General features: G+C 34.2%; 54 protein-coding genes, 1 tRNA gene and 1 pseudogene (2 of these 56 only partly in view). 28 read left to right on the forward strand and 28 right to left on the reverse strand.

The annotated features are described in order from the left end of the window. Positions 1–635, forward strand: partial view of a hypothetical protein gene (locus tag ABWH96_RS18620; RefSeq protein WP_375579008.1) — the 3' portion only. The gene continues 130 nt to the left of window position 1, outside the view; only the last 635 of its 765 coding nucleotides appear in the window; its start codon lies off the left edge, out of view; it ends in the stop codon at positions 633–635. 2 nt (positions 636–637) lie between these two features. On the opposite strand, the gene ABWH96_RS18625 is transcribed toward ABWH96_RS18620, so the two are convergent. Together ABWH96_RS18625 and ABWH96_RS18630 are read right to left on the reverse strand one after the other, a co-directional pair. Further along, a complete protein-coding gene (locus tag ABWH96_RS18625; RefSeq protein WP_375579009.1) occupies positions 638–787 on the reverse strand; it encodes a hypothetical protein in 150 nt (49 codons plus the stop codon). A gap of 31 nt (positions 788–818) precedes the next feature. Then, positions 819–1,214, reverse strand: a complete 396-nt coding sequence (locus tag ABWH96_RS18630) for a TerB family tellurite resistance protein (protein ID WP_375579010.1) — start codon at positions 1,212–1,214, stop codon at positions 819–821. Between the two features lie 299 nt (positions 1,215–1,513). Between ABWH96_RS18630 and ABWH96_RS18635 the strand changes: the two genes are divergently transcribed. Beyond that, positions 1,514–2,728, forward strand: coding sequence for an alpha/beta fold hydrolase (locus ABWH96_RS18635; RefSeq protein ID WP_375579011.1), 1,215 nt, complete (start codon positions 1,514–1,516; stop codon positions 2,726–2,728). Positions 2,729–2,993: 265 nt separating this feature from the next. Continuing rightward, on the forward strand, positions 2,994–4,781 hold the full coding sequence (locus tag ABWH96_RS18640) for a sodium:solute symporter family protein (RefSeq protein ID WP_375579012.1): 1,788 nt from the start codon (positions 2,994–2,996) through the stop codon (positions 4,779–4,781). On the opposite strand, the gene ABWH96_RS18645 is transcribed toward ABWH96_RS18640, so the two are convergent. After that, on the reverse strand, positions 4,765–5,085 hold the full coding sequence (locus ABWH96_RS18645) for an Mpo1-like protein (protein ID WP_375579013.1): 321 nt from the start codon (positions 5,083–5,085) through the stop codon (positions 4,765–4,767). The two genes, ABWH96_RS18640 and ABWH96_RS18645, sit on opposite strands and share 17 nt — an antisense overlap. A 201-nt stretch (positions 5,086–5,286) precedes the next feature. Here ABWH96_RS18645 and ABWH96_RS18650 point away from each other — a divergent pair, with 201 nt between their 5' ends. Continuing rightward, on the forward strand, positions 5,287–7,317 hold the full coding sequence (locus tag ABWH96_RS18650) for a prolyl oligopeptidase family serine peptidase (RefSeq protein WP_375579014.1): 2,031 nt from the start codon (positions 5,287–5,289) through the stop codon (positions 7,315–7,317). An 85-nt stretch (positions 7,318–7,402) separates the two neighbouring features. Here the strand turns inward: ABWH96_RS18650 and ABWH96_RS18655 are convergent, their stop codons facing one another. From ABWH96_RS18655 to ABWH96_RS18675, 5 genes are all read right to left on the reverse strand, one after another. After that, positions 7,403–8,287, reverse strand: coding sequence for a PIG-L family deacetylase (locus tag ABWH96_RS18655; protein WP_375579015.1), 885 nt, complete (start codon positions 8,285–8,287; stop codon positions 7,403–7,405). Positions 8,288–8,506: 219 nt separating this feature from the next. Next, the gene (locus tag ABWH96_RS18660) at positions 8,507–9,847 is read right to left on the reverse strand and encodes an ABC1 kinase family protein (RefSeq protein ID WP_375579016.1); all 1,341 of its coding nucleotides are present in this window, start codon (positions 9,845–9,847) and stop codon (positions 8,507–8,509) included. A gap of 2 nt (positions 9,848–9,849) precedes the next feature. Next, positions 9,850–10,500, reverse strand: coding sequence for a TetR/AcrR family transcriptional regulator (locus ABWH96_RS18665; RefSeq protein WP_375579017.1), 651 nt, complete (start codon positions 10,498–10,500; stop codon positions 9,850–9,852). Positions 10,501–10,674: 174 nt separating this feature from the next. Next, complete coding sequence (locus ABWH96_RS18670; RefSeq protein ID WP_375579018.1) at positions 10,675–11,598, reverse strand: isoaspartyl peptidase/L-asparaginase family protein; 924 nt, start codon at positions 11,596–11,598, stop codon at positions 10,675–10,677. 252 nt (positions 11,599–11,850) lie between these two features. Next, positions 11,851–13,170: a sugar porter family MFS transporter gene (locus ABWH96_RS18675; RefSeq protein ID WP_375579019.1), complete on the reverse strand. Its 1,320-nt coding sequence runs from the start codon at positions 13,168–13,170 to the stop codon at positions 11,851–11,853. 211 nt (positions 13,171–13,381) lie between these two features. Here ABWH96_RS18675 and ABWH96_RS18680 point away from each other — a divergent pair, with 211 nt between their 5' ends. Further along, the gene (locus ABWH96_RS18680) at positions 13,382–13,573 is read left to right on the forward strand and encodes a hypothetical protein (protein WP_375579020.1); all 192 of its coding nucleotides are present in this window, start codon (positions 13,382–13,384) and stop codon (positions 13,571–13,573) included. A gap of 502 nt (positions 13,574–14,075) precedes the next feature. Then, positions 14,076–15,185 (forward strand): cyanophycinase, encoded by a 1,110-nt coding sequence (locus ABWH96_RS18685; protein ID WP_375579021.1) that lies wholly within the window; start codon positions 14,076–14,078, stop codon positions 15,183–15,185. A gap of 72 nt (positions 15,186–15,257) precedes the next feature. Here ABWH96_RS18685 and nqrF read toward each other — a convergent pair whose 3' ends face one another. Next, complete coding sequence (gene nqrF, locus ABWH96_RS18690; protein ID WP_375579022.1) at positions 15,258–16,562, reverse strand: NADH:ubiquinone reductase (Na(+)-transporting) subunit F; 1,305 nt, start codon at positions 16,560–16,562, stop codon at positions 15,258–15,260. Between the two features lie 152 nt (positions 16,563–16,714). Beyond that, complete coding sequence (locus ABWH96_RS18695; protein WP_375579023.1) at positions 16,715–17,695, reverse strand: radical SAM protein; 981 nt, start codon at positions 17,693–17,695, stop codon at positions 16,715–16,717. 121 nt (positions 17,696–17,816) lie between these two features. On the opposite strand from ABWH96_RS18695, the gene ABWH96_RS18700 reads away from it, so the two are divergent. Next, positions 17,817–18,329 carry a hypothetical protein gene (locus ABWH96_RS18700; protein WP_375579024.1) on the forward strand — a complete coding sequence of 171 codons (513 nt, stop codon included), beginning with the start codon at positions 17,817–17,819 and terminating at the stop codon, positions 18,327–18,329. Here ABWH96_RS18700 and ABWH96_RS18705 read toward each other — a convergent pair. Then, the gene (locus tag ABWH96_RS18705) at positions 18,326–18,715 is read right to left on the reverse strand and encodes a hypothetical protein (RefSeq protein WP_375579025.1); all 390 of its coding nucleotides are present in this window, start codon (positions 18,713–18,715) and stop codon (positions 18,326–18,328) included. The genes ABWH96_RS18700 and ABWH96_RS18705 overlap by 4 nt on opposite strands. Before the next feature lie 271 nt (positions 18,716–18,986). On the opposite strand from ABWH96_RS18705, the gene ABWH96_RS18710 reads away from it, so the two are divergent. Further along, entirely contained in the window at positions 18,987–19,628 is a 642-nt protein-coding gene (locus ABWH96_RS18710; RefSeq protein ID WP_375579026.1) for a hypothetical protein, read from the forward strand. A 4-nt stretch (positions 19,629–19,632) separates the two neighbouring features. Next, a complete protein-coding gene (locus tag ABWH96_RS18715; protein WP_375579027.1) occupies positions 19,633–20,265 on the forward strand; it encodes a hypothetical protein in 633 nt (210 codons plus the stop codon). A gap of 68 nt (positions 20,266–20,333) precedes the next feature. On the opposite strand, the gene accD is transcribed toward ABWH96_RS18715, so the two are convergent. Next, positions 20,334–21,173: an acetyl-CoA carboxylase, carboxyltransferase subunit beta gene (gene accD, locus ABWH96_RS18720; protein ID WP_375579028.1), complete on the reverse strand. Its 840-nt coding sequence runs from the start codon at positions 21,171–21,173 to the stop codon at positions 20,334–20,336. A gap of 278 nt (positions 21,174–21,451) precedes the next feature. On the opposite strand from accD, the gene ABWH96_RS18725 reads away from it, so the two are divergent. Next, positions 21,452–22,042: a TetR/AcrR family transcriptional regulator gene (locus ABWH96_RS18725; RefSeq protein WP_375579029.1), complete on the forward strand. Its 591-nt coding sequence runs from the start codon at positions 21,452–21,454 to the stop codon at positions 22,040–22,042. A gap of 33 nt (positions 22,043–22,075) precedes the next feature. Next, positions 22,076–23,152, forward strand: a complete 1,077-nt coding sequence (locus ABWH96_RS18730) for a 3-oxoacyl-ACP synthase III family protein (RefSeq protein WP_375579030.1) — start codon at positions 22,076–22,078, stop codon at positions 23,150–23,152. Positions 23,153–23,194: 42 nt separating this feature from the next. On the opposite strand, the gene ABWH96_RS18735 is transcribed toward ABWH96_RS18730, so the two are convergent. The 5 genes from ABWH96_RS18735 to era form a co-directional block, all read right to left on the reverse strand. Next, positions 23,195–23,617 carry a BLUF domain-containing protein gene (locus ABWH96_RS18735; protein WP_375579031.1) on the reverse strand — a complete coding sequence of 141 codons (423 nt, stop codon included), beginning with the start codon at positions 23,615–23,617 and terminating at the stop codon, positions 23,195–23,197. Positions 23,618–23,767: 150 nt separating this feature from the next. Next, positions 23,768–24,028 carry a hypothetical protein gene (locus ABWH96_RS18740; protein ID WP_375579032.1) on the reverse strand — a complete coding sequence of 87 codons (261 nt, stop codon included), beginning with the start codon at positions 24,026–24,028 and terminating at the stop codon, positions 23,768–23,770. Between the two features lie 66 nt (positions 24,029–24,094). Further along, positions 24,095–25,402 (reverse strand): ribosome biogenesis GTPase Der, encoded by a 1,308-nt coding sequence (der, locus tag ABWH96_RS18745; protein WP_375579033.1) that lies wholly within the window; start codon positions 25,400–25,402, stop codon positions 24,095–24,097. A gap of 60 nt (positions 25,403–25,462) precedes the next feature. Next, the gene (locus ABWH96_RS18750; protein ID WP_375579034.1) at positions 25,463–25,822 is read right to left on the reverse strand and encodes a four helix bundle protein; all 360 of its coding nucleotides are present in this window, start codon (positions 25,820–25,822) and stop codon (positions 25,463–25,465) included. 109 nt (positions 25,823–25,931) lie between these two features. Continuing rightward, entirely contained in the window at positions 25,932–26,816 is an 885-nt protein-coding gene (gene era / locus ABWH96_RS18755) for a GTPase Era (RefSeq protein ID WP_375579035.1), read from the reverse strand. 110 nt (positions 26,817–26,926) lie between these two features. Between era and ABWH96_RS18760 the strand changes: the two genes are divergently transcribed. Next, a tRNA-Met gene (locus ABWH96_RS18760) sits at positions 26,927–26,999 on the forward strand. An 82-nt stretch (positions 27,000–27,081) separates the two neighbouring features. Here ABWH96_RS18760 and ABWH96_RS18765 read toward each other — a convergent pair. Continuing rightward, a complete protein-coding gene (locus tag ABWH96_RS18765; RefSeq protein ID WP_375579036.1) occupies positions 27,082–30,021 on the reverse strand; it encodes a hypothetical protein in 2,940 nt (979 codons plus the stop codon). Positions 30,022–30,232: 211 nt separating this feature from the next. On the opposite strand from ABWH96_RS18765, the gene ABWH96_RS18770 reads away from it, so the two are divergent. From ABWH96_RS18770 to ABWH96_RS18800, 7 genes are all read left to right on the forward strand, one after another. Next, positions 30,233–33,979: an Eco57I restriction-modification methylase domain-containing protein gene (locus tag ABWH96_RS18770; protein WP_375579037.1), complete on the forward strand. Its 3,747-nt coding sequence runs from the start codon at positions 30,233–30,235 to the stop codon at positions 33,977–33,979. After that, entirely contained in the window at positions 33,976–34,464 is a 489-nt protein-coding gene (locus ABWH96_RS18775; RefSeq protein ID WP_375579038.1) for a hypothetical protein, read from the forward strand. The genes ABWH96_RS18770 and ABWH96_RS18775 overlap by 4 nt, the downstream gene beginning before the upstream one ends. Beyond that, positions 34,454–34,804 (forward strand): DUF2513 domain-containing protein, encoded by a 351-nt coding sequence (locus ABWH96_RS18780; RefSeq protein WP_375579039.1) that lies wholly within the window; start codon positions 34,454–34,456, stop codon positions 34,802–34,804. The genes ABWH96_RS18775 and ABWH96_RS18780 overlap by 11 nt, the downstream gene beginning before the upstream one ends. Before the next feature lie 69 nt (positions 34,805–34,873). Then, entirely contained in the window at positions 34,874–35,707 is an 834-nt protein-coding gene (locus ABWH96_RS18785) for a DUF3800 domain-containing protein (protein ID WP_375579040.1), read from the forward strand. A 165-nt stretch (positions 35,708–35,872) separates the two neighbouring features. Then, entirely contained in the window at positions 35,873–36,169 is a 297-nt protein-coding gene (locus tag ABWH96_RS18790) for an STAS-like domain-containing protein (protein ID WP_375579041.1), read from the forward strand. A gap of 157 nt (positions 36,170–36,326) precedes the next feature. Then, entirely contained in the window at positions 36,327–36,977 is a 651-nt protein-coding gene (locus ABWH96_RS18795) for a spheroidene monooxygenase (protein WP_375579042.1), read from the forward strand. A gap of 51 nt (positions 36,978–37,028) precedes the next feature. After that, entirely contained in the window at positions 37,029–37,937 is a 909-nt protein-coding gene (locus ABWH96_RS18800; protein WP_375579043.1) for a hypothetical protein, read from the forward strand. 51 nt (positions 37,938–37,988) lie between these two features. Here ABWH96_RS18800 and ABWH96_RS18805 read toward each other — a convergent pair whose 3' ends face one another. Further along, the gene (locus ABWH96_RS18805) at positions 37,989–39,863 is read right to left on the reverse strand and encodes an amidophosphoribosyltransferase (RefSeq protein WP_375579044.1); all 1,875 of its coding nucleotides are present in this window, start codon (positions 39,861–39,863) and stop codon (positions 37,989–37,991) included. A 442-nt stretch (positions 39,864–40,305) separates the two neighbouring features. On the opposite strand from ABWH96_RS18805, the gene ABWH96_RS18810 reads away from it, so the two are divergent. Then, positions 40,306–42,069: an ATP-binding protein gene (locus tag ABWH96_RS18810; protein WP_375579045.1), complete on the forward strand. Its 1,764-nt coding sequence runs from the start codon at positions 40,306–40,308 to the stop codon at positions 42,067–42,069. Here the strand turns inward: ABWH96_RS18810 and murI are convergent. The 4 genes from murI to ABWH96_RS18830 form a co-directional block, all read right to left on the reverse strand. Next, positions 42,056–42,868: a glutamate racemase gene (gene murI, locus ABWH96_RS18815; protein ID WP_375579046.1), complete on the reverse strand. Its 813-nt coding sequence runs from the start codon at positions 42,866–42,868 to the stop codon at positions 42,056–42,058. The genes ABWH96_RS18810 and murI overlap by 14 nt on opposite strands. A 51-nt stretch (positions 42,869–42,919) precedes the next feature. Next, positions 42,920–43,375 carry a hypothetical protein gene (locus tag ABWH96_RS18820; protein WP_375579047.1) on the reverse strand — a complete coding sequence of 152 codons (456 nt, stop codon included), beginning with the start codon at positions 43,373–43,375 and terminating at the stop codon, positions 42,920–42,922. Positions 43,376–43,465: 90 nt separating this feature from the next. Then, complete coding sequence (locus tag ABWH96_RS18825; protein ID WP_375579048.1) at positions 43,466–43,792, reverse strand: HesB/IscA family protein; 327 nt, start codon at positions 43,790–43,792, stop codon at positions 43,466–43,468. Positions 43,793–43,808: 16 nt separating this feature from the next. After that, on the reverse strand, positions 43,809–44,216 hold the full coding sequence (locus ABWH96_RS18830; protein ID WP_375579049.1) for a hypothetical protein: 408 nt from the start codon (positions 44,214–44,216) through the stop codon (positions 43,809–43,811). A 132-nt stretch (positions 44,217–44,348) separates the two neighbouring features. Here ABWH96_RS18830 and mce point away from each other — a divergent pair, with 132 nt between their 5' ends. Then, the gene (gene mce, locus ABWH96_RS18835) at positions 44,349–44,753 is read left to right on the forward strand and encodes a methylmalonyl-CoA epimerase (protein ID WP_375579050.1); all 405 of its coding nucleotides are present in this window, start codon (positions 44,349–44,351) and stop codon (positions 44,751–44,753) included. Positions 44,754–44,936: 183 nt separating this feature from the next. Continuing rightward, entirely contained in the window at positions 44,937–45,971 is a 1,035-nt protein-coding gene (thiL, locus tag ABWH96_RS18840; protein ID WP_375579051.1) for a thiamine-phosphate kinase, read from the forward strand. 133 nt (positions 45,972–46,104) lie between these two features. On the opposite strand, the gene ABWH96_RS18845 is transcribed toward thiL, so the two are convergent. The 4 genes and pseudogenes from ABWH96_RS18845 to accC all read right to left on the reverse strand — a co-directional run bounded on the left by ABWH96_RS18845 (position 46,105) and on the right by accC (position 50,240). Then, the gene (locus tag ABWH96_RS18845) at positions 46,105–46,590 is read right to left on the reverse strand and encodes a hypothetical protein (protein WP_375579052.1); all 486 of its coding nucleotides are present in this window, start codon (positions 46,588–46,590) and stop codon (positions 46,105–46,107) included. Positions 46,591–46,783: 193 nt separating this feature from the next. Continuing rightward, positions 46,784–47,365 carry a Maf family protein gene (locus tag ABWH96_RS18850; protein WP_375579053.1) on the reverse strand — a complete coding sequence of 194 codons (582 nt, stop codon included), beginning with the start codon at positions 47,363–47,365 and terminating at the stop codon, positions 46,784–46,786. Beyond that, the gene (locus ABWH96_RS18855) at positions 47,331–48,635 is read right to left on the reverse strand and encodes a DUF1015 domain-containing protein (protein WP_375579054.1); all 1,305 of its coding nucleotides are present in this window, start codon (positions 48,633–48,635) and stop codon (positions 47,331–47,333) included. Before ABWH96_RS18855 ends, ABWH96_RS18850 begins: the two co-directional genes overlap by 35 nt. A gap of 110 nt (positions 48,636–48,745) precedes the next feature. After that, positions 48,746–50,240: pseudogene (gene accC, locus ABWH96_RS18860) on the reverse strand (acetyl-CoA carboxylase biotin carboxylase subunit). A gap of 173 nt (positions 50,241–50,413) precedes the next feature. Here accC and ABWH96_RS18865 point away from each other — a divergent pair. From ABWH96_RS18865 to ABWH96_RS18885, 5 genes are all read left to right on the forward strand, one after another. Continuing rightward, entirely contained in the window at positions 50,414–51,664 is a 1,251-nt protein-coding gene (locus ABWH96_RS18865) for an aminotransferase class I/II-fold pyridoxal phosphate-dependent enzyme (RefSeq protein WP_375579055.1), read from the forward strand. Between the two features lie 102 nt (positions 51,665–51,766). Continuing rightward, positions 51,767–51,943: a hypothetical protein gene (locus tag ABWH96_RS18870; protein ID WP_013453717.1), complete on the forward strand. Its 177-nt coding sequence runs from the start codon at positions 51,767–51,769 to the stop codon at positions 51,941–51,943. Between the two features lie 104 nt (positions 51,944–52,047). Beyond that, on the forward strand, positions 52,048–53,196 hold the full coding sequence (locus ABWH96_RS18875) for a methionine aminotransferase (protein ID WP_375579056.1): 1,149 nt from the start codon (positions 52,048–52,050) through the stop codon (positions 53,194–53,196). After that, a complete protein-coding gene (locus tag ABWH96_RS18880; protein ID WP_375579057.1) occupies positions 53,184–53,984 on the forward strand; it encodes an amidohydrolase in 801 nt (266 codons plus the stop codon). The genes ABWH96_RS18875 and ABWH96_RS18880 overlap by 13 nt, the downstream gene beginning before the upstream one ends. A 109-nt stretch (positions 53,985–54,093) precedes the next feature. Further along, complete coding sequence (locus ABWH96_RS18885) at positions 54,094–54,657, forward strand: hypothetical protein (RefSeq protein WP_375579058.1); 564 nt, start codon at positions 54,094–54,096, stop codon at positions 54,655–54,657. Positions 54,658–54,753: 96 nt separating this feature from the next. Here the strand turns inward: ABWH96_RS18885 and ABWH96_RS18890 are convergent, their stop codons facing one another. Next, positions 54,754–56,931: an FG-GAP-like repeat-containing protein gene (locus ABWH96_RS18890; RefSeq protein WP_375579059.1), complete on the reverse strand. Its 2,178-nt coding sequence runs from the start codon at positions 56,929–56,931 to the stop codon at positions 54,754–54,756. 89 nt (positions 56,932–57,020) lie between these two features. Here ABWH96_RS18890 and murF point away from each other — a divergent pair, with 89 nt between their 5' ends. Next, on the forward strand, positions 57,021–57,671 hold the start of the coding sequence (murF, locus tag ABWH96_RS18895; RefSeq protein ID WP_375579060.1) for a UDP-N-acetylmuramoyl-tripeptide--D-alanyl-D-alanine ligase. 660 nt of this gene lie beyond the right edge of the window; 651 of the gene's 1,311 nt are visible here — the first part of the coding sequence; its start codon is at positions 57,021–57,023; its stop codon lies off the right edge, out of view.

Consider the following 57,671-nt stretch of genomic DNA (forward strand, 5'->3'; position numbering starts at 1 on the left):
CTGATGTAGAAAATATTGACAAGGCAATTGTGCTTTTTAAACAAAGTAATAAGGAGCCAGAAAAAACGATTGGTCTTTTGAAAAGCTATGAGTTTAAAGCCTCATGGACAAATGTTTCAGCAAGAGAAAAACGAGAATTGTATGAAAAGGCAATCGCGTTGGCTAAAACAAAATCAAAAGAATTTCCTAATAATGGAGCCATTGCATATTGGCACGCAGCAAATTATGCCCGAAGAGCAGATTTACTTGATATTACAGAAGCAGCACAAGAAGGTGTAATTGATGAAATTAAAAAATTAGCAGAAAAAGCTATTGAACTCGATGAAAAATATAACCAGGCTGGTGCTTTAAGGCTTTTAGGCGGAATTCACCTTGAAGCTCCAAGCATACCATTGATTTTAAGTTGGCCATCCAATGATGAGGCTAAAAAGCTTCTAAGAAAAGCCTATAAAATTGGCCCACAACACCCAGCAAATGTCTTTTTATATGCTAAAATGTTGCACGTTATCGGAAAGGATAAAAAGGCTAAAAAAGTTTTTAAACAATTGATTAATAGAAAAGAAAGAGAACATTACTTTTTGGTAGATCAGAAATATATCCAAAAAGGAAGAGAATATTACAGGGAAAATTTTTAGAGCTAATCTCCCAATGAGTTCTTAGTTACTACATACCTATAGGCTACAATTGCCTTCTCCCATTTTTTAAGTTTTGTCAAATCCTTTTTGGCAAAACTGGGCAAAATCAATTTATTAATTCTTGCTAGAATTTTAAATAATGATTTTTTCATAGAGAATATTAAGCCCCTTCAGGGGCTTAATTTATCTTGTTGAATATTTTCTTAATCTTTCTTTTAAGTGTTCTCTATCACTTGTGATACTAGGATCGCTGTATATGCTTTTTGAAAGTTCAGCTACAGCTTTCTTTTTATAACCCAATTTTTGAGCTATCTCTTGACAGAAAACAATCTCACTTTTATAAACCTTACCATCAATTTTCATTAATTGTATGATATTATATAGGTATTCAAATCTTTGATCTTCAGACAGAGTTTCTAAACTTTTGATAGGCTCTGGATTTTTCATCATCTGATAAATCTCATCTTCTGTTACACCATTAGCCTTACCAATCTTCTCAATCAAATTCGCTTCTTTTTCTGCCAATTCATTATCAATTGTGGCTAATTTAATTAAAATTTTTAGCTGTTCTTTTAACATGGTTTGAGTTTTAGACTTTTATGTTTTAGTATCTTTCTATGGTATTGAATGTAATTTGGGTATTGAATGTAATTTGGTTGTCAATAAAAACAATGAACCAAATCATCTAATTTTTTATTAAACGCATCTAAAGTTAATAATACTTTTGAAAAATCACATTTTTTTATCTCTTAATGTAATTATTCAGTACTTTTTAAGTAAAAATAAAATGTCAGCTATCTACCTTTTAGTGTTTTTTAATGATCAGTGTAAATTCATTTTCATAAATTGACCTTAATATCAATTCCAAAAATGAATTTATGAAGAAAGAAAAAATAAAATTTGAAGGTTCTTTAGGGGATATGCTATCTGCTGAAATTCATTTTCCGGCAGATGATCATCCCCACAATTATGTAATCTTTGCACATTGCTTCACCTGCAATAAAAACCTGAATGCCGTAAGAAACATCATTTTAGGCATGACAAAAAAAGGTTTTGCTGTCTTTAGCTTTGATTTCACTGGTTTAGGACAAAGTGAAGGGGATTTTGCAGACACAAATTTCTCTTCTAACATAGAAGACCTTATTAAAGCTGCAGATTATCTGAAAAAAAATCATAAAGCAGCAACTATGCTTGTGGGACATTCCTTGGGGGGTGCTGCAGTTTTGATGGCCGCCAGTAAAATAGATTCCATAGTGGCTGTTGCTACCATAGGTGCGCCATCTCAACCTGATCATGTTCTTCATTTGATTGATGATGGCAAAGAGGAGATTAATGAAAAGGGTGAAGCTGAGGTAAACATTGGAGGCAGACCCTTTACTATAAAAAAACAGTTCCTTGAAGATCTCCAGAGTAAAAATAATCTTAAGAAAATAGAGGATTTAAGGAAATCACTATTGATACTGCATTCACCGCAAGATCAAACAGTTGAAATTTCAAATGCTGCTGCTATTTATGAAAAAGCACATCATCCCAAAAGTTTTGTTTCTTTAGATGGTGCTGATCATTTGTTAAGTAAGAAAGAAGACTCACTTTATGCAGGCGAGGTTATTGCCACTTGGGCTAATCGATATATAGAAAAATCAGAACAAAAGAAAATCTCTACTGAGTCCCAAACTGTTGCTTTTATTGGAAATAAGGATGAAAAATACACCACTCAAATAGTAGCAGAAGGCCATCACTTAGTAGCTGACGAGCCTGAAAATGTAGGTGGAAATAACTTCGGTACATCTCCATATGGATTACTTACTTCTGCTTTAGCTGCATGCACCGCCATTACTTTGAGAATGTATGCGAATAGAAAAGAATGGGATGTGGAAGAAATATTGGTACATGTCGATCAAGACCAGCGATATGATGAGGATAGCTCAGAATGTGAATCTGACAATAGTAAGATTACTTTTTTTGACAGAAGCATAGAAATAAAAGGCAATATAGATGATAAACAAAGAAAACGTTTGATTGAAATTGCCAATAAATGTCCTGTTCATAAGACACTCGAAAGCAAAATTAAAGTCGAAACTGAGGAAAAGTAAACAGTTTACAATAGACAATAGACAATAGACAATAGACAATAGACAATAGACAATAGACAAATTAAAAAAGATTATCGCTAAGGCTAATTAAATTAGATAAGTAAATTTTGTCAATTGAATTAACAGAAGGTTAATTATTGTCAACTGTCTATTTTTCTAATTCTGTGGCAATTGTTAGAAATCATCAAATAGAATTGATGTAATGTTAAAAATTTAAAAGACCGACAAACTTTTCTATCTTCAAGCAAAATTTTAGCGCTCCATTATGATTTTAAATAATATTGATTGGGTAATCTTAATTGGTTTCTTAATTATCTCCTTGGGGATTGGGTTCTGGACTTCAAGAAAAAATAAAAATGCCTCTGAGTTTTTTGCTGCTGGTGGTAAAATGCCTTGGTGGCTTTTAGGGGTTTCCATGGTAGCCACTACTTTTTCTACAGATACCCCAAATCTTGTTACCGATATTGTCCGTCAAAATGGAGTTTCAGGAAACTGGGCTTGGTGGGCTTTTCTGTTGACAGGAATGTTAACTGTTTTCGTTTATGCAGGTCTTTGGAAAAAATCAGGCGTTTTAACCGATGTTGAATTTTATGAATTAAGATATTCCGGTAAAGCTGCTCGATTCTTAAGAGGATTCAGAGCCATCTATCTAGGCTTTCTTTTTAATGTAATGATTATGGCTTCCGTGAGTTTGGCAGCCATTAAAATAGGAGGCGTTTTATTAGGATTAAGTCCAGTACAAACTGTTGTAATAGCAGGAATCATAACAGTAGTTTATAGCAGTTTGGGCGGATTAAGGGGCGTTTTATTTACAGATTTTCTACAGTTTTTTCTTTCCTTAGGAGGTGCTCTTGTGGCTGCTTATGTTGCATTAAACCACCCAAAAGTAGGTGGCTTGGATAATTTGTTAATCCATGAGGATGTAGTCGATAAGCTATCCTTTTTTCCTTCTTTCTCCAATCCTGAAATGTGGGTCATGTTATTGATTATTCCTCTATTAGTGCAATGGTGGAGCACCTGGTATCCTGGTGCTGAACCAGGCGGTGGTGGTTATATCGCTCAGCGGATGTTTGCCGCCAAAAATGCTGATCACTCTATTAAAGCAGTATTATTTTTCAATGTTGCTCATTATGCCATCCGTCCATGGCCCTGGATCATAGTAGCACTTTGTTCCATTATTGTTTTCCCTGATTTAGACAGTTTTGCAAAAGCTTTCCCAGCCGTAAATTCTGGAGTCGCTACACACGATATGGGCTATCCCGCTATGTTGACTTTCATTCCAGCTGGATTATTAGGCTTAGTCGTAACTTCATTGGTAGCCGCTTATATGAGTACCATTTCCACTCACTTAAACTGGGGCTCCTCTTATTTGGTAAATGATGTTTATAAAAGATTCATCAATCCAAAAGCCTCTGATAGCAAGCAAGTGTTACTTGGAAGAGTATTAACAGTAGTCTTGATGATTTTCAGTATGCTTATGGCCTTAGTTTTAGAAAATGCCTTACAAACCTTTGAAATTCTATTGCAAATTGGTGCAGGAACAGGTTTAATATATATTCTGCGATGGTTTTGGTGGAGAGTAAATGCCATTAGTGAAATTATGGCTATGGTGGTCAGTTTCCTAATAGCGCTTTATTTTGCTTTTGCGGATCAACCTTTTGGCTTCGAGGAACTATTATCCTGGCAAAAATTAATTATAGGAGTTAGCATAACAACAGTAAGCTGGGTAACGGCTAGTTTTCTGACGGAAAAAACAACCGATGAGCAATTAGCCAATTTCCTGAATAAAGTAAATCCAGGTGGCCCGGGTTGGAAGAAAATTATAGCTAGATTATCTGCTAAGGGATTAATTAAACCTAAAGCTCAGAAATGGAAAGTACCGACAGGAATTATTTGTATGATAGCAGGAAGCATGGGCGTTTATGGCTTCCTTTTCAGTACGGGACTATTTATTTATGGTGAAATAGTAAAGGCAAGTATGCTTTTAATATTTAGCATACTTTGTGGATTTGTAATCTTTAAACTATATCCAAAAATTATCGCTGAGGATTAATCGGTTGTTTACCAATCAATATCTGGAAGAACATTTTAAAATCAGAAGCTAAACTCCAAAGTGGATAAGTAAAAGTGGCCGGTTTATTTTTTTCAAAAAAGAAATGACCTGCCCAAGCAAATCCATATCCGACCACTGGAATTAAAGCAAGACCCCAGTAAGTTTGCGTAATTAAAGCCCATGCCAGGACGCCAAATAATAAGCCAGTACCTGTAAAATGAAGCTTCCTACAAGTTGCATCTTGGTGCTCGCTCAGGTAATAAGGGTAAAACTCTTTAAAGCTTTTGTATTTTCTCTCGGCCATGATCAATTTTTTTCTTCAGTAATTTAATAAATTTTGAATAAAAAAGCTCACTAATAATGAGAATGAATCCTAAATCAGATATTGAATAAAACTTAAACCTACTTCTCAATTAGTCACTCCACTAATGTAAAAACCGTTTACCATTCGAGATTAATTCATAAATTGAATAATTGTTAAAAATTAGTAATCAATTTAAAAACTATGAAAAAATATTTAAGTCTTTTTCTAAGCCTTCTATTTGTAGGGTTAGGATTACAAGCTCAAGAAAAAACATCATTGGAATACATGGATATTTTTGAATTACAATATGTTGGGGATCCTCAGATTTCTCCGGATGGAAATAAAATTGTCTATGTCAGAAATCAGTTTGATGTGATGACCGACCGTAAATACACTAATTTATGGATGATTGATTTTTCAGGTGAAAACCATGTCCCTCTTACTTCAGGCAAATCAGGCTTCAGCCAACCCAATTGGTCACCTGATGGAAAAAAATTAGCCTATGTATCAGCTGAAGAAGGAAGTGCTCAAATTTTTGTGCGATGGATGGAAACAGGGCAAACCGCCTCTATCACGAATTTGACCAAAGGCCCAGGCAATATCACCTGGTCACCTGATGGAAAATATATTGCTTTTAATATGCGAATTCCAAAAGAACAGGAAAGCTTCGGAAAATTCCCTTCTCCACCCAAAGGAGCTGATTGGGCATCACCAGGAAAAGTAATAGAAGAAGTTTCCTACAAAGCAGATGGAAATTTCTCTTTTCTAGAGCCTTCTTACAATCATATATTTATGGTCTCCTCTGAAGGGGGCGCTCCTCGTCAACTCACATCTGGTGACTATGACCACGCTGCACCATCCTGGACTGCAGATAGCAAAAATATTGTATTCTCTGCTAATCGATCCGAAAATGCAGACTTAGAACCGAACGACACCCACATTTTCAAATTAGATATTAATTCACAAGAATTAACTCAATTAACCAAAGGGAAAGGCCCGCATAAAAGTCCAAAGGTTTCTCCTGATGGAAAGTCAATTGTTTATTTAAGTTTCGAAGATCGCTTTGTAGGATACCAATTAGACCATGTTTTTGTCATGGATATCAATGGAGAAAATGTTAAAGAATTGGATCATGGTTTAGATCGCGATTTTAAAAACTTCACCTGGGCAAAAGACAGTAAAAGTTTATTCGCTTATTATGATGACTATGGAAAAGGAGTTTTAGCCAATTTAAAATTAAACGGAAAGGCAGTTTCCATTACTCAAGACATAGGGAACGGTTCTTTTGGCAGACCTTATGCTGGCGGAAGCTACAGTATAGCTGAAAACGGAAGATATGCATACACTAAAGCCAATACTCAGCGACCAGGGGAATTATCCGTAGGCCATTTTCCTACTAAAATGGCGAATAGAACCATTACTAATTTGAATGGGACATTCCTTCAAAATAAAAATATTGGGAAAGTAGAGGAGGTTAATTTCAAATCTTCATTTGATGATAAAGACGTTCAAGGGTGGATAGTATATCCGCCTGATTTTGATGAAAATAAAAAATATCCACTGATTTTAGAAATCCATGGTGGGCCGCATTTAGCCTATGGTCCGCATTTCAGTCCAGAACTGCAATTAATGGCTTCAAAAGGATTTGTGGTTTTATATACTAACCCAAGAGGAAGCACTACTTATGGAGAAGAATTTGGCGGTTATATTAATCACAACTACCCAAGTGAAGATTATGATGATTTAATGTCTGGTGTTGATATGATGGTCGAAAAAGGCTTCATCAATGAAGATAGATTGTATATCACCGGTGGTAGTGGCGGTGGAGTACTGACAGCCTGGAGCATAGGAAAAACGGATCGTTTTAGAGCTGCAGTTGTGAGCAAACCTGTAATTAACTGGTATAGCTTTAGTTTAACCGCAGATGGTTATAATTATTACCCAAAATATTGGTTTAATAAAATGCCATGGGAAGATCCTCAGCAATATTTAGAGCGTTCACCTATCTCTCTGGTAGGAAATGTCACCACTCCTACTTTATTGGTAACAGGAGAGCAGGATTATAGAACACCAATGAGTGAAACAGAGCAATATTATGGTGCTTTAAAATTACAGGAAGTAGAAAGTAAAATGGTGAGAATCCCAGATGCTGGCCATGGAATTACAGCCAGACCAAGTAACATAATCCGCCACGTGGCTTATATCACAGGCTGGTTTGAGAAATATGAATAATAAACTTAAGACCCTATCCAATATTCTTTGGATAGGGCTTATAATCAAATAACAGTATAAAATAATGGCTAATACTTAATATTAATTATTTCAATTCTAGAACCCTAAAATATTCTTTATCAAAAAGCCAAAAATAAAACCAATGAGGATAGTGCTCATAATAGGGCATGTATTTACGAATATTCTTACGTTCACCTTCTAAATAGGTGGAAAGAAACATTTTTTTATCCCAAGAATTTTCATAAATATCTACTTGTACATCCGGCTGAGGCATTCCATCAATATTGTACATTTCATTTGCAGCATAATAAGGACTAGGATATTTTGAGGCTCTGTTTTTCAAATCAGGAAATAATCCCTCTTCATAAGAATCTGGAAATACCGATTGATATATTTTCTCGACAGTACGTTTGTCTTCTTTACAAATTTCAACCACCAAACCACTAATAAAAGTATGATCTGGATGACCATATCCTCCAAGTAAGTTATCCAAACTAAAAATAACTGTTGGTTTAAATTCAATAATCATCTTAATTAATTCATCTTTTATCAATTCCTTTTGGTATACCTTAGGAAAAGTCTCTTTTGGAATTGGCATCCATGTATACTGAATACTGTCATCAACTATTCTGAAAGGCAGGCCTTCTATTTCGAAAAAAGAGGCTTCATCCAAAATATAACTCGCAGCCTTTAAATGAGCCTCATTTCTTGCCTCATCTTTAGAATCAAAACAAAGTTGCTTAATCTCCCACCCTGCTTTATTCAATTTCGAAATAGTACCAGACATAGCACAGATATCATCGTCATGAGCAGAAATTACAAGAGCCTTCTTAACTTCTACCTTTGAAAGATAAGTATCCTCAGGAAATTTCTCTGTTGGCACATATTTGTGGATATAAATGATATGTGCTGCCAAAAGTAATAAAGCCAAAAATACAGCTACAGTTAAAAAGATTAATAATTTTCTCATGATAAATTAATTAGGCAACACAAATATTACATAGTATTATTATACATCACGAATCTATGTATTTTTTAAATTTAAATACAAATGTTATCAAAAAGAAATTTAAACTAACTGTAGCTTTCTTGAAATGAATATTCTAATTTAAAACAAAAAGAAAATCTCAAAAAAATAGCCTTGCTTTCGCATGGCTATTATATATTTTAATCTGTATTGTGGATTTTATTATGCGACCTTCTCAGTACTACCATTTAACCACTCAGGCTTGGTGATTTTTACTTCTGCATCTAATTGATTCAACATATTATAAAGACCGAAATAAGTTCTATTTACATAAAGTCCATGTCTAGAACCTCTGGCTCCATTACTATTCCTAACTTCTTTCATGTTGGAAACCCTTTCGCCCATAGCATAAATTTCTTCAAAGAAGGCATTATTACCGAAATTGAAGGTATCATACTGGAAAGGTTTGCTTAACATCCCTATCATTTCCAGAAAAACGGAACTAAATATCTTTCTTTCAGCAGGGCTGTCTTTTTCATGAAAGAAATCCAAGGCTTTGAAGCGTTTGTCTATCTCTTCTTTATCCTGCATAAAACCAGGTTTTAATAAGGCGAAATAATTTTCATAGAAATCATCTGGGATTTCTTTTATACATCCGAAATCAATAATCCCCATGGTGCCATCATCCATAAACATAAAATTACCAGGATGTGGATCGGCATGTACTTGCTTTAGTTCATGAAACTGGAAATTATAAAAATCCCAAAGTGCCTGGCCTATTTTATTTTTTACTTGCTGTGAAGGATTGGTGGCTAAAAATTCTTTCAAATGCACACCATTCAACCAATCCATGGTGATGACTCTATCTCCCGATAATTCTTTATAATATTTCGGGAAATACAAACCTTCTATTTTTCCAGCGAGTGCTTCTGTAATTTCTTTCGAACGTCTAAGCTCCAATCCATAATCAGCTTCTTCCATTAGCTTGCCTTCTACCTCACTCATGTAATGATCCAATTCTGCATTGCTCATATTAAATAAACGAGTAGCAAAAGGTCTTACTAATCTTAAATCGGAACTGATACTATCTGCAACTCCTGGATATTGAATTTTAACAGCATAGGTTTTATCACCTTTGGTCGCTTTGTGTACTTGCCCCATTGAAGCCGCATTAACTGCGCTTTTGGTAAACGTATCAAAAATAGCTTCCGGGCTTTTGCCTAAAGTTTTTTGAAAGGTTTTTACTACCAAAGGATAAGATAATGGTGGCGCACTGTATTGCGACATAGTAAATTTCTCTTGATACGCAGGAGGCAATAAATTCCTGTCCATGCTAAGCATTTGTGCTACTTTCAAAGCACTTCCTTTCAATTCACTTAAGGACTCATAAATATCTTCAGCATTATCCAAATCTAATTGCGTACGATCCATTTTTGGATTGAAGGCTTTCTTTGAATAATGTTTTATATAGTTCCCTCCTACTCTAGCACCAGTTGATACAAATTTACTGGCACGTTGAATCTTAGAAATAGGTATACGGGATTGTTCTTTTCTTTCACTCATTATTATCGGTTTTGAAATATGAATTTGGCAAAATCAAACATAGAATCTAATGGACTTTTACCCATCAAATCATAAGCAACGTTTACTGCTTTCTCTATGGCAGCATCTGTTTTTTCAAAATCCTTGCTATCGTCATTTGCCCAAAACTGAAGAATAAATAGTGTTTGAATCCATAGACCTTCAACATATCGATCACCAATCACAGGTCTATCTATTATTTCTTCCGTTTCCTTTCCTTGTAATAAAATTTCATCTACAAACTTGTGAAAATGCTTCTTAAAGGCCTCCAAAAAAGAAGGCTTCAAGTCACCTTTTCTCATTTTCTGTAAATCCATCATGGCATAAGAACGATTGGTCTTAAGCACTTCAATTAAAGTAAAGTATAATGCCAATAATTTTTCTCTTGAAGAATATTCCACAAAAGTTTCTTCTGCATGTAAATTCTCAATGGTTTCTTTCAGAAAATCAGCCCATATATGTTTTTGCAATGCTTTGAAAGAGTTGAAATGATTATAGAAATCTACTTCTTTCATTTTCAGATCCTTAGCGAATTTGTAAATAGAAGCAGGTTCTTTACCATGTTCTAAAACAAAGTCAATATAAGCTTCCTTGATTTTTAAATCGATTGGTTTTGCTGCTTGCTTTTTTGCCATAATTCAATTGTAATTATGGTCATGTAACAGCCTGATAATGGGAAAGGTTTTAGGAAATGAAAAGAAATTAATTACTCCACAAATTATAATCAATTAAATAGATCTTTTTTTTAATTGAAGTTAACGGACATAGGAAAAAGATGTAAAAGGAAGCAATAAAAGCTTCCTTCTTATTTATTTAAATATATAAGTTCTTAAATCCAAATCAGAACCAGTTACTCCTCTATACATTCCTTCAGAGTTAAAACTAAATTCATAATTACCATTTGAATCCAAAGCAATCAGACCACCTTCTCCTTTCATTTCAACCAGTTTCTTCATCACTACTTGCTCACAAGCTTCTTTGAGTGAGAGCCCTTTATATTCCATCAAGCAAGAAACATCATACGCTACTATGGCTCTAAGAAAAAATTCACCATAACCAGTACATGAAATGGCACAGGTATTATTATTCGCATATGTTCCGCTTCCAATTACTGAACTATCGCCTATTCTACCGTATTTTTTATTAGTTAACCCACCAGTAGAAGTTGCAGCTGCAAGGTTTCCATCAATATCTAAAGCTACAGCACCAACAGTTCCAAACTTTTTATCCGCATCGTGATCAAGTAGAACCTTTCCTTCACCTTTAGCAGCCAACCACTGTTCTTCACGGAAACGAGTTTGAAAATATTCATCGGCTACTTTTTCTAGTTTTCGATTGTCGGCATATTCTTCTGCACCTTTTCCTATAAGGTAAACAAAATCGTCATCAAACAATATGGATTTAGCTAACTGTATAGGGTTCTTAACATTTCTGACCCCTGCAATTGCGCCAGCTCTTAATTTTTCACCTTCCATTATGGAAGCTTCCATTTCGTTTTTGCCACTATTAGAATATACAGAGCCTTTTCCAGCGTTAAAAAGTGGACTATCTTCCATTACACTCACCGCAACAGCTACTGCTTCAATAGCAGTCCCCTTTTTATTCAAAATATCATTTCCTGATTCTAAAGCTTCACGCAAAGCTTCATGATAAGCTTCTTCTTTTTCTGCTGTTATATTTTTTTTAAGTATGGTTCCAGCGCCACCATGAATGGCTAATACAAATTTCTTCATTTCGTGATTGTAGAGTAAATAAAAATTAGAATTGAGAATAGAGCGAATTGAATACATACTCTATATTAAAAGAAGAAATTCTCTAACTAACAGTCGAAAATAGGCTGGAGGTTCTGCAATTCAAATTTTTTGACTTCCAATTGAGGGATTGGCTTCAGAGCAGAATCTAAAATATGGTTATGTTCTAAATTTTTCACATTCAATAATAATATTTTCCTGGATGAATGCCAAATCATTTTTTTTACTCTGTCACTAATTTATCTCCTCCAATTCTCTTCCTTTAGTTTCAGGCATGATGAAAATCGCCCATAATAACTGAATAAACATCATGACAGCAAAAAACCAAAAAATGACAGAAGAGCCAAAAGTACTGGCGAAATACGGGAAAACATTAGCAATAATTGCTGCAAAAAGCCAATGTGTGAAGCTTCCGATTGACTGTCCATGAGCCCTTAATTTATTAGGGAATATTTCTGCTATGAAAGCCCAAATAATAGAGCCACTTCCCACTGCATGTGCGGCTATAAATAAGAACACAAAGAACGGAAGCAAATTAGAGGGGATGATATCTCCACTAAAACTAATCGCCATTAAACTCAATGAAATCAAATAACCAGCCGAGCCCAAATACAATAAAAATTTTCGCCCCATTCTATCGATTAAATATAAGCCAATCATAGTGGCAATCACATTGATAAACCCAATCCCCATCGTAGATAGCAAGCCATTTTCCGTACTTATACCTGCAGACTCAAAAATCCTTGGAGCAAAGTAGATGATGGCATTTATACCTGACAATTGATTAAAAAAAGCTATTAAAATAGCCATAAAAGTGAATTTGAAATACTGCTTTTTGAAAAGTGCAAAAAACCCTTCTTTTCTCTCCATTTTTGCCTTTTCTTTCTCAATATTTTGAATAATGCGATCTACATTTTCGGGATCTGTCTTGGTTAAAACCACTCTGGCTTCTCCATATTCATTTTTATTGGCAATTAACCATCTTGGGCTTCTAGGTAATCGAATACTTAGTACAGTATATATTAAGGCAGGAATTATTTCAACACCCAACATCCATCTCCAGCTACTTTCTAATTCGGTTAAAGCTATTAGATAATTAGAGAAATAAGCAACCAATATCCCTAATACAATATTGAATTGAAAAAGAGCTACTAACATTCCTCTTTTTCCAGCTGGGGCTATTTCACTAATATACATAGGTGCAATTACTGATGAAGCCCCTACTCCTAAGCCTCCTAAAAAACGAAAAAACATAAAAGTATTTACTTCAGGCGCTAAAGCGGAACCTAAAGCAGAAACCGTATAAAGCACCCCTATGAGTAAAAGCATAGGTTTTCGTCCAAATCTATTAGCTGGATAACCTGCCGCTAAAGCACCTATTACCGTTCCATATAAGGCTATCGCAATGGAAAATCCATGCATCCAATCCGAGAGTTGCCAGATTTCCTGAATATCTTGTTCTGCTCCTGAAATTACGGCAGTATCAAATCCAAATAAAAAGCCACCCAAAGCAGCTGTTAACGATATGAAAAATACGTATGAGTTTTTGAACATCCTTTCCAAAGTCATTTAGCGATCGCTAAAAATAGGAAAGTAATTTGAGAATGGGAAATTGTATTGATGTGACCAATTTGAATGTTTAATCATGAAAGATTATTTGGAGGTCATAATAGAGGATAAAAAAATTAATATTAAAGAAATAAAATCTGCTTAAAAACACTGCTAGCGCTTAACCGTTGTCATTATTAGACAAAAGGAAAGCAAAATGATTTTTTTATTTTTTTTATTACAAATTCCACAAGGGGTGCCACATCCAGATGACAGCGAACCTTTGCTTTTACAAACTCCTTTCGATTATATATTTTATGTAGTGCTTCCCGTATTATTTTTAATTGGAGGATACTTTTGGTGGAGAAGAAAGAAAAAAGAGAAAAAGAAGGCAAGGATGATTAACTAATATATCAACCTTCATAATATACAATTTCATTACTAATAACTTTTATCATAATATGTTGACATTCAATATTTTTTTTCGCATATTGAAATTGTATGAATTTAAAATTCAACACATATTACAATTTTGATATTAACCCTAAAAAGATTTTCGGGCTCAAATTCTTGAGCTTCAAACCGGTTCACAGACGAAATCTGCAACCGGTTTTCGATTGTTAGTAGGCAAGCTTACCATATAATTTCCAACTTCTGGAAATAGACTGTTTTCAAAAAACAAGAATATAATTTTTCATTAGCTATTAAATGAGCTGTAATTCAATAATGATATCATTTCATTATTAATTCAATATAGCTTCATTATCAATTTATGCTATAAAATTAGATCAATTCACAGAGATTCGGGCTTTTACTCGAAATAAGGAAAACAGTACTTAATCAAGCACTAATCCTCTATAAAGGATGGTGCAATCTTGAAATCAAATTATTCAAATTTAAAGTAAAAAATTATGAAAAGGATAAGTTATGCCTTATTGGCAATTGCAATGCTATTTTCAGCATGTACAGATCAAAGTTTAGATATGGCAAAACCTGATCATGCAGGAGGCCCGAAAAAAGATAAAGGTGGAGATGATGGAGGTGACGATGAGGGAAGCAATGATGGCGATGTCACTTATTATTTAACCGGTAATTCTGAAGATGTTCAAACCAGCAGTAGTTTGGGTTATCTACTAGCCGGTGGTGCTAGTGATCAAAAATCATGGTTCGATTGGATGGTCAATAAATCTGATGGTGGAGATTTTGTTATCATTAGAACAGATGATAGTGATGGTTATAATGATGATACTTTTATAGAAGGCGCAAATTCTATTCTCACTTTAGTAATCAATGATCAAACCAGTGCAAATTCTGACTTTGTTAGAGACAAAATTAGAGGAGCAGAAGCATTGTTTATTGCTGGTGGTGATCAAACTGAATACTACGATCTTTGGAATGGTACTGAAGTAGAAAACTCCATTCACTATTTAGCAAATGAAAAAGGAGTCCCTATTGGTGGTACATCGGCAGGATTGGCGATTTTAGGTGAATTTGCCTATATCCCTCAATCATCAGGAGTGATCTCATCTGAAGCTTTGAATGATCCATACCATCCTTATATGGAAACCATCAAAACTGACTTTTTACAACTACCCGGTTTGGGAAAAATCATTACAGACTCCCATTTTTCTGAAAGGGATAGATTAGGAAGAACGATCGCGCTTATGGCAAGGGTAATTGCTGATGGTGTGGTTAGTAGTTATCAGGATATAAAAGGAATAGCAGTGGACGAATTTACAGCTGTGGCTATTGAAGCAAATGGTGACGCTAAAGTTTTGGGTGATGGGAATTATGAAGATTACGCATTTTTCTTTAGTGCTAATTCAGTGCCTAACCAATGTGAAGAAGGTCAAGCTTTACATTGGACTGATGCTATAACCGCTTATACAGTAAAGGGAGTATCTAATCCAAATAATAGCTTTAATATTAGCAATTGGAGCTCTTTAAGTAGCGCAGCACAATTAGAAGAAGTGAATATTAATTATGGAATTATTTCTAATGATATTCAACAGCCGGATTAAGTCTTTTAAATTAATCTTCCAATAAAAAAAGGGGCTTGAAGGCCCTTTTTTTATTATAATATGTTGTTAAGATTATCCACCGAAATCATCAAATCGGATATTTTCTGGCGGAACACCCATATCATCTAACATCTTCAATACCGCAGCATTCATCATTGGAGGTCCACATAAGTAGAATTCTACTTCTTCTGGCTCTTTATGATGCTTTAAGTAGTTATCGTATAAAGCATTGTGAATAAATCCGGTATAACCATCACCCTCTTTATCATCTAAACTTTTCTTAATTTTCCAATTATCCTCTTCCAATGGTTCAGATAAAGCAACTTGAAAATCAAAATTAGGATTCTTCTCTTCTATTTTTCTAAAATGATCTACATAGAATAATTCTCTTTTAGATCTACCACCATACCAGTAAGATACTTTTCTGTCAGTTCCTTGCGTATGGAATAAATGGAAAATATGAGAGCGTAATGGAGCCATACCTGCACCACCACCAATATAAATCATTTCAGCGTCAGACTCATTGATGAAGAATTCCCCATAAGGACCTGAAATCGTTACTTTATCACCTGGTTTTCTAGTAAAAACATAAGAAGAACAAATACCAGGATTAACATCCATCCAAGTATTTTTTGCTCTATCCCAAGGTGGAGTAGCAATTCTAATATTCAACATGATGATATCTCCCTCAGCTGGGTGATTCGCCATAGAGTAAGCTCTAAATATAGGTTCATCATTTTTCATGACTAAATCCCACAATCCAAAGTTATCCCAATCTTCTTTGAAGATATCTTCTTTGTGACCTAAGTCAGGATGTGGAGTGATATCAATATCCTTAAATTCACAAGTTATTTCAGGAACATCAATTTGAATATAACCACCAGATTCGAAATCTAATGTCTCGCCTTCTGGCAATTGCACCACAAATTCTTTAATGAAAGTAGAGACGTTGTAGTTAGATTTAACAGTACATTCCCACTTCTTAATACCAAAGATTTCCTCAGGTATGCGGATATGCATATCTTCTTTTACTTTCACTTGACAAGAAAGCCTTACATTTTCTTTCTTTTCAGATCGGCTTAAATGACCTTCCTCTGTAGGTAAAACATCACCGCCACCATCTTCTACTACACATTTACACATGGCGCAAGTACCACCACCACCGCAAGCAGATGGTAAGTAAATATCTTGACCTGATAAAGTAGAAAGTAAAGTGGAACCGGCAGAAGTTACAATTGGATTGTCTTCATCTCCATTAACATAAATATTAACGGGGCCAGATTGAACTAATTTCGATTGAGCAAATAACAGTATTAACACTAACAATAGTATTAAGACGGTAAATGCAATAATTGAGGTTATAACTACTGATGTCATGAACTTTTATTTTGTTCTAAATGATTCAATTAATTGAGTTGCAAATATATTACTTAAAATGTAAACCTATAAGTTCGATTCGATATTTTTCTGATAATATATTCGCAAATCTAACAGTTAGATGATTCAAAAAGTTGGCGTAAAGTGAAAAATTATTGAAAAATATTTTTCCAGGTACCTTTTAGCCTATTGTATTTGATGGTTGAGGGTAACGCCTTCCAAAAATATTGATTGATTTCAACTGCAAAAGAGGGCTGCATATAGCAATTAATGGCGCATCCTTCACATTCTGGAAGCCTTCCTTCCAATGCTGCCAATTTTTGTACCTTATCGGATTTGTACAAATTAAATAAATCCCCATTTATAGGATATTCTTTTTTCCCCAGATGATAACAAGGCAGCACCAATTCATTTTTTGGAGAAATCACTAAAGAAGATGAAGCTGCTTTGCAAACAGGGTCATCTACATGATTCCCTCCATTTTTTCTCAATTCAATAAAAGCTTCATTCAAATAAATATTGTTCTTTTTCCCTATTTGGGATAGATATTCTAGGTTCTCATTATTCAAGCCACCTCCTGTTTCAACTTCATTATAATCAAAAATAGGATTGACGATCAATACCAGATCATTGGGCAAAGAAATGTTTTCATAAACTTTCTCTAATTCCCCAATATTTTCATTCATCGCAGTGAATAAAATATCAGGCTTCTCCCCTAGTTCCTTTGCAATTTCTATTGATTTCATAACAAAATCAAAACAGCCCACCCCTCTCACTTCATCATGCTGTTTAGCGTCTGCAAAATCTAATGAAAAATGAAGCATATCTACCAATCCCTTTAATTTATCCGCTTTTTTGGGATATAGCAAGCCATTGGTTGTAAGGGTAGTGATGAAGCCCATTTCTTTCGCCATCTTCAGAAAAAGATGAATATCATGATGTAAAAGAGGTTCGCCACCCGTAAAGTCTATCACTTTCACCCCTAGTTTTTTGAGGTCTTTTAAATTCTGCTCTACATCCTCCACCTTAATATAAGGACTAGGTTTTTCCCATATATCGCAAAAGTAGCAACTGGCATTGCAACGATAGGTCACATAGTAATTGCATAAAATAGGTTTTCGAATCAGGCGCATGGCATAAAGTTAGGAATAAGCTTTCCGAAATACTAACCCTGTTTATTCACAATTTTTATATGTAATGAGGGAAGTTTCTTGAAAACACTTTACTTTATGTGTTTATTCTAAAATTACTTTTATGATGAAACTTCAAGAATCGGATTTAGCTAAAATCAAATACAAAGAGAGTAAACTTAAGGTTCAGAAAGAAATCCTAACAGGGCAATATTCATTTAACAGTTTATTAACGCATCTCAATAATCCCAAAGTTCAAGATAAAGCAGCATGGGTGATGAGTGGAGTTGTTGAGAATCAACCAAAAATCATAAAAGATAGTGAAGTAGGACTTCTATTGAAGCTCCTAGAAAAAGGTGTTTCGGTTGGAGTGGAAAGAAATATATGGCGTACTTTCCAATTTATTGAAATCCCAGAGAAACATCAAGAAAAGTGTCTTCATCAAGCATTTGAATCAATAGAAAACAAAAACAGCTCAATCGCAGTAGAAATTTTTACAATGTCTACAGCATTTGAGCTTTCAAAAGAAAATAATGATTTGAAACATCTTTTAAAAGAAATCCTCCTTTATAAAATGGAAAATGCTTCAAAAGGATTTAAATCTAAAGCTAGGAAAATATTGAAAGCAATTGCTTAAAATCTTTTTCCGAAGCCTAAATTAAGCCAAGGAGTTATTCCATATTGATTAAATACTCCATTAATTCCAGCTTTAAAAATCATATCATTTTTAAAATGCTTTCTATACGATAAACCGGGTACTACATTTTCAAATAAGTCCGCTCTATTGCTTCTTTCCGAAATCCCCTTGTATTCCCTTGCAATGGTGAAATTTGCAGCAAACTCTATAAAAGAGTCCTGAGCCTCATTCAAGGCGAAAAGATAAGCCAAACCCGTATTGTAAGTAATGTAAAAATCACCATCGGTATATCCACCTAAACCCACTCTCCAAGAAAAACCAGGAGCTTTAGATAATTGCCTCTCGTAATTTATAGAAAAGAATAAGCCTGCGCCCCCTACTTCCACATAAGAGAAATTTCTTTTGGAGGATGGAGTTTCTTGAGCATAGCTGATTGTGGTAAGTAAAATTATAAGAGTTAGAGTTGATAGTATTTTTTCATGATTATTTATTTAGTTGAAATTTCTAAAGAACAAAAAAAATGCCAATCACTCAAATCTTTCGCTCATTTGAGTGGCTCATCTATGAAAATTCTAGAAATTAGTCTTTTGTCTTAATACAACCAATTTATTTTTAACTGTGTCATTTTTATAGGTATTTCTCACATAGAATTCATATATGAAATATAAAATTTTACTGATTTATTTAATCTTTTGTTTTAGCATAAAATCTTATGGGCAAGAAGGTGTTAATTGTTTATTAGGATTAAGAACTACCAATTTTATCAATACTGAGCCAATCGGTGAATCAAAATTTAAATTATCTGGAATGGGTGCTGCTTTATTTGGTACAAATTCTTTAATTGAAATCAATGATAAAATTTCCGTAAACCTCAATTCAGGTTTCATGCTTGAATATAATAATTTGGAATTCAGTAGTAAAAATCGTTTTTCTTTAGAAGTATGGTCTTTCTCCATACCCATTTATGCCTCTTTATTAAAAACAGATTATTTCCAATTTGGACTTGGAGCTTATGGAGATCTAAACTTTTTAAAGGAAGATCCAACAACAATCATTATCCGAGGGGATAAGCCAGCAGCTTACCAAATGATATTTCTTTTAGATTATGGATTATTCTCTACCCTACATTATATGATTCCCAATAGCAATTTCAATATTTTTGCTAACTATAACTTTTCTTTACAAAAAAGAATGCAAGGATATCAATCAGTTGGAAATTACGGAGAGGTTTCAGCCCCTTTTGAAGGCTTTAATCTTCACGGAATAAGTTTAGGAATTGGTTGTTTTCTTCTAAGATAAGTATATGAAATTATTTTTTAGCCTTTTATTAATCACACTTATTTTCTCATGTAAAACTACTGGTGTTTTTGAGGAAGATTTTAACGAATTAGGATTACCTAGATACACAGAGAAGGGTAATAATGCAGCAGGAATTTATATTGATGATGAAATATGGATTACAGAATATTTTAAACGAAACAATTTAAATTTCGGAGATGAATATCAAGACCCGTTAAGATATTTTCTATTTCAAGATTCATTATACCTCGGGCTATCTGGAAGAAAACAAAATTCAGCTGATATCTATATGTTTATATTTAACATAGGAAATTACGAAGAATTTAATACCGAGAAGTTAGTCAACTTAAAGAATGAAAATTTCGATCTTAATGATAACAATACAAAACTTTTATTGGGTGATACCACTTCAAGTGTATTCAATGATACTATCGGAAGTGTAGTAAGAGGTAATCTGATTATAAGAGAAACCATATACGAAGACCCAGAGGAAGGTATTGATTATATATTGGCAGGCACTTTTGGATTTGATGCGACATTCAATGGAGATACTATAAATTTCCACCAGGGAAGATTCGACTTTTCAGAAATTCAAAAGGAAGAATTAAACACAGACAATAATCTCTTAAGACGCTAAAAATTGCAATAGGTAATTGTCAAAAAAAAGAGCTTATCTGCAATTACAAATAAGCTCTAAATTTGAAGTTATTTCAACATCTTTAATAATATGGTCAGCTTAGTTTTCAACTGCCTTCTGTCCACTATGAAATCCAAAAATCCGTGATCCAAAACGAATTCAGAACTTTGAAATCCTTTTGGCAAATCTTTCCCTATGGTTTCTCGAATTACTCGCGAACCAGCAAAACCAATTAAGGCACCAGGTTCTGCAATATTAAAATCACCCAACATTGCGTAGGATGCTGTTACACCCCCAGTAGTAGGATCAGTTAATAAAGAAATATAAGGGATTTTAGCTTCTGATAGCTGGGCTAATTTAGCTGATGTTTTGGCCATTTGCATAAGTGAAAACCCTGCTTCCATCATTCTGGCACCACCCGATTTAGAAATCATCAAAAATGGTACTTTCTTTTTGATAGAATAATCTATAGCTCTAGCTATTTTCTCTCCCACTACAGACCCCATGGATCCTCCAATAAAACTGAAATCCATGCAAGCCACGCATAAATCCAAACCATTCATTTTACCATGGGCAGCTCTAACGGCATCTTTCAATTCCGTTTTTTCCTGAGATTGCTTTATTCTTACCGGATAAGGTTTGCTGTCCACAAATTCAAGTGGGTCACCCGAACTCAAATCCTTATCAAGCTCAGTGAATTTATTATCGTCAAAAAGAATCTCAAAATATTCCTTAGAGCCGATTCGAACGTGGTATTCATCATCTGGACTTACATAAGCATTTTGCTTTAACTCACGCATGTGAATGATTTTACCTCCGGGGGTTTTATACCACAATCCGTCCGGTGCTTCTTTCTTATTTTCGGTGGGAGTTAATATCCCTTTATTTTGTCGCTTAAACCAAGCCATATTGTTTCAATTTTAAATCTAAACCAACTGAAGGTTTTCGTTAGAGGGTCAAAGATAATTGAATTGACTGTCAATTGCCAAAGTAAAAGTTTAATTCCCTTCTCATTTATCCAATTTCACTCTTATTTCCTTCTATTTAAAGATTTAAACAAATAAAACATTCTAATATAATAAATGAAGTAAACCCAAAGCTAACAAACGTTAGCAACTGATTTACAGAAAGTTAAAATTATTCCTAAAAATTTTGATAGGAAAAATAAAGCTACGAAATTTACGGAATGAACGTTCATTCCGCCATAGAAAACAAAATTGATAAGAAGACCCTGATACTAGAAACTACTTTAGAATTAATCTCTGAAAATGGTTTCCATGGTACTCCTATTTCTATGATAGCTGAAAAAGCAGGTATTGGAGCAGGGACTATCTATCGATATTTTGAAAATAAAGAAGATTTAATCAATGAATTGTTTAAAGAAATCAAAAGGCGTGTGATGCATGCCATGTTGGATGGATATAATGAAGATGAAAGTTTTAAGGACAGATTTAAGCATTTATGGATGAATTTGATCAATTATTTCATGGATAACCCTAAAGCTTTTCAATTTATTGAGCAGCATAGATATGCTTCCTATATGAGCAAATTGACCAGAGAAGAAAGCTTTATGATTATGTCGCCAGTTATGATGTTTTTCATAGAAGCAAAAAGAGAAAAGGCTATGAAAGACTTACCAGTTTACACTATCATCTCCTTGTCTTATGGCCCCATTACTTCTTTGGCAAAATTACAAATTGACCATGAACAACAATTAAGCAAAGAACGCATAGTGCAAGCAGCTGATGCTTGCTGGGATGCTGTGAGAAGAATTTAAAAAAGACCACTATAATATTACAAACATAAAATTATGAAGACACCAAATGTAGTTTTTAACGGAATTGGCTCTTTTGTGCCCGAGAATGTAGTAACAAATGAGGATTTCTTAAACCATGAGTTCTACATGGAAGATGGTAAACCATTTGATATTCCGAATGAAGAAATCATCAAGAAGTTTGAGAAGATAACAGGAATAAGAGAAAGAAGGTATGCTAATGATGACCAGTTAAATTCTGACTTAGGTGCATTAGCAGCAGAAAATGCGTTAAAAAACAGCTCAATTGACAAGGAAGATTTAGATTATATCATTTATGCCCAGAACTTCGGAGATATGGAAGCTGGGACTAATAGGGTAGATAATATGCCAAGTTTGGCAGCAAAAGTAAAACACAAATTGAAAATCCAAAATCCAGATGTCGTTTGTTACGACATTATTTTTGGTTGTCCCGGTTGGGTTCAAGGTGTTATTCAAGCCTATCAAATGATAAGAAGTGGGTTTTGCAGAAATATTATGGTGATAGGAGCTGAAACCTTAAGCCGATGTGTTGACCCACATGACAGGGATGGGATGATATTTTCGGATGGTGCTGGAGCCACCATTGTTTCTGCCTCATATGATGATGATCGAAAAGGAATACTAGGCTTTGCCAACAGGACAGATGCTAATGAAGAGTTGAATTACCTAGCGATGGGAAAATCCAATAAGCCTGATTTGGATGATAACACTCGATACATTAAAATGAAAGGCAGGAAAATTTATGAATACGCCCTAGATGAAGTTGCCACGGCTATGCAATCTGCACTAAAGCGCTCAGGTATATTCATGGAAAACATTCAAAAAGTATTGATCCATCAGGCAAATGAAAAAATGGATGAAGCTATTTTGAGAAAATTAGGCCAACTTTATGATTTAAGACTTGAGGCAAAAGAAATGATGCCTATGACAATTCAGAAATTTGGAAATAATTCCGTAGCCACTGTTCCAGTTATGTTGGATATGGTATTAAAAGGAGAAATAGAAGGACATGAAATAAATGAAGGCGATGATATAATTTTAGCATCTGTTGGAGCCGGAATGCATATCAATGCTATTATTTATAGAATGTAAAAAAGTATGGAAGAAACTTAAGTTAGTTTCTTCCACCCCCTTTTATTTGAAGAATTTTTGAATAATTTCTTTGGTTTTACTCCCGTCTGTTTCTGTACCGCTTAATAATTTTGAGAAAATCAACTTATCTTCTGCGCTTATATTTGTTTTGTAATCAATTTCGTTTGTGTTAAATTTTTTGCTCCCCATGTGCCAACTAGGAAAAGTTTTCTCTTTTATAGGGGTATAGGATAACATCACACAATTCTGGTGGCGGGAATCTTTCTTTATTTTATCATAAAGCCCCATGACCACATCATTCTTACCTTCCACTAATTGTAAAAATTTTTGATCGGAATAAAGTAAAGCACCCGTTATCCCTAAATCAGGATTATTCCTCTTACAGGCAGCTAAAATGTTTTCGATTTCTTCAGATGAAGCCTTGCTTTTCGTTCTATTGCTAACATAAACTAATTGTGATAACATAATTATAAAAAATTAAAGTTTAAAAAAATATATTTCAACCTTTAATCAATAAGTTACCAAATTGTTTAATAGAATAGAAAAAACATAAATATTCTAAACAAAAAAAGGCCGCAATTGCGACCTTCTTAATTCTTTAGAGTTTTGAAAGAATTATCCTTCTACTTCTTCTTCAACCTCTTCAGTAGCTTCTTCAACTTCTTCAGTTGCTTCTTCAACTTTTCCTTCAGATTCTTCTTTTACTTCTTCAGCAGCATCTTCGATCTCTTCACCTGCATCCTCTACTGCATCTTTAACTTCTTCAGTAGATTCTTCAATCTGATCTTTTGCTTCTTCTTTTTCGCTTTTGTTATCACAAGCAAATACTGCTAAGGTGAAAGCACCTAATAAAAATAATGTGAATAATTTTTTCATAGTTTAATAGATTATGGTTTAAGATGTAAATGTATCTAATTATTAAGACTGACAAAAGTATATTTACTATTTTTTTCTAAAAACTAGCTTAACTGGTACCCCTTCAAAGTCAAAATGCTCTCTTAATCTATTTTCCAAATAGCGCTCATAAGGTGGTTTAATATACTGTGGAAGATTACAGAAAAATGCAAAAGTTGGCGTGTAAGTAGGCAATTGAGTCACATACTTAATTTTTATATATTTCCCTTTCAATGCTGGAGGCGGATATTTTTCAATCTCTTTCAACATGGCTTCATTCAAGGCGGAAGTACTAACTTTTTCAGTTCTACTGAAATATATCTTTGTCGCTAATTCTATCGCTTGAAAAATTCTTTGCTTCTCAGTTACGGATGTGAATATTATTGGGATATAATCTAAAGGGCCTAATTTCTCTTGAATCTCCTTTTTGAATTTATCATGTGTCTTCCCATCTTTTTCAATCAAATCCCATTTATTGACCATAATCATGATCCCTTTTTTGTTTTTATGGGCCAATCCAATGATTTGCATATCCTGGGATTCAAAACCACGAGTTGCATCAATCATCACAATACAAACATCACTATCCTGCAGAGCTTGAATGGCACGGATGGTTGAATAAAACTCTATATCATCCTTTGTTTTGGTCTTCTTCCGCAATCCTGCGGTATCAGTCAGAATAAAATCTTTACCATACAATTTATAATGCGTATTGATGGAGTCTCTTGTTGTTCCAGCAATATCCGTCACAATGGTTCTCTCATCTCCCAATAAAGCATTCAAAAAAGAGGACTTTCCTGCATTTGGTCGACCTAATATCGCCAATCTAGGCACACCTTCAAAAGGATCTTTATGGTCATCATCAGGGAAAAGTTCAACAACTGCATCTAAAACCTCACCAGAACCAGAGCCGCTAGCGGAAGACATGCTAAAAACTTCATCAAAGCCTAAACCAAAAAACTCCCCAGCCATATAGCTTTTTTCTGTGTTATCGGCTTTATTGGCAATCACGAATACTGGCTTCCCAACTTCTCTTACAATATTGGCAAAATCTTTATCCATATCGGTTAAACCTGTATGACAATCAACCATGAATAAAATAACAGTTGCTTCTTTTAAGGCTTCTTTCACCTGCTTTCTGATTTCCTTTTCGAATATATCATTGGAACCAGTCACGTATCCGCCCGTATCAATCACGGTGAATTTTTTACCTATCCATTGCGCCTCACCGTACTGTCTATCGCGCGTCACACCCGATTCGTTATCCATAATCGCCTGCTTGCGCTCCACTAAACGATTAAAAAAGGTGGATTTACCGACATTCGGTCTCCCTACTATTGCTACTATGTTTGACATTTAATAATTAGTAATTAATAATTAATAGATAATAATTTTGGAGTTTAATCTCACTTACTCTTAAACTTCACTTTCTTTTACTTTATTGAGAATCGCTGTTAGGATTCTTAAAATTTCTTCACAGTCCGATAATCTTTGATTTATTTCGTCTGCATCATGAAGTTTAGTATCTCTAATCAACCTTAACCAATAATGAGATTCCCGAGCTTCTTTATATGAAATTGCTAGTTTCGCACTAAAATCCTTTCTTGATTGTCCACCTATACCTTCTTCTACGTTAGCCCCAATAGAAGTTCCTGCTTTAAGTATTTGTGTTGATATAACGAATTGTTTATTAACATTTAATTTCTGTGCTAACCAAATAATCTCCAGAGCAAATTGGTAGCTTTTTTGTTGAATTAAGTTGTCTTTTCTCATCATCTTAAAATTTAAATTAAACATACTTTTGAGCTTAATTTAATCAAGATATTTTTCATTCCATAGATTGCTTTTGACAATTATTAATTCCTTAATTATTAATTACTAATTATCAATAACCGAATCTTTTCAACTTCAAATCCTTTTTCCTCCAGTCTTGCTCTACTTTCACAAAGGTCTCCAGATGGATTTGCTTATTGAAGAAGGTTTCCAAATCCTTGCGAGACTCTATACCTACTTTCTTAATTGCTTCACCACCTTTACCAATGATTATCCCCTTTTGGGATTTTCTTTCTACATATATTTCAGCTCTAATTCTGATGATAGTTTCATCTTCCTTAAATTCTGTTACTACTACCTCACAACTGTAAGGCACTTCTTTTTTATAGTTTTGAAAAATCTTTTCCCTTATGATTTCCTCCACAAAGAATTTTTCAGGCTTATCCGTCATTTCATCTTTAGGGAAATATGGAGGATGAACCGGTAATAAATCAGTTAATTGACCAAATAGATTCTCAATATTGACTTTCTCCAAAGCCGAGATCATAATTTGATAATCTGGCTCAATGATTTCTGCCCAATATTTCATTTTGTCTTCTGCTTGCGAACCTTTCGATTGGTCAATTTTATTCATCACCAAAATGATTGGAACCCCACTTTTTTTTATTCTATCAATTAAAAGATCGCCTTCCTCATGCTTTTCATATAAATCAGTTACAAACAATAAAATATCTGCATCCTCTAGTGCCGATTTCACAAATCGCATCATGGAATTATGCAGTTCATATTGAGGCGCTAAAATCCCAGGAGTATCAGAATACACGATTTGAAAGTCTTCCCCACTCAAAATCCCCATAATTCTATGGCGAGTAGTTTGAGCTTTAGAAGTAATTATAGAAAGGCGTTCACCCACCAAAGCATTCATCAAGGTGGATTTCCCCACATTTGGCTTTCCTACTATACTTACAAATCCGGCTTTGTGCTGATTTTCTGACATTAATTAAAATTTATTTTGCAAAGGTACTTGATTTTTCGAAAACCTTATCATACCTTTGTAATCCTTTTGAAGGAAACACCAGAAAAAGTGTTCAAATCGAGAGTTTATATCGCGGGGTGGAGCAGTTGGTAGCTCGTTGGGCTCATAACCCAAAGGTCACAGGTTCGAGTCCTGTCCCCGCTACTACAAAGCCTGTTTAATGAAAATTAAGCAGGCTTTTTTATTTAGGGGTACAGTATGGGGTACACTTTTATATTATTTTTTTCTACTCATCCAACCGTCTTTTTACTTCTTCCCTATCAAAATCTGGCGGTGTTATTTTAAACCTGCTATCATCCTTTTGCAAGCCATAACCCTTTATTTGAAATTGCCTCAAATCATTAATTGGTAAAGTGGTTAATAAAACGGCATCATTTTCACCTCCCTTAAGTCTAATCAAATCTCTAAACTCTGTTTTAGAGGGCTGGGTCACTCTAGAATCACCATAATCTGAGCTATTCACTTGGATAAAAAAACAGTGTAGGTCTCTGGATGAAGATTCAATTATATTAGAAAAATAATTAATATCTCTATTGTATTCAGTTGCTACTACAAAATCTACTTTTGATCTGAAGATAGATCTATGATTAATATCAGCTAACTCATAACAGTTATATGTGGAAAAATTCACGCCTGACCAATTATACAATTCATAGTAAGGATTGCTTTTGGGAACTGAAAAACCAAAACTCTCAATAATAAACTTTTCGTTTGGAGAATAATGATTTTTGAGTCTTAACCCCATGTAGACATCAGATATCCCAGAAAATCGCAATGGCAATAAAACAGCTTGAAAATTATAGACTGTATTTTCACTATTAATATGCTCAAGACCTAAGATAATCCCTATATTATTCTTTCTGACGAAGCTATTAAGCAAAGTTAACCATCGATACGGTACCGAGTTTTCAGGTAAAACTATTATATCTGCTTTTAATGTTTTAGCTTCATTTAACATTTTAATCAATGCCTCTTTTCTATCCTTTGTCAATACTGAATTACCTTTAATACTTTTTTCAATATTCTTTGAATCAATTCGATGATTTGCTATTGCAACTCTTAATTTTTGCTTTTTTATAGAGCTTGGCACTACTACATTTGAATATTTTACACCACTTTTAGATTTCTTCTTTTTGATATAATATTTTTTTCTGAGATCTTCTTTAAATGAACTTTCTTGCACATCATCTCCTACAGTTTTGTATAAAACACGAAACAATTCCTCCTTATCATCTAAGAATCTATTCTCGTAATTAATTTTATAGAATAAATTAAATGAGGAGTCTTGAAGGTCCTTGAGAGTCTCATTCTGATCTTTTTCTCCATTTGCAAACAGATTACTCAACATCTTATAATTTACTATTTCCGAAAAAGGAACATATCTTGGTGAATACTTAATTGATTTCTTATCAATATTCTGTTTTTCAAATTTCGGATCAATTAAATTATTTTCATGGCTCTTTGTACAATAATCGGTGAATGTTATCGCTGGTGAGTTTAAATAGGTGTTTCTTAAAAGATTCGATTTCCTAAAATGTTTAATTTTCAAAATAATATCATCTATTTCAGGTCGAATAAGATTATATATTGATCTACTTCTAAGGAAAGAGGGGTTTAAACTTGAAGCAAGTGATAAACTAACTGTTAAAAAAGACTTTAAATGTTTTTTACATTGCTTGAGAGTAGCTTCATCAATTGTCAGTTCATCATCTGATTCTAATTCAAGTGAATTTATTGATTTTATCTGTTCCGCATAAAATAATCCTATTTTATCAAATTCATTATGTATAACTAAAAATGTAAATATTTTCTCCCAGAGTGTGAAAAATTCGATTCCTAAGACACCTTTAAAAATATTTAATATTTCGTAAGAAGTATTACCATTATCGCTTATAGGCGGGATAGTTGATTTAAATATTTTTTTTGCAATATATTTAGAAGCGGAAAACTTATCTATTCTTAAATCTCTAATGCTATTTAATTTGTTACTAGAATCTGAATAATTAAAATCATGTGCCTCTTCACCTAAATTTTCATTAAAAGACTCTTCAGGAAGGAAATTAAATTCACTACTACTTTTTAAGATATTATTTTGGAATTTATCAAGTACAGCTTTTGACCCACCTCCTTCAAAATCACTTAATGTTATTTTATCAGGAGAAATTAATAAATTCTCATAACCTACTATACCAAAACTATTATCTGAGACTTTTTCTAAAATATCTTTCTTGACAAAATTTTCTAGCAAAAATGCCTCGATTGTGTGTTTTGTATCGTAATCTAATTTAGGATTCTGAATAACAATTAATACATCATCAACATAGCGTGAATAAGATACTGGATTCAAATTAGTGATAATATTTTTATCAAAGTCAGACAAATACCAATTTGCTATAATGCCAGAAGTTAAAAAGCCAATTGGAAGAATGATAGCATTTCCATTATTAAATAGTTGGCTATATTTTATATGTATTTTTTCTATTATGTCAGTAAGAAAATCTAATTCATCATCACCTATTTCTTGCTTTAATTTACTGAAATCTATATTGCAACTATGATAAAATGATTTTATGTCAAGACCTACAATTGCTACATCTTTTTTCTCATCTAACAATTGACTGGCTTTTTTTATAGATTTATCTCTCCACTTCTGATATTGATCAAAATATCTTTTGTATAAACTTAATCCAGAATTTACAACTTTAGAATTTTTCTCTATCTCCAATCGGTTACCATAATTATCGTCTGAAATATTTTCTTCAATTCTATACCCTATTTTCAAAATCCAAATAACTGAGATTATATGTAATTCAATTGGGATATCAGCGAAATAAGATAGTTTCGAGATTTTTTTACTCTTTGATAAAAACCTGTTGCTTAAAATAGACCCTTTAGTAGTAATTTCTTGCTCTTTGAACGATTTAGGAAGTACCTTAAAATCAATTTCATTTAATAAATTTTCTAAAAAAGCCTGTTCAGTTTCTTCATAATTATTTAGAAAATCGGCTATTTTTAATATCTTCTGTTCAAAGCCAGAATTAGATTCAAATTCCGCCAATTTATCTCGCATAAAAAGCAAATTTGCATCATAGTATACATTATGCTTCAATTTTAGGTAAGCCACCTTTACATCTGAAGGCATTATTTTTTGAACAATATTTCCCATGTTGATAAGGTGTTTTATATTTTAATCTATTTTATTTCGTGATCTGGAAATTAACCTAGGTAATTTTATATTAATTATACCAATTATTTTATCAAAGAATCGTGTTTTGAAATCTAATAATATGAATTTCTTATCTAAACTTACCCCTATTTCCCAATAAATTCCCTTAATTTAAAGGTTGATTGAACCATAGCACCCATTTTACACGCTTATGACTTATAATATCCTGACTCCCCGAAAATCGCTGAATAAGGCTTTTCTGAAAGTTAAACCCAATCGTTCACAGATTGACAGCTTTAAGCATCAGCTTTCTTCGCTTTTGGAGCAGATTAAGGAGGGGGAATCAGAGGAATTTCATAAGAATATTATAGCGGATTTTTTAAAGAACACCTATTACGCACCCGATTACTACATCAATACGAAAGGGCGTAATGATCAAGTAATTCATAACGGCAAAAACACTAAAAGTTCTGTAGGGGTAATTATTGAAGCCAAAAGCCCTACTAATAAAACAGAAATGCCCCTTAAGGATAAAATCAACACTAAAGCCATGCAGGAATTGGTGTTGTATTTCCTGAGAGAACGGATTACGCAATCCAATACGGAGGTGCGCCATTTAGTGATTACGAACATACACGAATGGTTCGTATTTGATGCGCACCTATTCGACACCCTATTTGCACGGGATAAAAAACTGGTCAGTAAGTTTAAGGAATTTGAGGCGGGTACACTTTCGGCTACCAATACAGAACATTTCTACAAAGAAATCGCAAAACCAGCTATTGAAGCGGTAGAGAATGAAATCAGCTTTACTTATTTCAATATAAATGACTACGATAAAGCACTGAAAAGTAGTAAGGAGCATGATAGTAAGCTGATAGTGCTTTACAAACTGCTTTCTCCTGAGCATTTGCTCAAATTGCCGTTTGCTAACGACAGCAACTCATTAGACAAGAGCTTTTATAATGAATTGCTTTACATCATGGGCTTAGAGGAATTTCAGGAAAAAGGAAAGAAACTCATACAGCGTAAGCCTGAGAAAGATAGAATTTATGGTACGCTACTGGAATCGGTAATCTCTAAACTAGAAAGCCGTGGCGAGTTGCACCGACTGGACAATCCACAGCAATACGGTAAAAATACGGAGGAGCGTTTATTCAACGTAGGATTACAATTGGTGATTACGTGGCTGAACCGTATTCTCTTCTTAAAACTACTAGAAGCGCAATTGCTGGACTACAACCAAGGGGATAAAAGCTTTTCCTTTCTGAGTTTGAAGCGGATAGGCAATTTCAATAAATTGGCTGATTTGTTTTTCAACGTACTGGCAGTACCCACCGATAAACGAAAACCCGCTTTTCAAGAAGCTTTTGCTAAAGTACCTTATCTGAATTCCAGCCTTTTTGAAGCCAATGAACTAGAAAACCGTGCATTACACATTGATACGCTGGATGCTACGGAAACTATACCGATTTACCGTAGCACAGTACTGAAAGACCCTAACGGCAAAAAAAGAACGGGAGAACTTCCCGTTTTGGAATATCTCTTCGCTTTTCTGGAATCATACGATTTCAGCAGTGAGGGTTCAGAGGAAATTCAGGAGGAAAATAAAACCCTCATCAATGCCTCAGTTTTAGGATTGATATTTGAAAAGATCAATGGCTATAAAGACGGCTCTTTCTTTACTCCAGGCTTTATCACCATGTATATGTGCCGAGAAACTATCCGTAGAGCGGTGGTGGAGAAATTCAACACTCACTATGAATGGAAATGCAAAGATTTTGGTGAACTGAAAGAGGACTTGCATGCTGAAATTAAGCATAGCGATTTGGGTAGAAAAGCCGTGAGAGCGCAAGCCAATCAGTTGATAAATGACTTAAAAATCTGTGACCCTGCTGTGGGTTCTGGTCACTTCTTGGTATCGGCTTTAAACGAATTAATCGCCATTAAACATGAACTGAGCATACTTTGCGATAGAAATGGTGAACCGCTTAGTGATTATCAAATCAGCATAGAAAATGATGAACTGATTATTATTGATTTGGAAGATAGGCTGTTTACCTACCAACCCACTCACGATAAGAGCCAAAGGATGCAAGAAGCTCTATTTCATGAAAAGCAGGAACTAATTGAAAAATGCTTGTTTGGGGTGGATATCAACCCCAATTCGGTAAAAATATGCCGATTGCGACTTTGGATTGAGTTATTGAAAAGTGCGTACTATAAGCGTGTTGATAGGGTGCAAAACTCCTCTCCTGTTTGTGATGCTGATTATGAAATAAGGGAATTGGAAACCCTGCCGAATATTGACATCAACATTAAAACGGGTAATTCGCTTGTAAGTCGATTTAGTATAAATGCTGATTTAAGTGATGCATTAAAAAGTCTGAAATATACTATTAGTGATTATAGAACATTTGTTTCTAATTACAAAGAGGCCAAAGATAAAGAATATAAAAGAGGTCTTGAAATAATTCTATCTCAAATCAAAGACAACTTCCAATCAAATACTGATGACGGATTCAAAGATAAAATCACCAAATCAAGGGTTGCCGTAACCAAATTATTAACAGAAATAAATACTAAAAAACAGTGGGGCGAGAAAATTCCGAAGAAGGTAAAAGACAAACTTGAAAAAGCTACAAAAAAACAAGCGAGATTAGAAAAAGAAAAATCAGATATACTAAATAATAAGATATTTGAAAATGCTTTTGAATGGCGATTTGAGTTTCCTGAAGTACTGGATAATGAAGGTAATTTTATTGGCTTTGATGTTGTGATTGGGAATCCACCTTATGGCGTAAACTTCAATAAAAGTGACGCGAATTTCATTAAAAAGATTTACGAAACTTTCAATTCCAGAGGCGAAAGTTATGTGTTATTTATTGAAAAGGGACAACAAATTCTGAAATTAAATGGGCGCTTAAACTATATAACTCCAGATACTGTACTGAATTTAGGTTTTACTCAAGAATTGCGAAATTTTTTATTGCAAAAAACGATGTTAGAGGAATTGGTACTACTTCCATCTAATGTTTTTAATGACGCAGTCGTTGATACGATTCTTCTTTTTACTCTTAATGTTAAACCAAAAGCAGCCAAAAATTATCCTGTTCGAGTGAAAACGTTTGGTAAAAAGCTATACAAAGTCAATTTAGACGAAGCTACAAACTCCTTCCAAACACCAATTTCCTATTGGTCTAAAGAGTTAGGGTTCAATGTCCAAAGCAACAAAAAAGATCTTGAACTTATAGATAGAATTGATACACTTTATCCAAGAATTGAAGAGTTTGCAGGAATGTACTCTGGCATAAAAGTTTATGAAGTAGGTAAGGGAAAACCATCTCAAACACCAGAAATCAGAGATGAAAAGCCATACACATCCTTAATTAAAAAATCTGATGATTGGTCTCCTTTTATTGATGGTAAGCACATTGGTTTTTACACATTGCTTTGGAATGAGAATAACTGGATTAATTATGGTGAATGGCTAGCAGCTCCTCGGAATGCGGAAAATTTTGAGGGAGAAAAAATACTTATTCGTAAGATTACAAGTGACCGTTTGATATCCACCTATGTACCTTATACTTCTTACTGCAATACGCTCCTCTTTGTGTTAAAACTCAAAAAAAAGATCGCAAAGCATAGCTATCAATCGATTCTTGGAATCTTAAACTCAAAATTTATAGGCTGGTATTTTCGCAAGAAATTTCAAATTTCAGATGACGATACATTTCCACAAATTATGATAAGGGATATTCTTCAGTTCAGTATTCCTAATGTTTGGAATTCTACAAGTGAAAATATCGACATATATGCCAGTCGAATTCTAGAAGCAAAGATGGACGATCCAAAAGCCGACACCACCTCTTTAGAGCAAGAGATAGACCAAATAGTTTATGAGTTGTATGGGTTGACGGAAGAGGAGATTAAGATAGTGGAAGGGGGTGTTGGGTGAAAGTTTTAAAATTTATTTTAGGCTTTATAGCGATCGTTCTTTCCATAGTAATAATAGTCAGCTATTTTATCGGAAGTGTTTTCTTTTTCTACGGAGTTATTATAAGATTCATTGAGTTTACATTTGATTCTTTGGACAGAATAAACGATTCTGTATTAGCAGCCATAATATCAGCAGTAGCCACAATTGTTGTTGGATTTGCTTATTGGTTGTACAAAGGCAAAATAGAAGAAGATCGCAAAAAATTAGAAGATAAGAAAAAAGCTTATCACGAACTTTTAACAATACTATTCAATGATAAAAATGATTTTAACGAGGAAAAGATAAATTCAAATCTAATTGTATTTGGCTCTACTGAAGTCTTTAATTTGTGGTATCAAAATAGAATTGAAAATAAGAATGAATTAATTGTCAAAATAGGAGAAGAATTGGGACACAAAGGCTCAAAATTTTCTGAAAAAGAAATAAGGTCATATGAAACGTGATTTAAAACTGATCAAAGAAATTTTAATTAAGATCGAGTCGAAAGAAACTCTGAATGCTGAAAATATAGTTGAATTTAACGGATATACGGAAAGTCAAATCACATACCATATTATGCTCCTTGATCAGGTAGGTTTTATTGAGACACTAAATGCTTCTGATAACGATGGTTTTGAATTTTGGCCTAAATATTTAACATGGAATGGACAAGAGTTTCTGGCTACAATAAGAAATGATTCAGCTTGGAATAAATTTAAAGGTAAACTAAGTGGAAAAATTTCTAATATTCCGTTTAGCGCCCTTCAAATAATATTGCAAAAATTAATCACAGAAAGCTATTGAAAATGAAGTGCAGTTTAGCTGCAACTTATATAGAGACGTTTGAATTGATAAAACCTTATTTGAAAGAGGATGAGTAAACCAAAGGGATTTTATATATTTTGTGATGAATCTGTGAAAAAAGATAGGTATTTTTCTAACTTTTATGGAGGTGTTTTACTTACTAAAGAGGATTTTCAGTTTGTTAATAATGCCCTAAAAAGTAAAGTAATTGACTTAAACCTAGAAGATTCTGAGTTGAAGTGGAGTAATATTAATACCTATCGGGTAGAGTCATATTGTGAAGTAATGGAGGTATTTTTTACAGCAATCTCCAATGGCTTAATAAAAATGAGAGTCATGTTTACAGACAACCGATTTATACCCACTAATTTGAAAGAAGGGCAAAATAAATTAGAATATCAGTTACTTTACTATCAATTTATCAAGAACATTTTTGGCTTTAGATATTTGCAATCTGACTATCCACTTGATTTAGAGCTTTATTTTGATGTGCTTCCTGACAATAGGAAGAAAAATAAACAGTTTAAAAATTTCATATATGGAATTCAATTTCTTCCTGAATTAAGAAATGCAAATCTTGCAATAAAGAGAGAATCAATTTATGAAGTAGATTCAAAAAAGCATATTATACTTCAATGCACCGATATTGTACTTGGTGCAATTGCTTTTAGATTAAATAGACATCATAAAGATAAACCAACCAACTCTTACAGAAGAGGGAAAAGAACTATTGCAAAAGAAAAGGTTTACAAATTCATTAATCAGAAAATAAGAGAAATAAGACCTAATTTCAATATCGGGATTTCGACTGGAATAGATCATGACCCTTTAAATAGATTTACTCATCCGTACAGGCATTGGCTTTTTATACCAAAGGAGCATGAATATAAAGAAAGAAAATAAAAAAAAACGCTCCAAGCATTCCTAATAAAATCCTACGTAGCACGTAAGCCTTCAAAATGCTAAAAGCGTTTTCAATTGTAAAACAGCAATATTTCTATATTAATTCAAAATGAGATCAAAATTTTTTGATGTTTTCTTAGTAATTTGCTATTTGCAATAGTTATTATGATTATAAGATTCAACGATATTGGTTCATCACTTGGAACACGTGCAAAAGGTCAAGAGATACGTAAAGTTATCTTAGGTGCACTTGAACAAGGAGATTTTGTCAAATTTGATTTGACAGGAGTTAAAGTTATGTCTCATAGTTTTGCTGATGAATGTTTCGGCAAGATTTTATTAGAGGTAGATTTACAGTTTTTAAAATCTAACAGCACCTTTAAAAATGCTAATTCAGCTGTTTCTAAAACAATTTCTTTTGTTTTAAAAAGCAGAATGCAAGATATCTTGGAGACAGCTTAAAAGTACCCTATATAGCAAGCTTATATACTGTACTATAAAATTTGATGAATGAGCCCGAACATGCTTCGGGCTTTTTTTATGCTCTTCTCATTTTAATCTTTTAAAATAATCAAAACCCTCCCCCTCTTTTAAAGTTTATACCCATAGATTAAAATTTATGGTCACACTATCCCTCATCCACTATTCCGAAAACAAATACTGGGCATTTAAGCAAATGCAACTACTCCCGCCTCGATTAGCTAAAACCGATGGATGCAGCTTTGCGAAATTATTGGGAACTGGCAGTGGCTTTGGTTTCAGTTTATGGCCTGATTTTTCCACTTATGCCTTATTGATGAAATGGGAAAATGAAGAGAAAGCAGAAAAATTCTTCCTGAATTCCGAAAGTTTCAAAGAATTAAAATTTAAATCTGCAGAAATAGAAACTCATTTTCTAGAATCACTTGGAGCACATGGAAGTTGGTATGGAAAGAATCCGTTTCCTGAAAAAGCTGATTATGCTGGAGGAAAAATAGCAGTTATCACAAGGGCCAGAATCAATATCAATAAACTCCCAAGATTCTGGCAATTTGTCCCCAAAGCCAGCAAAGCCATTGAAAATGCAAAGGGATTAATCTTCACAAAAGGAATTGGTGAATGGCCACTAATTGAACAAGCCACTTTCAGTATTTGGGAAAACGAGCAAGCCATGAAGGATTATGCTTATACAGATGTTCACAAAGAAATCATTGGAAAGGTAAAGAAAGAAAATTGGTATAAAGAAGAAATGTTTAGTCGGTTTAATTACATTAAGAGCATTAAGCACTAACACCAAAAGCCATTATCCGTTAGTTTTCATAAGACACAAAATCAGCTAATCATGAAAAATATTTTAATCCTATCCTTCCTTTTTGTCCTATTTCAAGCCTGCGGTCAAAAAAACAAAATAGAATCAAAAGAAAAAGTTAATCTAAAACTTAATGAGCAGTTTGGAGACTATTGGTATCAGGGTGAAGCTGAGTTGACTTCCTATGATCTAGAGCAAGTTCGATATGGTGAAAAAAGAAAAGGTGAAGCTGTGCTTATTTTTGTTACAGAAGATTTTTCAAAAAGTAAGCAAGTAAAACTGAACAATCCAAAAGAAGCTGGAGATGATGCAGAAAAAGTTTTAAAACTTAATTTCACCAAGAAATTCAAAACGGGAATTTACCCTTATTCCATCATGACTTCTGTTTTTTCACCTGTTTATCCTGAAAGTGATTTGCATGCACGAAAAGTCAGCACTTCAGTTCAGGAATGGTGCGGCCATGTTTTTATGCAACTTAACAACAAGGGAAATAACTATAATTTATTGGGCCGCTCTTATTTTGAAAGCGAAGGAGATATTGAAATTGACCTGGATAAAGTTTGGTTGGAAGATGAGCTTTGGACTTTATTAAGGCTTGACCCAAATCAAATTCCGGAAGGAGAAATCCAGCTTTTTCCCTCTACTCAATATTTACGTTTAAAACATAAAGATTTAAAAGCATATACTGCTAATGTGAGCATCATTAAAAATGATAGTTTAAATGAATTGAAAATTGAAGTCGCTGAGTTGGAGCGTGAATTATCAATATTCTACAAAAAGGAACATCCTTACCAAATAGAAAAATGGGAAGAAAGCTATCCAGAAAATGGAGAGATAATGACAACTACAGCCACTCTCAAAAAACGTAATATGCTGGATTATTGGAATAAAAACAGTCTTAAAGATAGTGTTTACAGAGAGAAATTAGAGCTGAAGTTTTGATGACACTTAGATTCTCTTTCAGGCTATTTATAAGTAAGGGCTAATTAGAATTTAATAAGCCCTTACTTCTTTACCTTCCATGAAATTAACAAAAGCTTTATTCACTACTCTATTCCCCCCTTGAGTAGGAAAATCGCCTGTAAAATACCAGTCACCTAAATGCTCGGGGCTCGCTTTATGCAAATTTTCTACCGTTTGATAAATCACTTCAACTTCAGCTTCAATGGTGTCGATTTTTACCAATTCAGCAATCTTATTAGAAATTTGCTCATAAGAAAAAGGCGCAAAAACATCCTTAACGTGATTTTCGGTATTATCGCTATTTAAGCATTTTTGATATGCTTCTTCTAAAACATTTTCTTGTTTGGTTTCTTTGAGTAAGGCTAGAACTGCTCTGAAAGCAATAAAATCCTTCATTTTACTCATGTCAATTCCATAACAATCTGGGAATCGAATTTGTGGTGCTGATGAAACGATGATGATTTTCTTAGGCTCCAGTCTATCCAGCATTCTTAAAATACTTTTTTCCAAAGTAGTACCCCGAACGATAGAATCATCAATAACCACAACGGTATCCACTTTCTTTTTAATCACTTCATAAGTGGTATCGTAAACGTGCGCTACCAAATCATCTCTATGCTGATCGTCAGTGATGAAAGTCCTTAGCTTTGCATCTTTTATCACCAACTTCTCCACTCTCGGGCGGAATGATAATAATTTCTCTAAGGCTTGATCATCTTCCCTTGTACTTCTTAATTCCTGCAATTGTCTTTTTGCCAAATGCTGCTCCATACCCTCCATCATTCCTAAAAAGGAAGTTTCAGCTGTATTCGGGATGTAGGAAAAAACGGTATTCTCTAAATCATAATCGATCGCTTCTAATATTTTAGGAACCAAAAGCTTACCCAGCATTTTACGCTCAGCATAAATTTCAGGATCAGAACCTCTTGAGAAATAAATTCTTTCAAAACTGCAAGATTTACGTTCCAAAGGCTCAATAAATTGCTCCATTTTATAATCCCCATTGGTATTGATGACTAAAGCATGAGCAGGTTTAATTTCCTGTATATCTTCATAATTTACATTGAAAGCAGTTTTAATAGCTGTCTTCTCTGAAGCAACCACTACCACTTCATCATCTGCATAAAAATGTGCAGGTCTAATGCCAGAAGGGTCTCTAGCTACAAATGCATGGCCTGCACCTGTGATACCTGCCATGGCATAACCTCCATCAAAATCACGGCAAGCTCGTTGCAGTACATCTAGCAGATCCAGTTTTTCTTCAATTATCTGAGTGATTTCAGCATTGGTGTATTCATCCTTATGCGCCTCAAAAATTCTTTGGTTTTCTTCATCCAAGAAATGGCCTATTTTTTCCATCACCGTAACAGTATCCACTTTTTCTTTAGGATGCTGCCCCAGTTCCGTTAAAATATCAAATAATTCTTCAACATTGGTCATATTGAAGTTTCCTGCCACCATCAAACTTCTATTTTTCCAGTTATTTTGACGTAACATTGGGTGGCAATTTTCAATGGCATTTTGCCCGTGTGTACCATATCTCAAATGACCTAACCAAACTTCCCCAGTAAAAGCACAATTTTCTTTCAACCATTTTTCTTGATTGTACCACTTTCCTCCTGCTTTCTTGGCTTTTTTATACTTCTTGGAAATTTTCTTAAAAATATGTGTGATAGGCTGATTGTCAACTGAGCGATACCTACTTATATAACGATGGCCTGGATCTACATTAAGCTTCACATTTCCCACTCCAGCACCATCTTGTCCGCGGTTGTGCTGTTTTTCCATCAACAAATAAAGTTTGTTCATGGCATACAGAGGGCCGTATTTATCAATAAAATATTGAAGTGGTTTTCTTAAGCGGATAAGGGCTATTCCGCATTCGTGTTTTATGCTATCGCTCATGATTTTTTACTTAAAGTGCAAAGTTAAGTTTATTATAATTGATGTTCAATGTTTTTCTGTCAATAAGACCAGAACTAAAAATAATACAAGTAAGATATTCGATAGAAGTATGGTTTTATTAGGATGAATTTACTTAATTGGTAAAGGTTAAGTCTGAAAATAGTACTATTTTTGAATTTAACTTTTTGATGCTATCTGCTTCAAACCAAAACGTAAACTAAGCATAGAAGTGATAAAGGCTGTTTTAGTACAAATATTTTTATTTTTTTTAACTATCTCACTCGGGTTTACCCAAGATATTTCTTTCGATTCATTAAATACATATTATCAATATGAACTGAAAAAAATAAACGAGAATAATATCAGCTATGAATCTATACTTAAAAAAATAGAAAAATCCCCTTCCTCAAATATCTCTGAGTTTCCCCAATTTAAAAATCATTTGAAATTAATTGCTTTGATTCAGCGCAACAAGGAAAATGACTTAGGGGTTCAATTTCTTTCAAAGATAATCCCAAAAACAAATGCTGTAGAGGAGTATCAAGCATTTTTGTATTTTAAATTGGCGCAATTTTATGAATGGCAAGGTAAAACTGTTGCAGCATTAGAATGTTATTTAAAAGCTTCTAGCTTAATTGAAAAAGTAAGAAGTCCATCTTGCTTAGCTCAAATTTATTATAGAATAGCAATCATTAATTTAGATGGATGGAACAATGAAATAAGCGTAGAATATGCCGATAAAGGACTGCAAACTTTAAAAAATATAAAGGTACTCAATAAGCAAGATTCATTCTCACTTTTGGGATTACATGAAATTAAAGGAATTGCATATAGAAGAACCCATAAGTTTAAATACGCCTTAGAAAATATTGACAAGGCAGTGAGCTTATCTAAAGCACTAAAAGACTCTGTCCGACTTGCATTGAATAATGGTAATAAAGCTACCATTCATTATGAAAAGGGTGATTATGATTTAGCAATCCCATTACTGCAGAAGGATTTTAAAACCAGTATTAATGCTGGAGTTTACAACAGTGGTATGAATGCGCTTATTTATTTGAGTTGGATTTATATGAAAACGGAAAATACAGACTCTCTACTTTATACTTTTGAAAAAATGCAGGGAATTGAAGATAAATATCCTATAACAAACCCAAAATCGAAGGCAGAGTATTTAAAAATAGGGGCTGAAGTTGCTGAATTAAATGGAGACACAGCGAAAGCTAATCAATACTTAAGAGATTATATTCAGCAAGATAAAATTAGAGACTCTATCAATTTGAGCAATGATGTGGCTAGTTTACACGAACGCCACTTAATGGAACAAGAAATTAGCAAGTTAGAATTGCTGCAAAACACTAACCAACTTCAAGCTTCTCATTTAAAACTAAGAACTGCACTTCTGATTATTATCGCCATTACATTATTGGTTGTTTTATGGTACGTTTTTACGCTTAGAAATAAAAATAAAAAAATCGATAAGTTAAACGAAATGCTAGAAGCCAAGGTATCTGAAAGAACCGCTCGTTTGATGGAAATAAACAAGGAATTGGATACTTATCTTTATAGGGCATCACATGATATAAGAAGACCTATTCGGACTTTACTAGGTTTAAATAATATTGCTCAATTAAATTCAGACCCTGAGCAAATGAAACAACTTTTTAGTAAAGTTCACAGCACTGCGATGAGCATGGACAAGATGTTGTTTAAACTTCAAATGGCATATGAACTCAATAATTCACATGGAATTGAGCATGTTGATATTGAAGAATTAACAAAAGAATGTATTGATGATATGTCATTGGAGATTAGCGAAAGCAATGCTAGCATCACTGTAAACATCCATGAAAAAGCAAAGTCTGTTCAAGCAAATAAAGCACTGTTGAGAATCGCTTTGGATAATATATTAGAAAATGCATTGCTATATCAAAGTGAGGAAAATAATGAAATAGAGATTTTTACAGATATCGGTAATTACTTCTTTTATATCCATTTGAAGGATAATGGTTTTGGAATACCTGAAAAATATTTCGATGACTTATTTAAGCCATACTTCAAAATAAGTAACATAACTCAAGGTTCTGGATTAGGATTGTTTTTAGCTCATAAAGCTATTTCATTTCTAGCAGGAGAAATTTCAGTCACTTCTACTGTAAATAAAGGCTCTCAATTCACGCTAAAAATTCCTATTAATCCCAAATAGGAAACTTTTCTAAATGTACTTCTTCGTGAAAAAATATTTTGGCTGAGGCTTCAAAAGAGGCCGTAATATCCGAAACTAAAAATCTATCTTTTCTGACTTTATTTTCCGCAAAGAGATCATGGTCTTTTAAAAATTGTTCTAATCTTTTTGCCACTATGGTAGCTGAATCTAAAATATCTACTTTTCCATCATAAAATTTATTGATCTCATTTTTAATAAGTGGATAATGAGTACAGCCCAGAATTAAAGCTTCAATCTCCTTTAATTCTTCATGATGAAGATAAGTCTCAATAATGTCATGGCTGATCCTATTTTCAAAGAACCCTTCTTCTATCATTGGCACCAAAAGCGGAGTAGCCAAGCTTTTTAATTCAATCCTAGGGTTAAGTTGCTTTAGCTTTGATTCATAAGCATTGGAATTCACGGTCTGCTTAGTTCCTATTAAGCCAACTTTTTGATTGCTGTAATTTTGTGAAACATGTTCCACCACAGGATCAATCACATTAAATACTTTCGCTTTAGAACCAACATATTCCCTTACCAATTCAAAAGCAGCAGATGAAGCAGAGTTACAGGCAATCAAAATTAATTTACAGCCCTGTTGAAGCAGGACATCCGTAACTTTTATACTATAAGCTTGAATGGCAGCCGCAGATTTATCCCCATAAGGCAAATGGGCAATATCTCCAAAGTAGACCATGCTTTCATCGGGCATTAGCTCTTTGACTTTATGCGCCACAGTGAGGCCGCCAATACCAGAATCAAAAATACCAATAGGTGCAGAATTATCTTTATTCATATTGCAAAGATGAGAAGTTGTTGGAATAAATTAGAAAATGAATGTAAAATTCTATAAATCCACATCTAATTGCCTTCCTGCCAATTTAACCTCCTTATCTTTTTGAGAACCAATAGCCACACCTATTGCCAGCCCAACTCCAATTCCTGTTCCCATAAAAGCCATATTATCCAAAGCAACTCCAAAAGCAACTCCAAATGGAATTCCGAAAGCTGCCATACCAATAGCCAGCCATTTAAAGGTATAATGGTTTTTAGCTAGTAAATCCAATTCTCTTTCCGAAATCTTCAATATTTCTTTATAAGATTTGGAAAGTTGAGCAGTCAATAAAGGCTTAGTATCTGCTTGATTAACTTTTTCAATTTCTTCATTAACTAAGCTTTCTACAGCCTCTGGAATTTCTTTTTGTCTTAAACTATCGATTAACTTTTGAAATCGTTGGACTTGCTTTTCCAAGCTCTTGCTTCGTTCTCCTTGGTAGCTTGGATTAAATTTATTGACTGGCATAGCTAAGAATTAAAAGTAGGTGGATAAATTAAAGCCCTTAAAGTTTCAAACTCAAGGGCTCCAAATATAATCTTATTGATTTTATTTAATTTAAATAGAAAAGCTTTCTCCGCACCCGCAAGTTCTACTTGCATTTGGGTTAATGAATTGAAAGCCATTTCCGTTTAATCCATCAGAGAAATCTAAAGTGGTTCCTAATAGATAAAGCATACTCTTTTTATCGACCAATAACTTTACACCTTTATCCTCAAATATTTCGTCCCCGTCCTTGACTTGGTCATCAAAACTCAAATCGTACATCAAACCGGAACATCCGCCTCCTTTTACAGAAACCCTCACATTGCTAGCATCACTGTGTCCCTCTTCATTTTTTAATTTCCCTAATCTGTCTTTCGCTTTGTCTGTAACAATAATCATGACTGTAAATATTTAATTATGATACCGGATTTAATACAACACTAAAAACGGTAATGGTATTACGATCTCTTCCGTAGTAAAGTTTGTCTAAACTATCTAAAATATTGCTCGCTCTAAAATAAGAGGTATGCAATTGTTTATCATCTTTTGTCATCCACTGAATGGTATAGGAACTTTCCCTATCTCTGTAGTTTTTGACATAATCCATCATTTTCTTGAGGGCTTCTAATTTATCATAGCCCGATTCTGAATGAAATAAAAAGGATTGGTTGTGCCTCGGATTGATAGTAATCAAATCGAGCTTTACTTTCCCGTCTTGAGAACCAAACTCAAAAACCAACTCACTATCATTCAAGCCAAGATAGTTTAAGATTTCTTTCTGTAGCCTGGCACTTTCTATATGTATGTCTGTTGATGTTTCCATCCTAAATTATTTCCTTTTTGAAATTTAAATAATGATTTTGAGTATCCCAACTTTTTTATCCATGGAAAAGTTTCTGCATTTTTGCATTCTCAAATGCAAAGTTAGTCAATTAGTAGCACAAAATTAAAAAGCATGTTGAAAGTAGAACATATCGGTATAGCGGTAAAAAATATGGAAAGTGCCAATTCACTTTTTAGTAAGCTATTCAAAAAAGCCCCTTATAAACTTGAAAAAGTAGAAAGTGAAGGTGTTGCAACCTCTTTTTTTCAAATGGGCGAAACAAAAATAGAACTGTTAGAGGCAGAAAATGAAGATAGTGCCATTGCCAAATTCATTGAGAAAAAAGGAGAAGGCATTCATCACATTGCCTATGAGGTTGAAAATATTGAATCAGAAATGAAAAGATTGGAGGTAGAAGGTTTTCAACTAATCAATAAAGCACCTAAAAAAGGAGCTGACAATAAATTAGTCTGCTTTTTACATCCTAAAAGCACTAATGGCGTACTAATAGAACTGTGCCAAGAAATCAAAAAATGATTATTGGTGCTGTATGGAATTATAATATTTCAGCTTTTTCTTTCCTTTTCTGGTTTGAAAAGAACTTTTCTGGCAGGCAGAAAATAAAAATGCGCCTAAAAGCAAGAAAATGAATGTCTTAAATAATTTCGTCTTCATAATACTAAAGTAAAAAATTCAATTTAGAAACTCAAAAAAATTAAAATGAGCGATCAAAATAGAACAGAAATAAATAAACTCGGTGAATTTGGGTTAATCGATAAAATCGCAGAAAAGTTCAGCAAACAGAATAATTCTACTCATTATGCCATTGGGGACGATGCAGCGGTGATTGATGTGGGCGATTATTATCAATTAGTTTCTACTGATATGCTCATTGAAGGAGTTCATTTTGACCTTTCCTATTTCCCTTTGCATCATTTAGGATTTAAAGCAGTGGCAGTAAATGTATCCGATATTGCCGCCATGAACGGAATAGCAGAGCAAATCACGGTAAGCTTAGCCTTGAGCAACAGATTTTCATTGGAAGCCATTGATGCATTTTACGAAGGTGTTAAAGCGGCTTGTGATGCCTACAAAGTTGATTTAGTAGGTGGTGATACCACTGCGTCTCCGTCTGGATTGATGATTTCGGTTACTGCAATTGGTAAAGTAGATAAAGATAAAATTGCTTATCGTTCAGGCGCAAAAGTAAATGACATTGTTTGCGTTACTGGAGATTTAGGCGGTGCTTATATGGGATTGCAAGTTTTGGAAAGAGAAAAGCAAGTGTTTTTGGAAAACCCTGACATGCAACCTCAATTGGATAAATATCAATATATAGTAGGAAGACAATTAAAACCTGAAGCCAGAATGGACTTGGTTCACGAGCTTTTGGATTTGAAAATTGTCCCGACTTCCATGATCGATATTTCCGATGGTTTGGCTTCTGAATTGCATCATATTGCCAAACATTCGGATGTGGGCATCAATGTTCATGAGGATAAGTTACCTTTTGCTACTAATACGCAAGAAACTGCACTTGAATTTAAATTAGATCCGAATACCGCCATTTTAAATGGTGGCGAGGATTACGAATTACTTTTCACTATCTCTCAAGATGATTTTGAAAAAGTAAAAAACCATCCTGATATTCATTTTATAGGCTATGTCAATGAAAAATCAAGTGGCTTAAATTTGGTCACCACTAAAGGAAATCCAATTCCATTAAAAGCCCAAGGCTGGGATCATTTTAGTTGAGAATAAACCACAAGAGAAAGAAAAGGACAGCCGTGGGCTGTTTTTTTTTAACCATGAAGTAGTTTCTCAAAGATTTTCACTGAGCGGTATAAAGCACGCGTTTTGCTTCGCAACGCGCGCTAGTGAGATTTATCTATTTGCAGACGAAATTTAGCCAAGCCGTTTTATATTTAAATGCAAATAATAAATGGTCAAATTCACCATCTTTGTAAGCTCTGGTAACAATAAATGCAATTCTTTCAGGTTTTTCTAGCGACTTTCCTGCTGAATTTATTGTGGTAAAAACCCCATTTGAATAAGTTTTAGTTCGAAGAATCAGACCATTTTTATTAACTGTAGTCGAACTAAAATCATTTTTTGGTGAAATGAATATTGTATTATTTTTCACTTCTGGTAATGGTAACTTTAAAATGACGAAGAAATTCCCATCTCTAACTCCCGTTAGTAGATCAGAACTATAATTCACTTCCCCTGAGTAAATGTCATTTACATCATCAATGATTTCATATTTTTGAATCTTAAATTTATTATTGACTGTTTGTCCAAATACTATATTATTTGCTAGAATGAAATAAAAAAGAATTAACAATATAGATACTAGCTTAATTGAATTATTCATGGCGAACTATTTTGAAACAAGTAATTTAATAGAATTGAGCCAATATTAATATCTTTTGATGAAATAATCCTTCTATTTTATTCTCACTGTTGGCGAGCTTCCTAGCTCGTACCCATTTATACATGCTGGCAGACAGCACGAGCTAAGAAGCTAGCGCTAGGATTTACGGTAATTGCCAACTTTTCCATAACTTCTATCCATTGCTATACCCTGCCAAAGCCTGATAAACCTTATGAATTGGTAAACCCATCACAGTAAAATAAGAACCTTCCAGTTTTTCAATATGCGTTAAACCAATGCCTTCCTGAATGCCATAAGCACCTGCTTTATCGAATGGTTTATGGTTTCTGATATATTCCCAAATGACTTCTTCTTCAATAAGATTAAAATAGACTAAAGTCTCGTCTGAATATTTCTGAAATTGCCCGTTGAATAATACACAAAATCCTGAAACTACTTGATGTGCTCTTCCGCTAAGTTTGCTGAGCATACTGAAAGCTTCATTCTCATCCTGCGGTTTTTCCAATAATTCATTATCGATTAAGACCGTAGTATCAGCTGTCAGAATGATTTTATCGGTGTATTTTTCATCTTCCGCAAAGGCTTTGGCTTTCTTTTCTGCCAGAAATGCTGCTACTTCCGTGTGGGGCATATCCACAGGATATGATTCTTCCGTATCCTTAGCTTCGGTAGTAAATTCAAAGCCTGCTTTGGTCAGTATTTCTTTTCTTCTGGGCGATTTAGACCCTAAAATAAGAGGGTAATTCAAATTCATCTTCTTGTATTGAGCCAAATAAAAATCCACATATAGTTTTAGGATAGAAATAAGTTGATTTCTGAGGCATGGTATAGCCTGTATTGCAGACTTTATTCACCTGCTCCATGCTTATTTCCTTTGTAATTAATGCACATTGCACTTCATCTTTCAAAAGTTTCCGAATGCAAGCCGTAAAATTGCGTTCAAATTGAATGGATTCAGAACTTCGCTGCTCTTTTCCTTTTATTCCTAAAATTTTCTCAATGAAAAAGTAGTGTAGCACAGTCAGATCAAGATGCTTCACTTCATCAGGGAAATTCCATTTCAATTCTGAAATCTTCTCGGGCTTTAAACGGATCTTATATGTGTTTTCCTTGAACAACATCCCAAAAGCCCACTTTTTCCCTAGTATAATTTCATGAACATCTTCTGGGTTTTCGAGTGTTTTGATAATGAAATCCTCCTCTAGTTTCTTCAGAATTTCCTTTTCCGATAAATCAGGAATATCTTTTATTAATCTGTGGGTGGGCAAAATTCTCAAATCATCGGAATCGGAATTAGTCAGGTACATCATATGGAAATTATAACCTTCCTGTCCGGTATGATTCGGGTTTTGCTCCATCATCTTTTTCCGATAAAGCAAAGAGCCTTCATAGCGGTGATGTCCATCCGCTAAAATGATTTGCTGAGGTGTAATTTTCTCTATGAATTTCTTAATGATTTTTGCATCATGAATAACGCTAACTACTTCCCGTACACCTTGATAATCTTCCAGTTCGCCTAAGGGCATTTCCATGCTCTCATCCATATAAGTCTCCAACTCAAATTCAGGATCGGAATATAAGCCATGAGTAGCACTGACATTCAATTGGGTTTTATCCAATAGCTCGATTCTGTCATTCACCGACTTTGGAATAGTATTTTCATGCCTTAAAATAACTTTTTCATCCCAATCATAAGCTTTAATGAAGGTGATAAAGCCTTTTCGTACATGCTCGCGAGTAGAGCCGGGCAAGGTAAAATACTGGTAATAAACATATATTCCAGGAAGTGGGTCTTGTTTTATAATTCCTTCTTTTTTCCATTTTCTCAATCGCTCTGCAGCCATATCAGCAGATTCTTCTCCGCCTTTGGGCACAGATAAATGAATACTATTCAAAGGATTCTTATAAAGTGCCTCTCTTTGCTTGGCTGATACCACATCAAATAAGGGGCTAGTCAAACTCTCAATTTCCTTTTGAAGCTCGGCATTATAACGCCAAGCTTTAATAGGCTTAATTTCTGCCATTCTTTGGTTAGTAAATTAAATAACACAAAATATTTTTTTGGTATCTATCATCATCCCGATAGCTATTAGGATGACTGCAGATTCTCACATCTTGACTAATAAACTCTATTCTACAACCTATTCTTCTTCCACAAAGAGACCTTTTTGCCATTCCCTTCTTGTGCTGTTTGCTTCTTTTGTCTCTCAGACCACAATTTAACAGCTAAAGCTGCTGCGATTTCCGTTTCCACATCTGATACTTTCTCATCCAAATCACTTGGCTGGAAATATTTTTCTATGAATTTGGTATCGAAATCACCGCTGGTGAAAGCCTCATGCTTTAATACATATTTACAGAAACTAAGCGTAGTTTGAATTCCAACGATTTCATATTCGTCTATCGCACGAATCATTCTGTTGATCGCTTCTTCTCGATTATCCGCATAGGTAATCAGCTTTGCAATCATCGGATCGTAATGAATTGGAATATCCATTCCTTGCTCAAAACCATCATCTACTCTCACACCCGTTCCCTGTGGTCTTTTATAAACTTTTAAATTCCCTATATCAGGCAAGAAATTGTTTTGCGGATCTTCTGCGTAAACCCTAACTTCTACTGCATGACCTTTTATAGTCAAATCTTCCTGCTTAATGGACAATGCTTTTCCTTCTGCAATTCTGATTTGTTCTTTTACTAAATCAACTCCAGTGATTTGTTCCGTTACCGGATGCTCCACCTGAAGACGAGTATTCATCTCAAGGAAATAAAAATTCAATTTATTATCCACTATGAACTCAACCGTTCCTGCTCCATAATAATTACAGGATTTTGCCACATCAATAGCAGCTTGTCCCATTTGTTCTCTAATTTCTGGAGTCAATACGCTTGACGGTGCTTCTTCAATAACTTTCTGGTGTCTTCTTTGGATTGAACATTCTCTTTCGAATAAATGCACCACATTTCCTTTTTGGTCTCCCAAAACCTGAATTTCGATATGACGAGGAGAAGTTACGAATTTCTCTAAAAAAACAGCTCCATTTCCGAAGGCGTTTTTAGCTTCACTTACCGCTCTGTCCATTTGCGATTCAAAATCCGCAGGATCTTCCACTATCCTCATTCCTTTTCCACCACCACCGGCACTTGCTTTTATTAATATAGGATAGCCGATTTCATCTGCTTTTTCTTTAGCCAGTTTTATATCCGTGATGGCTTTGTCCAAACCAGGAACCAAAGGCACATCTCTTTTCAATACAGCTGCTTTGGCAGATAGCTTATCCCCCATTATTTCAATAGACTCGGCAGAAGGGCCTATGAAAATGATTCCTTCCTTTTCAACTTGTCTGGCGAAATCAGCATTTTCAGATAGAAAGCCATATCCAGGGTGGATGGCATCTACTTTTAATTTTTTACAGGTTTCGATTATTTTATCTATCCTTAAATAACTTTCAGAAGAGGCAGGAGTAACCTACGCAAACGGCTTCATCAGCATAACGCACATGAAGTGCATTTCTATCCGCTTCACTATAAATTGCTACAGTTTTTATACCCAATTCACGCGCAGAACGCATCACTCTAAGGGCAATTTCACCTCTGTTGGCAACTAAGATTTTTTTAATATCCGGCATATCAATTAGTCTTATAATATCAAATGAAAATTGAAGTACAATGCTACATAATTATTGTCTTTTTTACTAAAAATTACGGCTTTAAAGCGGGGGAGCTATTTTTTCAGTAAAACCTTTTTTGTTACCTTTGGTTTTTGATTAGAATAATTATAGATACAATAAAATAGATAAACGTGGATTTATTTGAGAAATTGAAAGTGGATCGTGGTCCTTTAGGTAAGCATTCCAACGTAGAAGAAGGTTATTTTATGTTCCCTAAATTGGAGGGAGAATTGTCTCCTCACATGAAATTTAGAGGGAAAGAAGTTTTAACCTGGAGTTTAAATAACTACTTAGGTTTAGGTAACCATCCTGAAATTAGAAAGGCTGATGCTGAATCTGCTGCCAAATGGGGATTAGCTTATCCAATGGGCGCAAGAATGATGTCAGGAAATACTTCTCAACATGAAGAATTAGAAAGACAATTAGCTGAATTCATCAAGAAAGATGAAGTGATGCTTCTAAATTATGGTTACCAGGGCGTTCTATCTATTATAGATGCTGTGGTGGGCAGAAAAGATGCTATTGTTTATGATGCTGAGTGCCATGCTTGTATCGTAGATGGTGTTCGTTTGCACATGGGGAAAAGATTTGTTTATCCTCATAACGACATAGAAAGCCTAGAAAAGCAATTACAAAGAGCTACAAAGCTGACTGAAGAAACTGGTGGTGGTATATTAGTTATTACTGAAGGAGTATTCGGAATGACAGGTGCAATGGGTAAATTGAAAGAAACCCTAGCTCTAAAAGAAAAATATGAATTCCGTTTATTATGTGATGATGCCCACGGTTTTGGAACCATGGGAGAAAGAGGTGCTGGAACAGCCGAGCAGCAAGATGTAATGGAAGAGGTAGATTTATACTTCAGTACGTTCGCAAAATCAATGGCTTTGATAGGCGCCTTCGTTGGTGGCGATCCTGATATCATCAAATTCTTGAGATATAATATGCGTTCGCAGATTTTCGCTAAATCATTACCAATGCCAATGGTGGAAGGTGCGTTAAAGCGTTTAGAATTATTGAGAGATCAGCCTGAGCATAAAAAGAATTTATGGACAATAGTAGATGCTTTACAAAATGGATTGAAAGAAAAAGGCTTTAGCATAGGAACAACTCAATCTCCTGTGACTCCAGTGATGTTGAACGGTACAGTTGGTGAAGCAGCAGCTTTAGCTTATGACCTAAGAGAGAATTTTGGAATATTCTGTTCTGTTGTTATCTATCCTGTGGTACCAAAAGACACTATTTTGTTAAGATTAATCCCTACAGCCTCTCATAGCTTGGAAGATGTTGACCGTACAATTAAAGCATTTGAAGCAATAAAAGATAAGCTAAAAGAGGGTCATTATAGGGAAAATGAGCTAGCAAAAGCATTTAAAGAGTAATTTTTTAGGAAAAATGTTGCCCTAATTGTTGTTTTTATATGTTTTTGCCTATATTGCTTTCAATTAAATAATTTATTTAGTCAACCGTAAACTAAAATAAGAATGAAAAGATTCGAACAAGTAAGAGACCTTATCATGGGTCTAGAAGGTGATTTTGAAAAATTCTACGACAAAGAGAATCAGGCGGCTGGTACTCGCGTAAGAAAAGGAATGCAAGAGTTGAAAAACTTAGCACAAGAAATCAGAATTGAAGTTCAAGATATCAAGAACAAATCTTAATCAGAATTTGAACGATTTCGAAAGAGGCTGGCAGTTTTGTCAGCCTTTTTTTTTGACTTATTTTTAATAATCATTCTAGAAAATGATTTCAAAAAGAATTTACAATGACCACTATTCAATCCAAACTACCTAAAGTTGGCACTACAATATTCACCGTCATGTCTCAAATGGCGGCTGAATATAATGCCATCAACCTCTCACAAGGATTTCCTGATTTCCCTGTATCAGAAAAATTGATAGACCTTGTATATCAAAATATGCAAATTGGGCATAATCAATATGCGCCTATGCCTGGACTTCCTCAACTCAGAGAAGCCATTGCCAACAAAATCAAAAATACGGGAGGGATTAATATTAATATAGATACAGAAATCACAGTTTCTGCGGGGGCAACTGAAGCCATCTTCTCTAGTGTTTTGGCAACCGTAAATCAAGGCGATGAGGTAATTGTACTCGAACCAGCTTATGATTGCTACATTCCTGCTATTGAATTGGCAGGCGGAAAAGTGGTTCCTGTAGGTTTAAGTTTACCCAATTTTACTCCAGATTGGCAAAAAGTAAAAGATAATATCACGGAGAAAACCCGTATGGTCATTATCAATTTTCCACACAATCCTTCAGGGGCTATTTTAACTCAAGATGATATTACTGCATTAAAAGAGATATTAGAAGAAAATCCTCAGTTGATTATTTTAAGTGATGAAGTTTACGAGCACATCATTTTTGATGGAAACACACATCTTAGTGTCTTAAAGGATAAGTTTTTAGCAAGCAGAAGTATTGCTGTTTCTTCTTTCGGAAAAACTTTTCATGCTACTGGCTGGAAAATAGGCTATATGGTAGCACCTGAAGCTATTATGAAGGAAATTAGGAAAGTGCATCAATACAATTGCTTCTCTGTTCACACACCTAGTCAATATGCTATGGCTGAATATTTACAAAATGAGCAAAACTATTTGGGCGTGAGTTCGATGTATGAAAAGAAAAGAGAATTTTTCCAGCAAGCGATGCAAGATTCTAAATTCAAAGTGATTCCTTCTTATGGGACTTATTTCCAAGTATTGGAGTTTAGTGAAGTTTCGGATATGGGCGATATGGAGTTTGCACAATACCTCATCAAAGATAAAGGAGTTGCATCCATTCCTATTTCAGCATTCTATTCTGACAAGCAGGATGACAAATTACTAAGGTTTTGCTTTTCAAAAGGAGAAGAAACATTACAAAAAGCAGCAGATATATTATGCAAGATTTAAAAGTAACGCTTATTCAAACGCCTTTGTATTGGCAGGATAAACAAGCTAATATTTCCATGTTTGAAGAAAAAATATGGGAAATAGAGGAAGAAACTGATTTAATTGTGTTGCCTGAGATGTTCAATACAGGTTTTAGTATGGAAGCCGAAAAAATGGCTGAACCTATGAATTTGCATACTTTCAAATGGATGAGGCAGATGGCGAGTCAAAAAAAGGCTGTGGTTACAGGGTCATATATTGTGAATGATAATGGAAATTATTTCAATCGCTTAATATGGATGCAGCCTGATGGCGACTATTTCACTTACGACAAAAGACATCTCTTCAGAATGGCAAATGAGGATGAGCATTATTCGCCAGGGCAAAAAGATTTGATAGTAGAATTAAATGGTTGGAAAATAAAGCCGTTAGTTTGCTATGACCTGAGATTTCCCGTTTGGTCTCGAAATAGATCAAATGATAAAAATGAATTGGAATATGATTTAATCCTTTTTGTAGCGAATTGGCCTGCAGTCCGGGTAAATGCATGGGATACTCTTTTACAAGCTAGAGCTATTGAAAATGTAAGCTATTGCCTTGGGGTAAATAGAATTGGAGATGATGGAAAAGGGATTGCGCACAATGGTCATTCTGGAATTTATGGCCCTAAAGGCAATGCATTATATTTTGCTGATGACAGAGAGGAAATTAAAACCGTTACTTTATCAGGAGAAGAATTGTTAAGATTTAGAGAGAAATTTCCAGCTCAGTTGGATGCTGATAGCTTTGAGATTAAAAAAAGTATTTGATTATTTTGCAAGGATGTAATAGCAACAAAAAAACTTTTGTAATAAAATTTCTTTATTTAAAAATAGTCTATTAGTTTTAATTTTTAACTAAAATAAAAATTTACACATTATGAAAAAATTATTACTATTAGCTCTTGTGGCAGTTTCTATCAACTTTGCAAATGCGCAAGATTACAAACCTTTCCAATTATACTCAGGTGTTGGATATGCTATTCCACAAGGTGGAGGTGGATTTTTATTTGATATTGAGCCTGCCTACAGGATTAATGATCAAATTTCCGTAGGATTTAGATGGGAAGTAGCTGCTATGGCAAGAGTAGTAGGAGATACAGAAGCTAGTATCTCAGGTACTTCTTCTTATACTTTAAATGGTAAATATTATTTAGGAGACAGTGACTTTAGACCATATGTTGGTGCTGGTTTAGGTGCTTTTGGTTTAGCCTCTGTATCTACTGGTCCTAATGGTGCTGGAGCTGGAGCCGAAACTAAAATAGGATTCTATCCTAGAATAGGATTTGACTGGGGGCATTTCAACATCAATATTGACTACAATTTTATTCCTTCTTCCGAAGTAGATGGGTTTGACACAAATGGTGATCCTGCTACTTTTGATGTAGCTAATAGTTATTTAGGAATTAGAGTTGGTGCATTCTTATTTGGTGGAAAAAAATAATCAAAATTAATAATTACAATTAAATGGCAAATCCTGATGGATTTGCCATTTTTTTTGCTCTTTAGATTTCATGATTAATAGAATTTAATACTTAAATCAATACAAAACCACTTTCCTACTCACTCTCCTGCCATTTTCAAAAATAGCACTGACAATATAAATACCTCCTTCTAAAGCCGAAACATCGATGGCCTGATTGGAAAAAGCTTGGTAGGATTGTCCTGTCAAGACTTTTTGTCCGTTTAAAGTTGTAATAGAAACAGAAATATCCTGATTGGTTTTAATATAAAGTTGCCGGCTTTGATTAGGATTAGGATAAACTTGAAAGACTAATTCTTCCCCACTTTGAACGGGCAATTCTTCACTATTTCTAAATATTCTAATACCTCCTGATACTGTTCCTAAAACTAAAGCAGGATAATCATCATCGTAAAGCGGGGCAAAAGCTAAATTATTTCTTTTCCCAAAATACCCATCATCGAAACTTTGATCCAATGAATTATAAATGCTCAGTGAATCAAACTCTCCATCATTATTCTCTAAATCTGAAAACACTCTGATATTACCGCTCAAATCTGAAGTGATTAAATCCTGCTGATTATCATTATCCACATCGGCCACGTGAACCCGAAGAGCTGAACGGAAAAAATCATCCCCTATTCCTAAATACGCATTATCTTCCAATTGGAATTGAGGGTTTCTCCCTTGTCCAATATTTTCATATAAAATCAAACCACCAGAGGATTTACCTACCAGTAAATCGGGATGATTATCCCCTACCACATCAGCAAAATGAACGGAATAACCTAATCCAATAAAAACATCCTCCACTGAGATTCTAGAATTTAAATCTAAACCACTGTCATCTTGAAATATGATTCTCAGTTGATTGCTATTTTCGAGAGTGCCCTGCAAAACCAAATCCTTTCTTCCATCTAAATCCAAATCAATCCACTGAATAAAGAGATTCGCTAAACCTTCTTCCGATAAATTGAGATAATCATCTGTGATCAATTCAAAAGCAGGATTCTGACTTTCTCCTGTATTCTCATAGAGTGCTATTGCGCTAAATAAGTTTTCATCTTCACCTAAATCAGTATAAGACAAAAATAAATCTAAATCACCATCCTTGTCATAATCATAAAAAGCAGTACTAGCCAGAGCACCCCAGTCTATCATATCTTCTTGTAAGAATTCTTTGGTAAGTAATTCGTATTCATTTCCTGATTTTTGATAGAGCCAATTAGAAGATGAAAAATCAATAGGGCTACCTAAATTAGCTTCAATATTTGGGCTAATGATTAATTCTTCTTTTTCATCCCCTAAAATATCCATTATCATAGTATTGGGATAAAAATTGAATCGAGCAGGATCCGCCTGATTAGGAAAATCAGAAGTGAAACTATTAAAATCGGGAGCTTGATTTGCAGAAGCTACATTATTGAAATAATAAAGTTCTCTACACTCTTCATGGCTAGAAACCAATTCCAGTTTTCCATCTTCCTGAAAATCAAAAATTGCCAAGCTTTTACCTCCAGCATGACGAGCATTGCTTATCATTCTTCCAAAAACATCCTGACAATCCTCTCCATCAAAAGCAAAAACGCCACAATCGCAATCCTCAACAGTTCCCCAATAATTATCGACCAATTCGAAAGTTTCTACATCAGGATTGCCCCCATTATCAGCACTTTTATTTTCATAAAATAGAATACGACTTTGAATACCTGAGAAATTAAAATTCAAAATATCTATATCTCCGTCATTATCAATATCGCCTATGTAGGGGTAATCATTAAAATTCACCTGCAGGTTCACCTCATTTCCGGAAAGACTTTCATAACTAATAAAATCCACGGCTTTTTCCAATTGAGGACTTCCTGCGCTGATATTTCGATAGGCGGTAATCCCTAAATTTCCTGCAGTAAATAAATCTGCTTTTCCATCTCCATCATAATCTTTTAAAATAAAAAAATTCTGAATTTCTGATGGGAAAAACTTTTCGTATTGTGGTGCATAATCATATTCATTTCCGTTTTTAAGAAAACACAAAATCCTGCCAGAACTACGGTCAAATCCAGCTAAGTCTTTAATCCCATCATTGTTTAAATCAATTTTCCCGTATTGAACCCCATTTAAACCACCTACCCAAGGAAAAGCTTTTTCGTTCTCGTTAGGATTAAGGATTGGAGTATCCTGAAAAGGAACAAAACGATATTGGGAAAAGCCCAAAAATGAAAATCCGAAAAGTATAGTGAATAGCAGAATACGCATTTTACAAATTTAACGTAACTTATATTTTTTCTATTATAAACAATTAGAAGCTTTTACAATTTTATAGATTTGTATAAACCTATTGAACGATGACTCAGATAGAAAAGCTGTACGAAATATATTTAAAAAGTACTGGAATTTGCACTGACACCAGAGCGCTAGAAGATGGAAATCTTTTTTTTGCCTTGAAAGGCCCCAATTTCAATGGAAATAAATTTGCTCAAAAAGCCCTTGCTGAAGGTGCTTCAACAGTAGTCATTGATGAGGTTGAATATCATACGGATGATGAAAGAAATATTTTGGTGGATGATGCCTTAAAAACATTGCAACTATTGGCTACTCATCACCGAGAGCAACTCAACATCCCGATTATCGGAATCACAGGTTCTAATGGGAAAACCACCAGTAAGGAATTAATTCATGCGGTACTAGCGAAGAAATATAATATTTTTGCAACTGAAGGGAATTTGAATAATCATATTGGGGTTCCCCTAAGCTTGCTCTCCATCAATAAAGACCATGAAATAGCTATAATTGAAATGGGGGCTAATCATGTGGGAGAAATTGCTTCCTACTGCCAAATGGCACAACCAACGCACGGGTTAATCACCAATATTGGTAAAGCGCACATTGGGGAATTCGGTGGTTTTGAGAATATCATAATTGGAAAAAGTGAGTTGTTTGATTTCTTAAAGAAAAATGATGGTGTTCCATTTATCAATACGCAAGATGCAGTATTA

Origin of the sequence: Marivirga tractuosa, from assembly GCF_042140215.1 — a bacterium.
GTDB classification, from domain to species: domain Bacteria; phylum Bacteroidota; class Bacteroidia; order Cytophagales; family Cyclobacteriaceae; genus Marivirga; species Marivirga tractuosa_A.

What these genes read in the sequence shown, in the direction of transcription:
- ABWH96_RS18625 (WP_375579009.1), bottom strand. Translation starts at nt 787, where the DNA reads ATGAAAAAATCATTATTTAAAATTCTAGCAAGAATTAATAAATTGATT.
- ABWH96_RS18630 (WP_375579010.1), bottom strand. Translation starts at nt 1,214, where the DNA reads ATGTTAAAAGAACAGCTAAAAATTTTAATTAAATTAGCCACAATTGAT.
- ABWH96_RS18635 (WP_375579011.1), top strand. Translation starts at nt 1,514, where the DNA reads ATGAAGAAAGAAAAAATAAAATTTGAAGGTTCTTTAGGGGATATGCTA.
- ABWH96_RS18640 (WP_375579012.1), top strand. Translation starts at nt 2,994, where the DNA reads ATGATTTTAAATAATATTGATTGGGTAATCTTAATTGGTTTCTTAATT.
- ABWH96_RS18645 (WP_375579013.1), bottom strand. Translation starts at nt 5,085, where the DNA reads ATGGCCGAGAGAAAATACAAAAGCTTTAAAGAGTTTTACCCTTATTAC.
- ABWH96_RS18650 (WP_375579014.1), top strand. Translation starts at nt 5,287, where the DNA reads ATGAAAAAATATTTAAGTCTTTTTCTAAGCCTTCTATTTGTAGGGTTA.
- ABWH96_RS18655 (WP_375579015.1), bottom strand. Translation starts at nt 8,287, where the DNA reads ATGAGAAAATTATTAATCTTTTTAACTGTAGCTGTATTTTTGGCTTTA.
- ABWH96_RS18660 (WP_375579016.1), bottom strand. Translation starts at nt 9,847, where the DNA reads ATGAGTGAAAGAAAAGAACAATCCCGTATACCTATTTCTAAGATTCAA.
- ABWH96_RS18665 (WP_375579017.1), bottom strand. Translation starts at nt 10,500, where the DNA reads ATGGCAAAAAAGCAAGCAGCAAAACCAATCGATTTAAAAATCAAGGAA.
- ABWH96_RS18670 (WP_375579018.1), bottom strand. Translation starts at nt 11,598, where the DNA reads ATGAAGAAATTTGTATTAGCCATTCATGGTGGCGCTGGAACCATACTT.
- ABWH96_RS18675 (WP_375579019.1), bottom strand. Translation starts at nt 13,170, where the DNA reads ATGTTCAAAAACTCATACGTATTTTTCATATCGTTAACAGCTGCTTTG.
- ABWH96_RS18680 (WP_375579020.1), top strand. Translation starts at nt 13,382, where the DNA reads ATGATTTTTTTATTTTTTTTATTACAAATTCCACAAGGGGTGCCACAT.
- ABWH96_RS18685 (WP_375579021.1), top strand. Translation starts at nt 14,076, where the DNA reads ATGAAAAGGATAAGTTATGCCTTATTGGCAATTGCAATGCTATTTTCA.
- nqrF (WP_375579022.1), bottom strand. Translation starts at nt 16,562, where the DNA reads ATGACATCAGTAGTTATAACCTCAATTATTGCATTTACCGTCTTAATA.
- ABWH96_RS18695 (WP_375579023.1), bottom strand. Translation starts at nt 17,695, where the DNA reads ATGCGCCTGATTCGAAAACCTATTTTATGCAATTACTATGTGACCTAT.
- ABWH96_RS18700 (WP_375579024.1), top strand. Translation starts at nt 17,817, where the DNA reads ATGATGAAACTTCAAGAATCGGATTTAGCTAAAATCAAATACAAAGAG.
- ABWH96_RS18710 (WP_375579026.1), top strand. Translation starts at nt 18,987, where the DNA reads ATGAAATATAAAATTTTACTGATTTATTTAATCTTTTGTTTTAGCATA.
- ABWH96_RS18715 (WP_375579027.1), top strand. Translation starts at nt 19,633, where the DNA reads ATGAAATTATTTTTTAGCCTTTTATTAATCACACTTATTTTCTCATGT.
- accD (WP_375579028.1), bottom strand. Translation starts at nt 21,173, where the DNA reads ATGGCTTGGTTTAAGCGACAAAATAAAGGGATATTAACTCCCACCGAA.
- ABWH96_RS18725 (WP_375579029.1), top strand. Translation starts at nt 21,452, where the DNA reads ATGAACGTTCATTCCGCCATAGAAAACAAAATTGATAAGAAGACCCTG.
- ABWH96_RS18730 (WP_375579030.1), top strand. Translation starts at nt 22,076, where the DNA reads ATGAAGACACCAAATGTAGTTTTTAACGGAATTGGCTCTTTTGTGCCC.
- ABWH96_RS18735 (WP_375579031.1), bottom strand. Translation starts at nt 23,617, where the DNA reads ATGTTATCACAATTAGTTTATGTTAGCAATAGAACGAAAAGCAAGGCT.
- ABWH96_RS18740 (WP_375579032.1), bottom strand. Translation starts at nt 24,028, where the DNA reads ATGAAAAAATTATTCACATTATTTTTATTAGGTGCTTTCACCTTAGCA.
- der (WP_375579033.1), bottom strand. Translation starts at nt 25,402, where the DNA reads ATGTCAAACATAGTAGCAATAGTAGGGAGACCGAATGTCGGTAAATCC.
- ABWH96_RS18750 (WP_375579034.1), bottom strand. Translation starts at nt 25,822, where the DNA reads ATGATGAGAAAAGACAACTTAATTCAACAAAAAAGCTACCAATTTGCT.
- era (WP_375579035.1), bottom strand. Translation starts at nt 26,816, where the DNA reads ATGTCAGAAAATCAGCACAAAGCCGGATTTGTAAGTATAGTAGGAAAG.
- ABWH96_RS18765 (WP_375579036.1), bottom strand. Translation starts at nt 30,021, where the DNA reads ATGGGAAATATTGTTCAAAAAATAATGCCTTCAGATGTAAAGGTGGCT.
- ABWH96_RS18770 (WP_375579037.1), top strand. Translation starts at nt 30,233, where the DNA reads ATGACTTATAATATCCTGACTCCCCGAAAATCGCTGAATAAGGCTTTT.
- ABWH96_RS18780 (WP_375579039.1), top strand. Translation starts at nt 34,454, where the DNA reads ATGAAACGTGATTTAAAACTGATCAAAGAAATTTTAATTAAGATCGAG.
- ABWH96_RS18785 (WP_375579040.1), top strand. Translation starts at nt 34,874, where the DNA reads ATGAGTAAACCAAAGGGATTTTATATATTTTGTGATGAATCTGTGAAA.
- ABWH96_RS18790 (WP_375579041.1), top strand. Translation starts at nt 35,873, where the DNA reads ATGATTATAAGATTCAACGATATTGGTTCATCACTTGGAACACGTGCA.
- ABWH96_RS18795 (WP_375579042.1), top strand. Translation starts at nt 36,327, where the DNA reads ATGGTCACACTATCCCTCATCCACTATTCCGAAAACAAATACTGGGCA.
- ABWH96_RS18800 (WP_375579043.1), top strand. Translation starts at nt 37,029, where the DNA reads ATGAAAAATATTTTAATCCTATCCTTCCTTTTTGTCCTATTTCAAGCC.
- ABWH96_RS18805 (WP_375579044.1), bottom strand. Translation starts at nt 39,863, where the DNA reads ATGAGCGATAGCATAAAACACGAATGCGGAATAGCCCTTATCCGCTTA.
- murI (WP_375579046.1), bottom strand. Translation starts at nt 42,868, where the DNA reads ATGAATAAAGATAATTCTGCACCTATTGGTATTTTTGATTCTGGTATT.
- ABWH96_RS18820 (WP_375579047.1), bottom strand. Translation starts at nt 43,375, where the DNA reads ATGCCAGTCAATAAATTTAATCCAAGCTACCAAGGAGAACGAAGCAAG.
- ABWH96_RS18825 (WP_375579048.1), bottom strand. Translation starts at nt 43,792, where the DNA reads ATGATTATTGTTACAGACAAAGCGAAAGACAGATTAGGGAAATTAAAA.
- ABWH96_RS18830 (WP_375579049.1), bottom strand. Translation starts at nt 44,216, where the DNA reads ATGGAAACATCAACAGACATACATATAGAAAGTGCCAGGCTACAGAAA.
- mce (WP_375579050.1), top strand. Translation starts at nt 44,349, where the DNA reads ATGTTGAAAGTAGAACATATCGGTATAGCGGTAAAAAATATGGAAAGT.
- thiL (WP_375579051.1), top strand. Translation starts at nt 44,937, where the DNA reads ATGAGCGATCAAAATAGAACAGAAATAAATAAACTCGGTGAATTTGGG.
- ABWH96_RS18845 (WP_375579052.1), bottom strand. Translation starts at nt 46,590, where the DNA reads ATGAATAATTCAATTAAGCTAGTATCTATATTGTTAATTCTTTTTTAT.
- ABWH96_RS18850 (WP_375579053.1), bottom strand. Translation starts at nt 47,365, where the DNA reads ATGAATTTGAATTACCCTCTTATTTTAGGGTCTAAATCGCCCAGAAGA.
- ABWH96_RS18855 (WP_375579054.1), bottom strand. Translation starts at nt 48,635, where the DNA reads ATGGCAGAAATTAAGCCTATTAAAGCTTGGCGTTATAATGCCGAGCTT.
- ABWH96_RS18870 (WP_013453717.1), top strand. Translation starts at nt 51,767, where the DNA reads ATGAAAAGATTCGAACAAGTAAGAGACCTTATCATGGGTCTAGAAGGT.
- ABWH96_RS18875 (WP_375579056.1), top strand. Translation starts at nt 52,048, where the DNA reads ATGACCACTATTCAATCCAAACTACCTAAAGTTGGCACTACAATATTC.
- ABWH96_RS18880 (WP_375579057.1), top strand. Translation starts at nt 53,184, where the DNA reads ATGCAAGATTTAAAAGTAACGCTTATTCAAACGCCTTTGTATTGGCAG.
- ABWH96_RS18885 (WP_375579058.1), top strand. Translation starts at nt 54,094, where the DNA reads ATGAAAAAATTATTACTATTAGCTCTTGTGGCAGTTTCTATCAACTTT.
- ABWH96_RS18890 (WP_375579059.1), bottom strand. Translation starts at nt 56,931, where the DNA reads ATGCGTATTCTGCTATTCACTATACTTTTCGGATTTTCATTTTTGGGC.